The 57,671-nt window shown below is 63.1% G+C and carries 43 protein-coding genes and 2 pseudogenes (2 of these 45 cut by a window edge); 27 read left to right on the plus strand and 18 right to left on the minus strand.

Features of this window, described 5'->3' with window-relative positions; translation table 11 throughout:
• The 3 genes from HDE76_RS14655 to HDE76_RS14665 all read left to right on the plus strand — a co-directional run.
• Positions 1-694, plus strand: partial view of a carbohydrate ABC transporter permease gene (locus HDE76_RS14655; RefSeq protein ID WP_184508661.1) — the 3' portion only. 131 nt of this gene lie to the left of the window's left edge; only the last 694 of its 825 coding nucleotides appear in the window; the start codon falls outside the window, past its left edge; its stop codon occupies positions 692-694.
• A 33-nt stretch (positions 695-727) separates the two neighbouring features.
• The gene (gene ugpC / locus HDE76_RS14660; RefSeq protein ID WP_184508663.1) at positions 728-1,855 is read left to right on the plus strand and encodes a sn-glycerol-3-phosphate ABC transporter ATP-binding protein UgpC; all 1,128 of its coding nucleotides are present in this window, start codon (positions 728-730) and stop codon (positions 1,853-1,855) included.
• Between the two features lie 70 nt (positions 1,856-1,925).
• Entirely contained in the window at positions 1,926-3,395 is a 1,470-nt protein-coding gene (locus HDE76_RS14665; RefSeq protein ID WP_184508665.1) for a mannitol dehydrogenase family protein, read from the plus strand.
• 164 nt (positions 3,396-3,559) lie between these two features.
• Here HDE76_RS14665 and rsgA read toward each other — a convergent pair whose 3' ends face one another.
• Positions 3,560-4,615, minus strand: coding sequence for a ribosome small subunit-dependent GTPase A (gene rsgA / locus HDE76_RS14670; RefSeq protein ID WP_184508667.1), 1,056 nt, complete (start codon positions 4,613-4,615; stop codon positions 3,560-3,562).
• Between the two features lie 172 nt (positions 4,616-4,787).
• On the opposite strand from rsgA, the gene HDE76_RS14675 reads away from it, so the two are divergent.
• The 5 genes from HDE76_RS14675 (at position 4,788) to HDE76_RS14695 (ending at position 10,318) form a co-directional block, all read left to right on the plus strand.
• Positions 4,788-6,065, plus strand: coding sequence for an aminotransferase class I/II-fold pyridoxal phosphate-dependent enzyme (locus tag HDE76_RS14675; RefSeq protein WP_255481615.1), 1,278 nt, complete (start codon positions 4,788-4,790; stop codon positions 6,063-6,065).
• Between the two features lie 64 nt (positions 6,066-6,129).
• Positions 6,130-6,750 carry an SGNH/GDSL hydrolase family protein gene (locus tag HDE76_RS14680; RefSeq protein ID WP_184508959.1) on the plus strand — a complete coding sequence of 207 codons (621 nt, stop codon included), beginning with the start codon at positions 6,130-6,132 and terminating at the stop codon, positions 6,748-6,750.
• Positions 6,751-6,865: 115 nt separating this feature from the next.
• On the plus strand, positions 6,866-7,723 hold the full coding sequence (locus HDE76_RS14685) for a UDP-2,3-diacylglucosamine diphosphatase (RefSeq protein WP_179478025.1): 858 nt from the start codon (positions 6,866-6,868) through the stop codon (positions 7,721-7,723).
• A 108-nt stretch (positions 7,724-7,831) separates the two neighbouring features.
• Entirely contained in the window at positions 7,832-8,731 is a 900-nt protein-coding gene (gene grxD / locus HDE76_RS14690) for a Grx4 family monothiol glutaredoxin (protein WP_179478027.1), read from the plus strand.
• 18 nt (positions 8,732-8,749) lie between these two features.
• Complete coding sequence (locus HDE76_RS14695; protein WP_179478029.1) at positions 8,750-10,318, plus strand: tetratricopeptide repeat-containing sulfotransferase family protein; 1,569 nt, start codon at positions 8,750-8,752, stop codon at positions 10,316-10,318.
• Positions 10,319-10,460: 142 nt separating this feature from the next.
• Here HDE76_RS14695 and HDE76_RS14700 read toward each other — a convergent pair whose 3' ends face one another.
• On the minus strand, positions 10,461-13,871 hold the full coding sequence (locus HDE76_RS14700) for a TonB-dependent receptor (RefSeq protein ID WP_179478031.1): 3,411 nt from the start codon (positions 13,869-13,871) through the stop codon (positions 10,461-10,463).
• Positions 13,872-14,192: 321 nt separating this feature from the next.
• Positions 14,193-15,512, minus strand: coding sequence for an aspartyl/asparaginyl beta-hydroxylase domain-containing protein (locus HDE76_RS14705; protein WP_184508671.1), 1,320 nt, complete (start codon positions 15,510-15,512; stop codon positions 14,193-14,195).
• Positions 15,513-16,292: 780 nt separating this feature from the next.
• On the opposite strand from HDE76_RS14705, the gene HDE76_RS14710 reads away from it, so the two are divergent.
• Positions 16,293-17,873, plus strand: a complete 1,581-nt coding sequence (locus HDE76_RS14710; protein ID WP_184508961.1) for a tetratricopeptide repeat-containing sulfotransferase family protein — start codon at positions 16,293-16,295, stop codon at positions 17,871-17,873.
• Between the two features lie 31 nt (positions 17,874-17,904).
• Positions 17,905-19,449: a sulfotransferase gene (locus HDE76_RS14715; protein WP_343205723.1), complete on the plus strand. Its 1,545-nt coding sequence runs from the start codon at positions 17,905-17,907 to the stop codon at positions 19,447-19,449.
• A 29-nt stretch (positions 19,450-19,478) separates the two neighbouring features.
• On the opposite strand, the gene HDE76_RS14720 is transcribed toward HDE76_RS14715, so the two are convergent.
• Positions 19,479-21,311: a sulfotransferase gene (locus HDE76_RS14720; RefSeq protein ID WP_179478037.1), complete on the minus strand. Its 1,833-nt coding sequence runs from the start codon at positions 21,309-21,311 to the stop codon at positions 19,479-19,481.
• Between the two features lie 67 nt (positions 21,312-21,378).
• Positions 21,379-24,312, minus strand: a complete 2,934-nt coding sequence (locus HDE76_RS14725) for a TonB-dependent receptor (RefSeq protein WP_184508673.1) — start codon at positions 24,310-24,312, stop codon at positions 21,379-21,381.
• A gap of 605 nt (positions 24,313-24,917) precedes the next feature.
• On the opposite strand from HDE76_RS14725, the gene HDE76_RS14730 reads away from it, so the two are divergent.
• On the plus strand, positions 24,918-25,862 hold the full coding sequence (locus HDE76_RS14730; RefSeq protein WP_179478041.1) for a DegV family protein: 945 nt from the start codon (positions 24,918-24,920) through the stop codon (positions 25,860-25,862).
• A 30-nt stretch (positions 25,863-25,892) separates the two neighbouring features.
• Here HDE76_RS14730 and HDE76_RS14735 read toward each other — a convergent pair whose 3' ends face one another.
• Positions 25,893-26,675: an SDR family oxidoreductase gene (locus HDE76_RS14735; protein WP_179478043.1), complete on the minus strand. Its 783-nt coding sequence runs from the start codon at positions 26,673-26,675 to the stop codon at positions 25,893-25,895.
• A gap of 113 nt (positions 26,676-26,788) precedes the next feature.
• Here HDE76_RS14735 and HDE76_RS14740 point away from each other — a divergent pair, with 113 nt between their 5' ends.
• Entirely contained in the window at positions 26,789-26,992 is a 204-nt protein-coding gene (locus tag HDE76_RS14740) for a hypothetical protein (protein WP_184508675.1), read from the plus strand.
• Positions 26,993-27,032: 40 nt separating this feature from the next.
• Here HDE76_RS14740 and sppA read toward each other — a convergent pair whose 3' ends face one another.
• Both sppA and HDE76_RS14750 read right to left on the minus strand, forming a co-directional pair.
• On the minus strand, positions 27,033-28,913 hold the full coding sequence (sppA, locus tag HDE76_RS14745; protein ID WP_184508677.1) for a signal peptide peptidase SppA: 1,881 nt from the start codon (positions 28,911-28,913) through the stop codon (positions 27,033-27,035).
• A gap of 43 nt (positions 28,914-28,956) precedes the next feature.
• Positions 28,957-30,360, minus strand: a complete 1,404-nt coding sequence (locus HDE76_RS14750; RefSeq protein ID WP_184508680.1) for an MATE family efflux transporter — start codon at positions 30,358-30,360, stop codon at positions 28,957-28,959.
• 156 nt (positions 30,361-30,516) lie between these two features.
• Between HDE76_RS14750 and HDE76_RS14755 the strand changes: the two genes are divergently transcribed.
• Positions 30,517-31,731, plus strand: a complete 1,215-nt coding sequence (locus HDE76_RS14755) for a DUF3667 domain-containing protein (protein WP_184508682.1) — start codon at positions 30,517-30,519, stop codon at positions 31,729-31,731.
• Positions 31,732-32,165: 434 nt separating this feature from the next.
• Positions 32,166-34,340, plus strand: coding sequence for a primosomal protein N' (locus HDE76_RS14760; protein WP_184508684.1), 2,175 nt, complete (start codon positions 32,166-32,168; stop codon positions 34,338-34,340).
• 28 nt (positions 34,341-34,368) lie between these two features.
• On the opposite strand, the gene tatC is transcribed toward HDE76_RS14760, so the two are convergent.
• From tatC to HDE76_RS14780, 4 genes and pseudogenes are all read right to left on the minus strand, one after another.
• Positions 34,369-35,142, minus strand: a complete 774-nt coding sequence (gene tatC / locus HDE76_RS14765) for a twin-arginine translocase subunit TatC (protein ID WP_184508686.1) — start codon at positions 35,140-35,142, stop codon at positions 34,369-34,371.
• 334 nt (positions 35,143-35,476) lie between these two features.
• A pseudogene (gene tatB / locus HDE76_RS20805) lies at positions 35,477-35,698 on the minus strand (Sec-independent protein translocase protein TatB); the annotation flags it as partial.
• A gap of 40 nt (positions 35,699-35,738) precedes the next feature.
• Positions 35,739-36,005 (minus strand): twin-arginine translocase TatA/TatE family subunit, encoded by a 267-nt coding sequence (gene tatA / locus HDE76_RS14775; protein WP_179478059.1) that lies wholly within the window; start codon positions 36,003-36,005, stop codon positions 35,739-35,741.
• A gap of 63 nt (positions 36,006-36,068) precedes the next feature.
• On the minus strand, positions 36,069-36,758 hold the full coding sequence (locus tag HDE76_RS14780; protein ID WP_179478061.1) for a lipid-binding SYLF domain-containing protein: 690 nt from the start codon (positions 36,756-36,758) through the stop codon (positions 36,069-36,071).
• A 121-nt stretch (positions 36,759-36,879) separates the two neighbouring features.
• Here HDE76_RS14780 and hemH point away from each other — a divergent pair, with 121 nt between their 5' ends.
• From hemH to HDE76_RS14815, 7 genes are all read left to right on the plus strand, one after another.
• Positions 36,880-38,013, plus strand: a complete 1,134-nt coding sequence (hemH, locus tag HDE76_RS14785; RefSeq protein WP_184508690.1) for a ferrochelatase — start codon at positions 36,880-36,882, stop codon at positions 38,011-38,013.
• Complete coding sequence (locus HDE76_RS14790; protein WP_184508692.1) at positions 37,997-38,842, plus strand: alpha/beta hydrolase; 846 nt, start codon at positions 37,997-37,999, stop codon at positions 38,840-38,842. Before hemH ends, HDE76_RS14790 begins: the two co-directional genes overlap by 17 nt.
• A 112-nt stretch (positions 38,843-38,954) precedes the next feature.
• Positions 38,955-40,334, plus strand: coding sequence for a TCR/Tet family MFS transporter (locus HDE76_RS14795; RefSeq protein ID WP_184508694.1), 1,380 nt, complete (start codon positions 38,955-38,957; stop codon positions 40,332-40,334).
• Positions 40,331-40,837, plus strand: coding sequence for a DUF1993 domain-containing protein (locus tag HDE76_RS14800; RefSeq protein ID WP_184508696.1), 507 nt, complete (start codon positions 40,331-40,333; stop codon positions 40,835-40,837). The genes HDE76_RS14795 and HDE76_RS14800 overlap by 4 nt, the downstream gene beginning before the upstream one ends.
• Positions 40,838-40,989: 152 nt before the next feature.
• On the plus strand, positions 40,990-41,208 hold the full coding sequence (locus tag HDE76_RS14805) for a hypothetical protein (RefSeq protein WP_179478067.1): 219 nt from the start codon (positions 40,990-40,992) through the stop codon (positions 41,206-41,208).
• Positions 41,209-41,411: 203 nt separating this feature from the next.
• Positions 41,412-43,073: an NAD(P)/FAD-dependent oxidoreductase gene (locus HDE76_RS14810; protein ID WP_184508699.1), complete on the plus strand. Its 1,662-nt coding sequence runs from the start codon at positions 41,412-41,414 to the stop codon at positions 43,071-43,073.
• Between the two features lie 81 nt (positions 43,074-43,154).
• Positions 43,155-43,847 carry a DsbA family oxidoreductase gene (locus HDE76_RS14815; protein WP_343205718.1) on the plus strand — a complete coding sequence of 231 codons (693 nt, stop codon included), beginning with the start codon at positions 43,155-43,157 and terminating at the stop codon, positions 43,845-43,847.
• A gap of 35 nt (positions 43,848-43,882) precedes the next feature.
• Here HDE76_RS14815 and HDE76_RS14820 read toward each other — a convergent pair whose 3' ends face one another.
• Positions 43,883-46,828, minus strand: coding sequence for an EAL domain-containing protein (locus HDE76_RS14820; RefSeq protein WP_184508703.1), 2,946 nt, complete (start codon positions 46,826-46,828; stop codon positions 43,883-43,885).
• Positions 46,829-47,082: 254 nt separating this feature from the next.
• Between HDE76_RS14820 and dinG the strand changes: the two genes are divergently transcribed.
• The 5 genes and pseudogenes from dinG to HDE76_RS14845 all read left to right on the plus strand — a co-directional run bounded on the left by dinG (position 47,083) and on the right by HDE76_RS14845 (position 51,191).
• Entirely contained in the window at positions 47,083-49,188 is a 2,106-nt protein-coding gene (gene dinG, locus HDE76_RS14825; RefSeq protein ID WP_184508705.1) for an ATP-dependent DNA helicase DinG, read from the plus strand.
• Positions 49,185-49,763, plus strand: a complete 579-nt coding sequence (locus HDE76_RS14830; RefSeq protein ID WP_184508707.1) for a HutD family protein — start codon at positions 49,185-49,187, stop codon at positions 49,761-49,763. Before dinG ends, HDE76_RS14830 begins: the two co-directional genes overlap by 4 nt.
• Positions 49,764-49,889: 126 nt before the next feature.
• Positions 49,890-50,087, plus strand: coding sequence for a hypothetical protein (locus tag HDE76_RS14835; RefSeq protein ID WP_179478076.1), 198 nt, complete (start codon positions 49,890-49,892; stop codon positions 50,085-50,087).
• Between the two features lie 64 nt (positions 50,088-50,151).
• A pseudogene (locus tag HDE76_RS14840) lies at positions 50,152-50,749 on the plus strand (DUF938 domain-containing protein).
• A gap of 43 nt (positions 50,750-50,792) precedes the next feature.
• Positions 50,793-51,191 (plus strand): YchJ family metal-binding protein, encoded by a 399-nt coding sequence (locus tag HDE76_RS14845; RefSeq protein WP_184508709.1) that lies wholly within the window; start codon positions 50,793-50,795, stop codon positions 51,189-51,191.
• A gap of 14 nt (positions 51,192-51,205) precedes the next feature.
• Here the strand turns inward: HDE76_RS14845 and ligB are convergent, their stop codons facing one another.
• The 4 genes from ligB to HDE76_RS14865 all read right to left on the minus strand — a co-directional run bounded on the left by ligB (position 51,206) and on the right by HDE76_RS14865 (position 55,916).
• On the minus strand, positions 51,206-52,894 hold the full coding sequence (gene ligB, locus HDE76_RS14850; protein ID WP_184508712.1) for an NAD-dependent DNA ligase LigB: 1,689 nt from the start codon (positions 52,892-52,894) through the stop codon (positions 51,206-51,208).
• Between the two features lie 110 nt (positions 52,895-53,004).
• The gene (locus tag HDE76_RS14855) at positions 53,005-53,805 is read right to left on the minus strand and encodes an NRDE family protein (protein ID WP_184508714.1); all 801 of its coding nucleotides are present in this window, start codon (positions 53,803-53,805) and stop codon (positions 53,005-53,007) included.
• A 34-nt stretch (positions 53,806-53,839) separates the two neighbouring features.
• Complete coding sequence (locus HDE76_RS14860; RefSeq protein WP_184508716.1) at positions 53,840-55,078, minus strand: spore maturation protein; 1,239 nt, start codon at positions 55,076-55,078, stop codon at positions 53,840-53,842.
• A gap of 4 nt (positions 55,079-55,082) precedes the next feature.
• On the minus strand, positions 55,083-55,916 hold the full coding sequence (locus tag HDE76_RS14865; RefSeq protein ID WP_184508719.1) for a helix-turn-helix domain-containing protein: 834 nt from the start codon (positions 55,914-55,916) through the stop codon (positions 55,083-55,085).
• Between HDE76_RS14865 and HDE76_RS14870 the strand changes: the two genes are divergently transcribed.
• Positions 55,814-56,758 (plus strand): methyltransferase domain-containing protein, encoded by a 945-nt coding sequence (locus tag HDE76_RS14870; protein WP_221262431.1) that lies wholly within the window; start codon positions 55,814-55,816, stop codon positions 56,756-56,758. The genes HDE76_RS14865 and HDE76_RS14870 overlap by 103 nt on opposite strands.
• A gap of 21 nt (positions 56,759-56,779) precedes the next feature.
• Here HDE76_RS14870 and HDE76_RS14875 read toward each other — a convergent pair whose 3' ends face one another.
• Positions 56,780-57,671, minus strand: the 3' portion of a protein-coding gene (locus HDE76_RS14875) for a glutamate synthase subunit beta (RefSeq protein ID WP_184508723.1). The gene runs 548 nt beyond the window's last position; 892 of the gene's 1,440 nt are visible here — the last part of the coding sequence; its start codon lies off the right edge, out of view — the gene reads right to left on this strand; the stop codon is at positions 56,780-56,782.

Genomic DNA, 57,671 nt, shown 5'->3' on the forward strand with positions numbered 1-57,671 from the left:
CCCACATTTCCTGTTCGTGCCCACGCTGGACAGCTTCCGCGTGGCGCTGGAGCAGGGCAGCGGCTACCTGCATTACGCGCTCAACTCGGTCGTCTCGGCCGTGGTGTCCACCCTGGTCGGGCTGCTGCTGGCGATTCCGGCCGCGTACGCGATGGCGTTCTTCCCGACCAAGCGCACTGACTTCACCCTGGTCTGGATGGTCTCGACCAAGTTCATTCCGGCCGTGGGCGTGCTGATCCCGATTTACCTGGTCTACAAGCAGCTTGGCCTGCTGGATAACCTGGTCGGACTGACCCTGCTGTTCACCGCCATGAACATGCCGCTGCTGGTATGGATGGTCTATTCGTACTTCAAGGACATCCCCAAGGATCTAGTCGAAGCGGCGGACATCGACGGCGCCAGCACCCTGCAGACGATGCGCAAGGTGATCCTGCCGCTCGCCCTGCCCGGCATTGCCTCGGCCGGGCTGCTGGCGCTGATTCTGGCCTGGAACGAGTCGTTCTGGAGCCTGACCATGACCGATCACACCGCCGCGACGCTGGCCGTCTATATCGCCTCGTTCAAGAGCGCCGAAGGCCTGTTCTGGGCCAAGATGTCGGCCGCCTCGGTGCTCACCGTTGCGCCGATCATCGTGCTCGGCTGGTTTGCCCAGCGGCAGATGGTGCGCGGGCTCACCTTCGGCGCCGTGAAGTAGCGCGTCATCCCCATCTGCTGAAAAGGTTTATTCATGGCCATCGTTGAACTGAAGGACGTCGTCAAAAACTACGGAGGCAAGGGCAGCGATGCCGCCGACAACGCCGTGGACCGTTTCAACCTGACCACCAGGGACGGCGAGTTCATCGTGCTGGTGGGCCCGTCCGGCTGCGGCAAGACCACCACCATGCGCATGATCGCTGGCTTGGAGAACATCAGCGGCGGCACGATCAGCATCGATGGGCGCGACGTCAGCCAGGTGGCACCGAAGGATCGCGACATCGCGATGGTGTTCCAGAGCTACGCGCTGTATCCGCACATGAGCGTGTTCGAAAACATGGCGTTTGCCCTGCGCCTGAAAAAGCTGCCGGATGCGGAAATTACCGCGCGCGTGCAGGAGGCGGCCAAGGTACTCGACATTGCCCACCTGCTCGAGCGCAAGCCGCGTGCGCTGTCCGGCGGCCAGCGTCAGCGGGTAGCGCTTGGCCGCGCGATCGTGCGCCAGCCGCAGGTGTTCCTGATGGACGAGCCGCTGTCGAATCTGGACGCCAAGCTGCGTGTCGACATGCGCGCGGAAATCGTCAAGCTGCACCGCAAGCTGGCCGTCACCACGTTCTACGTCACGCACGACCAGGTCGAGGCGATGACCATGGGTCAGCGCATCGTGGTGATGCTCAACGGCAAGATCCAGCAGATCGATACGCCGCAGCGCCTGTACGAATGGCCGGCCAATATCTTCGTCGCCGGCTTCATCGGCACCCCGTCGATGAACTTTCTGCGCGGCAAGGTCGGCGCCGACAAGCGCAGCGTGGCGAACGAGCATTTCAACCTGACCCTGACCGGCGCGCGCGGCGACGCATTGGCGGCTCATGCGGGCACCGAGGCAGTGGTCGGCATCCGTCCCGAGCATCTGAGCTATCTGGCACCCAACGACCCGATCACGGAGAACGTGCTGTCCGGCGTCGTCGAAGTGGTCGAGCCGCTGGGCTCGGTCACCATGATCCAGGTCCAGGTTGGACCGTATCGCGTCACCGCACAGATCGAAAGCCATCTGACGGTCGCGATGGGCGAGCCGATCCGCCTGCGCTGCCAGACCGACAAGCTGCAGGTGTTCGATGCCACCAGCGAGCAGTCTCTGCTGCAGGCGCCCGCGGCCAGCTAACAGGCACCGCATCGGCTTCGTTGTGCGCCGTTGACCCGCGCCCCCTTTCTCGATCCAAGAAGATTTTTCCATGCACAAGCTAAATGCCAGCACGCTCCATCAGCTCGATACCGCCGTCGCGGTGCCCAACTACGATCGCAGCAAAGTCCGCGTCGGCATCGTGCACTTCGGCGTGGGCGGCTTTCATCGCGCGCACCAGGCCATGTATATCGACCGGCTGATGAACGACGGCAAGGCACTGGACTGGGGCATCTGCGGCGTCGGCGTGATGCCGGCGGATCAGCGCATGAAAACCGTGATGGACGCGCAGAACGGCCTTTACACGCTGGTCGTCAAACATCCGGACGGCCGCTACGAGCCGCGGGTCATCGGTTCCATCGTCGAGTACCTCTACGCGCCGGACGACGTCGAGACAGTGCTGGAAAAAATGGCCAGCCCCGAAGTGCGCATCGTGTCGCTGACCATCACCGAAGGTGGATACAACTTTCACCACGTCAGCGGCGAATTCAATTTTGATAACGCCGACGTCAAGCACGATCTCGCTGAGGGCGCCGCCCCGAAAACCAGCTTTGGCCTGGTGACGGAAGCGCTGGCACGGCGCAAGGCTCGCGGCATCACGCCATTCACCGTGATGTCGTGCGACAACATCCAGGGCAACGGCGATGTCGCCAAAGCGACCTTTACGGCCTACGCGCGCCGCAAGAACGCCGAACTGGGCGAGTGGATCGCCGAGCACGTGAAGTTTCCCAACTCGATGGTCGATCGCATCACGCCGGTGACCACCGATGCCGATCGCGACGAGGTGCGGCAGCGCTTCGGCATCGACGACGCGTGGCCGGTCGTCTGCGAGCCGTTTACCCAGTGGGTGCTGGAAGACCATTTCAACGAAGGTCGCCCGGCGTTCGAGGACGTCGGCGTACAGATCGTCGACGAGGTCATGCCGTATGAACTGATGAAGCTGCGGCTGCTCAACGCCAGCCATCAGGCGCTGACGTATTTCGGCTACCTCGCCGGCTACCGCTACGCGCACGACGTCTGCCAAGATCCGCTGTTCGTCGACTTCTTGCTCGGCTATATGGTCGAGGAAGGCTCGCCCACGCTCTCACCGCTGCCCGGCGTGGATCTCGATCTCTACCGCAAGACGCTGATCGAGCGCTTCGCCAACCCGCAGATCCGCGACACGCTGGCGCGCCTGTGTGCCGAAAGCTCGGACCGCATTCCCAAATGGCTGGTGCCGGTGATTCGTCACCAGCTGGCGCACAACGGCGAGATCAAGCGCAGCGCCGCCGTGGTCGCCAGCTGGGCGCGCTATGACGAAGGCATCGACGAGCAGGGCGAGCCGATCGAGATCGTCGACCGGCTGAAGGATCAGCTGCATGCGATCGCGCAGAACAATCGCCGCCATCCGCTGGCCTTTATCGAGAACCGCGAGCTGTTCGGCGACCTGGTGGAGCAGCCGCGCTTTGTCGCCGCCTATACCTGGGCGCTGGACTCGCTGCATCGGGTTGGGGCGCGAGCCACGCTGGAGGCGCTGCGTTAAGCAGGGGCGAGGGGCGAGCGTGAATAATTGCCGCTCTTTGGCAAGGTTTCCAAAGTTCCCACCGGGCGGGGTGAAACGAAATCCAAGTAAGAGGTTGCCGCAGAATGGGCTGAGTTCGGAAATGCTAAGACCCAGCCTTAAAGCCATCTAGACGGCTGAACGACTCAGTCCCGATCCCTCTGGCCACGATGCCCGTGCGGCCGCTCGATCGGACGGCCGCCGCGCTGGCGACGCAGCCTGGCCTCGAGCGTCGCCGCCTGCTCCTCGCGCTCGTCGTGCAGCTTGAGGTAGTTGCGCCAGCGTTCGGGCGTCAGCTCCCCAGTATCCAGTGCCACCTGAATCGCGCAGCCCGGTTCGCTGCCGTGACCGCAGTCGGCGAAGCGGCAGGCCTCGGCCAGCACTTCGATATCGGCGAACAGGTCGAGGTTTTCCTCGCCGGTAAGCTTCAGTTCGCGCATGCCGGGCGTGTCGATCAGGCAGCCGCCGCTGGGCAGCTGCAGCAGCGCGCGATGCGTGGTGGTGTGACGGCCGCGGCTGTCGTGCGTTCGCACTGCGGCGGTCGCCATGCGGTCGGCGCCGAGCAGGGTGTTGGTGAGCGTGGATTTGCCCGCGCCGGACGAGCCCACCAGCACCGCGCTGTCGCCCGGCTTCAGGTACTGCGCCAGCAGCGCTACGCTCGCCGGATCCTTGCTGTTGAGCGGATGGATCGGCGTGCTGTCCGGCAGGCGCGCGCGCAGGGCGTCGATCTGCTCCTGCGCGTCGTCGCGGGTATCGAGCTTGCTCAGCAGCACCACCGGCTGGGCCCCGGAATCCTCCGTCAGCGACAGATAGCGTTCGATACGCGCCGGATTGAAATCGCCGTCCAGTCCGGTGAGTACCATCACATAGTCAATGTTGGTCGCGATGATCTGCCGCTCGTAGCGCTCGCCCGCCGCCGCGCGCGACAGTACGGTACGTCGCGGCGACACGCTGACGATATGCGGCGGCGTGCCGTCGGCCACTTCGACGAAATCGCCCACGGCGGGCCGCTCGCCCGGATCGATGCCGCGCTTGAGAAAGCGGCCGTCGGGCTGGGCGCCGAACAGCGTTTCGCCGTCGTGCAGCTCGTAGCCGGCCCGATGCTGCGCGACCACGCGGGCCAGCCGCCGACCTTCGCCGGGCAGCGTGTCGCCACGCCAGCCTATGCGTCGCAGGCGTTCGATCGATTCGGCATCACTCATGGGGGAGATCTGGCTTCACGGGTGTCCTGATTATGCCCTGCCTTGCCATGGCCCGTCCGTGAACCGCGATTTGCCTCGGCTTCGCCAGAATCCAGCTCGCGCCCAACGGCGAGGCACTGCTAGCATCGCCGTTTCGGCCAAGGCGCCGGCAGTTGCGATGAAGGATGCGGCGTTGGCTTCGAAGACAGACGGCTCAATCACACCCGGCGCCATTGTGCCCAGTTCTCACCTGGCCGAGGTGCGTTACGAGATTCGCGGCGCACTGACGCGCCGCGCGCGCGACATGGAAGCGGCCGGCCAGGAAATCATCAAGCTCAATATCGGCAACCTCAGCCGCTACGGCTTCGAGACACCACCGAATCTGCGCGGGGCCATCGCCAGCCATCTGCATGAAAGCGAAGGCTACGGCCACGAGCAGGGCCTGGAGATGGCGCGCGACGCCATCGCCGCCCAGCAGCGCGCCCGTGGTGCACGCCACGTCGACCCGGAGCGCATCTTCATCGGCAACGGCGTCAGCGAGCTGATCGACATCAGCCTGCGCGCCCTGCTGCAGTCCGATGACGAAGTGCTGCTGCCAAGCCCGGACTATCCGCTGTGGAGCGCCGCGACAATCTTGAACGGCGGCCGGCCGCGCTATTACCGCTGCACCGCGGCCAACGGCCACCTGCCCGACCCCGACGAAGTCGAGGCGCTGATCACGCCGCGCACCCGTGCGCTGGTGTTGATCAACCCGAACAACCCGACGGGTGCGGTATACCCGCCCGCGCTGTTGGAGCGGCTGGTGGCTGTAGCCGCACGGCATCGCCTGCTGCTGCTGTGCGACGAGATCTACGACCAGATCCTTTACGACGATGCGGTGTTCCAGCCGCTGGCCGCCGTGTCCGCGGAGCTGCCGTGCATCAGCTTCGGTGGCCTGAGCAAGGTGCATCGCGCCTGCGGCTATCGGGTCGGCTGGATGAGCCTGTCGGGCGATCCGCGGCTTACATCGGCCTACCGCGACGCCCTGCAACTGCTCGCCGCGCTGCGCCTGTGCGCCAACGTCACCGCACAATGGGCGGTGATTCCGGCGCTGCAGGACGCGCCGACGATCGGAGGCCTGACCGCGCCCGGCGGTCGGCTGCACGATGCGCGCCAGGCCGTGATCGACGGCGTCGCTCGCAGCGATTATCTCGACATGGTGATACCCGGTGGCGCGCTGTATGCATTTCCGCACATTCGCGCCAGCCGCATCGCCAGCTTCGACGACAACGCTTTCGCCCTTCGCCTGCTGGAAGAGGAATCGGTGCTGGTGGTGCCCGGCTCCAGCTTCAACGTCGCGGCAAGTCGACACATCCGTCTGACCCTGTTGCCGCAACCTGCACAACTGCGCGAGGTGTTCGTGCGTATGGAGCGGGTACTGGCGCGCATGGCGGACAAGCTGCCATTGCGCCCGGTGGCGGCAGTCGCGTGAACCAGACTGCCGCCGGCACGCGCCAAGCCGGTCCAAACTACCGCTATCGATCCATCTCGCCATGATGCCTGTTGCCCCATCGCTTCATTATCTCGCGCTAGGTGACTCCTACACGATCGGCGAGTCGGTGCCGGCCGCCTATCGGTGGCCGGCGCAACTCGTCCAGCAGCTGCGCCGGCGCGGTATCGTCATTGACGACCCGCGCCTCGTAGCGGTCACCGGCTGGACCACCGATGAGCTCGCCACCGGCATGGATCAGGCGAGTCTCACCACCAGCTACGATCTGGTGACCTTGCTGATCGGCGTCAATGACGAGTATCGGGGACGCCCGGCGGGTGCCTACCGCCCCGCCTTTGCCGCACTGCTGCAGCGTGCCATCCAGTTGGCAGGGCATCGGCCATACCGCGTCGTGGTGGTATCGATTCCAGACTGGGGCACCACGCCGTTTGCGCAGAACGATAAGCGCGGCGTCAGACGCATCGCCGACGAGCTGGACGTCTATAACGCTATCGCACGCGACGAAACATCGCGCGCCGGCGCCCGTTGGGTCGACATCACCGTCATATCGCGCCAGCACGCCGATCTGGTCGCCGGCGACGGGCTCCATCCTTCCTCCGCCCAATACACGCTGTGGCTGCAGGCGATCCTGCCGGTGGTGGTCCAGGCTCTGCGCACCCGCGAGTAAGGTGCTGCCGTTTCGCGCCGGCGGCTTTCGCGCAACACCACTGCAACCATTTCGCCACGCCACGGTGACCTGAAGGCCCGACACTGAGCACCCGGTAACTACCGGAGTCCTCGTCATGGCGAACTTCATCTGCCGCAGCGCCTTCATCTCCGACGTGCACCTGGGCACGCCCGACTGCAAGGCGAGCTACCTGCTCGACTTTCTGCGCAAGCTGCGCTGCGAAAAGCTCTATCTGGTCGGCGACATCATCGACATGGAGGCGCTGACCCGCCGACACTGGTGGCATGCCGACCATACGGCGGTGCTGTCCGAAATCATGGCCATGGCCCGGCGCGGCGTCGACGTCACCTATATACCCGGCAACCACGACTGCCCGGTCCGTGGCATGGCGGGCCAAACCATCGGCGGTGTGAAGATTCGCCTCGATGCGATCCACGAGGGTGCGGACGGCCGCCGCTATCACGTCAGTCACGGCGACGAGTTCGATCCCGAGCAGGTCGGCCGCGGCTGGATGATGCATCTGGGCGAAGCGATGCATCGGTTCATCTGCTGGAGCAACCGTCGCCTGCACGGCATGCGGCGACGGCTGGAACTGCCCTACGTGCCGCTGTCGATCATCATCAAGTCGCACATCGGCAAGGCGCTGGCATATATCCGCGCCTACGAGGATCGCGTGGCCGTCGATGCCGCCGAGCGCGGCTTCGACGGCCATATCTGCGGCCACATCCACTACGGTCAGGTACGCGAGATCGGTGGTGTGCTCTATCTCAACGACGGCGACTGGGTCGAGCACTGCACTGCGCTGACCGAGGATCACACCGGTGCGATGGAGCTGATCCACTGGAGCGAACAGCCCACGGCGCTGGGCCGCGCCAGCCGGGAGCTGCTGATGCCCTCACCCACCGCTGCACTCGCGCTGGCCCCGCTGGCGGCACGCCGGCGCAGTCTGGAGCAGCTTCGGCCGGCGGCCTGAAACCAACCAGGCTGCCGCAGAAAGGCCGGCTTGACCCCGTCTTTTTGCTTGAACCTGCTGCGCAGCGGCGCCATGTGGGATCATTGACCTCTCTACCGGAGTCCTCCCATGTCCCTCGACAGCGCCACCCGCGAACGTATCGAAACCGTGCTCAAGGATCACCGCGTGGTGCTCTTCATGAAGGGCGACCGCCGTCAGCCGCAGTGCGGCTTTTCCGCCGCGGCCACCAACATGCTCAACGAGCTGCTGCCGGACTACCACACGATCAACGTGCTGGAAGACCCGGAAATCCGCGAGGGCATCAAGGCCTACGGCGAATGGCCGACCATTCCGCAGCTGTATGTCGAAGGCGAACTGATCGGCGGCGCCGACATCATCCGCCAGCTCTATACCAGCGGCGAGCTGCATGAGCTGTTCGGCGCGGCCAAGCCCGACCGCACGCCGCCGGAAATCACCATCACCGATGCCGCGGCCGAGGCGATCCGCCAGGGCACGGCCAATGCGCAGGGCGTAGCGCTGCATCTTGAAATCGGCCCCGACCACAGCGCCGGTTTCCAGCTCGCGCCGGCCGGCGAGCACGACATCGTGGCGCACAGCAACGGCCTCGAGGTGCATTTCGATCCCGCCAGCGCCCAACGCGCCAAAGGCATCGTGATCGACTGGGTGTCCACCGTGCAGGGCGAAGGCCTGAGCCTGAAATTTCCGGGCCCGCAGGAAATCAAATCGCTTACCGTGCAGGAGCTCAAGGCCCGACTGGCCGCTGGCGACGTCACCCTGATCGACGTGCGCCCTGCCCACAACCGCGCCGCCGTTCCGCCGTTGCCGCAGGCACGTGTGCTGGACGACGAAGGGTACGAGCGCCTCGCCGCCCTGCCCAAGGACACGGCGCTGGCCTTTATCTGCAACGTCGGCATCTCCAGCCAGAGCATGGCTGAACGATTCGCTGCGCACGGTTTCAGCAACGTATACAACGTGGCGGGCGGCATGGAGGCGTGGCATTCGGCCTGATCGGCCGATCCCAGCTGCATGTCCGCACATCCGACCTCCACTCATATCAGCCAGTGGATGGCGGAAGCCGGCCGGGCGCTTGGCCAGGGCAAGCTGGATGACGCCGAGCGCCTGCTGAAGCAGGCGCTGGCGGCCAATCCGGTGCTGGCCGACGCGCGCTATCTTTACGGGATTACCTGCCTGATGCGCGGCCAAGCCGTCGAAGCCGTCGACTGGCTGCGCAAGGCCGTCGAGCAACGGCCCGCCGATGCCAATATGCGGACCTATCTGGGCTGCGCCCTGCACGATGCCGGCGCGTTCGACGAAGCGCTGATCCACCTGCGCCGCGCATGCGAACTGGCGCCGCAACAGGCCAAGCTCCGCTACAACCTCGGCAAGGCGCTGAAGGAACGCGGCCAACTGAGCGATGCCGACGAAGCCTTTCGCCACACACTGACATTGGATCCCCAACACGTGCTGGCCCGCCTCGGCGTGGCGGACATCGCCACCATGCAGGGCGACATCCCGGGCGCCGTGGCCGAATACCGGCACGTGCTGCGCCAGCAACCCGGACGCGCCGAAGCGTGGCATGGGCTGGCCAATCTCAAGACCGAGCCGCTCGGGCCGGCCGATATCGGCCTGATCCAACAAGCACTGGGTCAACCCAACCTGCCGCCCGACACGAGGGTCATGCTCGGTTTCAGCCTGTTCCGCGCGCTGGAAGACCAGCACGATTATGCCGGCGCTTTCGACGCGCTGCGCCAGGCCAACGCCGAAAAGCGACGGCAGGTGCAGTGGGACGCCGCCGCCGAGCAGGCGCAGATCGACCGCATCATCGAAGCGTTCCAGGGACGGCTGCCCGCGCCGCCGGATGCCACGCTGGGCAAGGAAGTCATTTTCATCGCCAGCATGCCGCGCTCGGGTTCCACCCTGGTCGAACACATCCTCGCCACCCATCCCGAGGTCGAGGGCGCCAACGAAATTGCCGATCTGCCGCAGGTCATCGAGGACGAATCGCGCCGCCGCGGACAGCCGTTCCCGCAGTGGGTAACCGCCGCCACCGCCGACGATTGGCATCGACTGGGGCAGGATTACCTCACCCGCACCGCCCGCTGGCGCGAACGACGCCCGCGCTTCACCGACAAAAACGTCGTCAACTGGCCGCTGCTGGGCGCCGCACGCCTGATGCTGCCCGGCGCAAAAATCATTCAATGCCACCGCGATCCGGTGGAGACGTGCTTCTCCGGCTATCGCCAGCTGTTCCGCGACGGCCTGCACTACAGCTACAACCTCGAAGAAATGGCCGAGCATTACCACGACTACCAGCGCCTCAGCGCGTTCTGGCTCACGCGCCACCCGCAACACGTGCTGGATTTCCCCTACGAAATTCTGGTGCAGCAACCCGAACCCCAGATACGTCGCCTGCTCGCCTTTTGCGACCTGACCTTCGACGCCGCCTGCCTCACACCTCACCACACCAAACGCGAAGTGCTCAGTACCGCCAGCGCAGCGCAGGTGCGCGAACCGATCCGTGCGGATACGGCGCATAGCGCACCGTATTTGGAGTGGCTGCAGCCGTTGCGGCAGCGGCTGTCGAAACAGACATAGCGCATCGCACGACCCGGTTTTTCGCGATCATTGGCATCAACTCAATCACAAAAAAAGCCGCCGGCTACCCGGCGACTTTTTTGTTTTTTCGACTCTTTCCCATATGCCGCCGCGTACGACGGCGTGTGGTTGGACTATCGGTTTAGAAGTCGTACTTCGCGTTGAAGGTCACATAGCGAGGCGACTCCGTCGAGACCGGGGTATTGTAAGTTGGATTATATACAGTCACTCCCCGGTTATTACCCAACTCGGTATTAGCATAAGCAGAAGTGTACAGCGTCGCCTTTTGCTCGTTCAGCAAGTTGTGGACTTCTGCCTGCAAGGTGAGATGCTTGTTTGCCCAGTCCGGCGTGTACGTCAAGCTCAGATTGATCTGGTGGGTCCACGGCGTAAAGCCAGTGGCGCCCGCAGGAGAGGGTACACCACCATAGCCGATCGTCTGGCCTGGGTTGTCTGGATCAGGAACAGTCGAAATGCCGCTCGGCACACCACCGCAAAAGTGCTCATAAGCGCCACCGTACTGATCTCCATTAATCGTGTAGCCGTAACCGCTCAGACAGACCTTTGGCGCTCCCGACTGCACAATGACCGTGCCGCTGACCATCCACTCCGGCGTAATGGCATACGAGCCGAACGCCTTGAACGTGTGCTTGTGATCGTTGGCCAGAACACCATTGCTGTTTGCCTCGATGTCGGTGTAATCCCAGTTCGCCGTGGTGGTACCGGAAAAATGTTGACCCTGCGAGTTCGAGATTTGCCCCGTCGCGGTATCGGTCGGACCCTCGTCAGTACCGTACGACCGGGAGAACACGTAGTCGAGCTTGCCGAACCACTTGCCATCCCATGTGTGCTCCAGATACGTATCCAGGGCATAGTACTTTCGCGTCGGTTTTACGGGGTACGTCGGGAGGAAACCAGCCAGCACTCCCTGCCCGGTGTTCGGATTCCAGGTCACCACGCCCCCGGGTGCCCCTGCGCACGGGATGTAGTTGGTCTTGCCCGGATTAACCAGACCGGAAGCGCAGCCATACGGATCGTTGAGATCCGTGTCATCCACGAAGTTGCCTGTTTTCTGATAAGTGCCCTGCATGCCCAACACCAGACCGGTCTCGCCAAGCATCTTCTGGAAACCCAGCACGTATTCGTCCTGATACTCCGCCTTGAGATTGGTCGAGGCATAGTCCTTTGTATTGCCGGGGACACCGTTCTCACCATCGGACGAATAGAACCCGGGCTTCGTCACACCTGGCGCCAAGGCCACGGGGACGGGGGTTAGACCGGTCGGAACGCCATTCGCATCAATGCCCGTATAGGTATAGATCACATCGCCATAGATCGTGCCAAATGCCGGGTTACGGGTAGCCAGGCCTGCCGGCAACGCCAAGTAGTAACGTCCTGCATTGCCGAAAACCTTAAACGTGCTGTCGCCAAACACGTCCCAGCTCGCACCCAGGCGAGGCGCCCATTGCGGGCTCTCTTCGTTCACGTAGGCGACACCGCCGATACCGAGGTTTTTGAACTGATCATTGCGCACGCCAAGGTCAAGCAACAGGTTGGGGGTGACCTGCCAGCGGTCTTCAACATATTGCGCTTTCTGTCGCACGGCTAGACTTACGTCCGATCCGTAAAATTGCTCGTCGACGTAATTGCCGGAGCCGGGATTCCCGATATAGGGCACCGCGTTCGGGCCAGTGTTGTTCGGCGGAAAACCGTTGAAGTAGGTATAGCTACCGCCACCAAGGGTGGAGAAACCATCGTGGTCATCACGGTACTGAACATTGTCGATACCGAATTTGAGGTCGTGGTCGGATGTGATCTTCCAGTCAAGATCTACACGCAGATTAGCGGTCTTGGTTTTGTGATCCGGGTTCGGGAGTTGTTGATCGATGAGGTTAGGAACGGTAACGCCCGCAGGCACGGGGACCCCTGAAAAAGATACCGGCGCCACGCCCGCCTCACCCGCAAAGTTGGCGTAATACTGTCCCGTCATCACGCCGTACTGAGCCTCTAGCGTGAGGTTGTCGGTGATGTACGAGGTGTACTTGAGGATGCCTACCTTGAAGGTGTTCTTGGTCGTTATACCTGGGCCGTAAAGCGAGCCAACTTTCTGGTCCGTGTAGTCGTAGTTGTAGTAGTTGCTGCTGGTCTGATTCTGCTGGGTCTGGACGCCGGTGAACTCCAGCACGTTGCTATCGTTGATATTCCAGTCCAGCTTGCCGTAAAGCTTGGGCGATTTCACAGCTTGCGACTGATAAAAGCCTGCCGGCGTTGTCAGACCGTTGTTGAAGCCCGACGCGCCGGTCTGGATACCGCCTTGTGAGCTGTCATGTTGCCATTCGGCCGTAATGTAGAAAAATAGTTTGTCTTTGATCAGAGGGCCACTAAGGTAGGCGTCGTACACCGTCTCCCAGTTGTCGTTCTGCTTTCTTCCTACAGCAATCTGGCCATAGCCGGCAGGATAGTTTGTGGTGCCTTGGTTGGCCAAATAAGGGGTACCGGTATTGTCCACGGAACCGACCGGTGTATTTGGGTTGTTATAGTGAATATTGTCGAAGTTGCTTTGGGCAAACTCCGGCTGCCACGACACGTACACACCGGCATGAAAGTCGTTGCTACCCCGCTGGCCGATCTGGCTGATCACACCACCGGTCGAACGACCATATTCAGGACCATAACCGGAGGTGATGGTCTGCTGCTCGGCAATCGCGAAGTACGGCAGCGCCACGCCGCCCGCGCCACCAATCGGATCGGTGGTGTTGAAGCCGTTGAGGTAATAGGCATTTTCCACGACGCTGTTGCCGCCGATGGAGACCAGCGGCGTACCGGTCGGACCCGTACCGAGGCTGGAACCACCCATGTTCACACCCGGGGACAGTAGCGCAATGTCTTCTGCGGTGTGAGCCAGCGGCAGCGACTTCAGCTGCTCCGCAGTGATCACCTGGGTCTGTCGGGTGGAGGATACGTCGATCGGCGGCAGCTTGTTCGCAGACACCGTCACGGTCGAAAGATTCTGAGCATTAACGCTTCCGCCGCCGATCTCGGATGCGGCAAACGGCACTGCCGTGCCACCGGAGACGCTTACCTGCACATTGTCGTGCGCCGCCACAACCTTGCCGTTCTGCAGCAGCGAAACGGTGTATTTACCCACTGGCAACTGGTTGGCACCAAAGCGGCCGTCGCTGCCGACTGCCACTTCGCGCGTGAGGCCGGTCTGAGCGCTGACGACCCTGACTGTTTCACCAGCCGCCACCGGAGCCGTACCGAACACCGAACCCGTGGTGGCCTGCGCAAACACCTGCCCAGAAACACCAAATCCCACGGCAATAGCGACTGCCAATGCGGTACGACTCACCGTGACACGGTTACGTCGCGCGCCCTTCCCATCAGATGCGAGTGCAAGCTTTTTAGCATTCATCAAATAGATCCCCAGTAGCAAAAATTTCGACCCAAAAACAAATGAAGCCAATCCAATAGCGGGCATGTGGCTGTTATGCCAACGCCAAATCCAAAGCTTCAGTAATTTTAAAGAATCAAAGAGATAGGCGAAAAACACCCGCAACGGTCGCCTTACTTTCACACGCTTGTAGCAATCTGAACGCAACCCGACCATAGACTTTGGAATAACAAAAAGTCAACAGTTTTAATTCGTATTTAATTGCGTTTTTTAACTCGATTGTTCACAGGGCAATGAACAGATCCAAGCGGAAAGAATGAGTTAGAAAATCCCGAGGTGGAATATCCGCAATATATTTCGCATTAAAATTTTTTAATGGATACTGCAATTTATTGAATCTGATTATTTTCGGCTACGTTTGCCGTAAGATGCATAACAGTGTTATGTGGCAAAGCTCTTAAATGGCTTCTCGAACCAACCTCAGCCAGCCGCGGGTAGCTCGCTGGCACGATTAAAGTCTCCGATAGCGCCAACGAGGTCGGCTACGGCCTCGCGCTCGGCTTCGCTGAGATCCGGGTTCCAGCTATCGACGATCAGCACGACGCGCGTTTCCGAGCTTTTATTCCAGGCCTCGTGCTCAAACGTGTCATCAAACGTGACACAACGGCCCTCTTCCCACACGTGAGTCTCCCCGCCTACGCGAAGCGCGCAATCAGCCGGCACGATAAGCGGAAGATGCGTGACCAGCCTCGTGTTGGTTACACCACGGTGCGGCAGAATGTGGGTGCCCGGACTCAATACCGAAAACAGGGTTTCTGGCGAATGTTCGCGTACATATGCGAGAGGCAATGTATCAAGCAGACCGGCGGTACGCGGGCATTTCAAACAGTGCTCCTCAAAGCGTTCGCCATGGCGGTGGAAAAAATAAGCATCCCAGGCCGGGTCTTGGCTGTTTGAGGACCGGAGCAGTTCAGACGCGTCATGCGGGGAATCCGTTTGCAGAAACGACTCCAGATTGTGTGAATGCGACAACACGTTGAGAAGCTCTTCGCGAATGAAGGCAGCCCCGGCTTCTAGTGAGTCAATCCACGGAAATCGCTCGCGCGGGTAGTACGGCAGACTAGGTATGTCCGGAAAATACAAAAAAAGAGGCTTTTGCCGCGGATCAGGCCACTGCGGCTGCCGTTCGCCGAGATAGATCGATAGCGCGTGCTCCACCCTGCGCAGCGCTATTGCACCGTACTTGCCACGCAAGGGTTCCAGCAATTTATGAAACAGCTCACGCCGGCCCGCGTCTAGAGTGCGCATGGCAGCGACCACCGTCTTGCGGAGCGCCGGTGCCGTGCTTTCGTCACTGAGCCAGTAGCCTTTCGCCTGAGCCCTGTTTATGGCGCTGAAATACTGTGTCAGCGCACGCTGCTTTTGGCCATGGCGTTCCAAAACCACGCCCAGAAACAAGCGTCCAACGAAATCATTTTCGTCGGCCTCCAGGCAACGCCCCAACGCGGCGATCGCATCGGCAAGACGCCCTTCCACGGCATACGCCATGCCCAACTGATGCAGCGTCGCCGCATGGCCCGGCCGCACGTTTTCTGCGCGCTCGAACAGCTCAATGGCCGCGACACGTTCATTCCGCTCGAGATGACGGGCAGCAAGAAACCTCAATGCATCGACGTCATTCGGATCCTGCTCCAGGATGTTGCGAAAAGCGTGCTCGGCCAGACCCGGCTTGCCGGCACGCAGATATTCCAGCGCGCACGCGCGCAGCGCATCAGCCGAATGCTCAAATTCGATACCCATAACCAGCCGCCTGCTCGGAGTTCACCAGATTATAGGTCCAAGGAATAAAGCAAGACTTTCCGTCGGCCTTGAAGGGCATCGCGGTTTGTATGACAACCAGCGACGAAAGGGGAGTGTGGTCACGCGTATCACCTACAGCGGATCTCTGACGATGAGGCGCGGCTGGTGCGAAATGGCATTTTATGCGTCGCCAAGGATTAGCATCGGACAACTATTACGATTTGGCTGGTCCAGCTGCCGGTGCGCACGACGATTCAGCTACGCCTGCTGCCAGCGCAATTCATCTGCCGTTTTGAGAAAATCGCGTAAGAGACGATCGAAACGATGCCAGCACCGTACACCGTAACAGTGGTGCGGCAAGGCGACACGCCCCAAACGCCCGGCCACACCGTTTCTCCTCATTCCAAAATGGCGCATCGACGTTTAATCCAACGGCCAAAGGCAGGCGCGTTCATGTCGAGATCACGATAACTGGGAACAGGCGCCTGCACTCTGTGCAGCGCTGTACTCAAGTGAAAGTCGGCAATTCACGTGACTTGCATAACGTCGCACTATCGATATGCGAGAGCCAATCGGAAGGCGCTCTATCAACCGCTATTGTTCGGTATGGCGTCCCAACACCCTTGCGCGGGATACGGTGGCGTAGTGGATCCTATCGGCTGGGACAACGCTCGGCTTTTTGAGTACCATGACAGTTGCCTCGAATTCGATGCGGGCGGCTAGCACGCCGACAACATATTCGTCCCTACCTGTTTCGATCATATACCCGCAACCGTGCCCATGCTTGGCCAATTAGAAGGATTGAGTGCGGTGAATGCTGCCAGGCTAGGCAGTGCCAGCCAGGCGCTGGAGGCAGGTCGTCTCGATGAAGCCGCACAGTTGCTGCAGGCAGCGTATCGCGATACGCCGGAGCATCCGGAAATCTTGCGGCTGCAGTCCGGCCTGCTTAGCCAGCGCGGTCGTCACGCCGAAGCAGTTCAGCTCATGCGGCTGGCGTTGAGCCGCCGAGGCGAGGATCCGCTTTACTACAATACGTTGGGCACTGTGCTTGGTGCTGCCGGCGACTACGACGAAGCGATCCAGACATTCCGGCACAGCTGCTCTATGCAGCCACAATTTGCGTTGGCCTGGTACAACCTCGGCGTGATGCTGACCCGCGCTGTGCGCAATGATGAGGCGATGGTCGCTCTACGCGAGGCGTTGCGCTTAAAGCCCGACAGCACGGACGCATCCGCCCTGCTTGCAGATCTACTGCGTACACAGGGTCAGATCGTCGACGCAGAAAAGAGCTATCAGCAGCTGATTCTGGATCGGCCTTGGTCAGGCGTAGCTTGGTGGGGGCTGGCGGATCTTAAGCATCGGCGCTTCGACTCCAACGAAGTTGAAGCCATGCAAACTGCGCTTCAATGTCGCGAGGCGAGCGTAGATGATCGTATCGCCATCGGGCTGGCATTGGCCAAAGCTCTCGACGACACAGGACGATTTGAAGATTCGCTGCAGACGCTGCATCAGGCCCATGCGCTGGCATGGCAACGGCGTCCATGGAACGCAGCGGCAATGTCCGGTGCGTTGGCTCGTATCCGTCAGGCTTTTGCATTGGCGCCGACGCCCGCGGTAAGCGCGCTTGGCCGCGAGGTAATCTTTGTAGTCAGCCTGCCACGATCCGGCTCCACCCTGGTCGAACAGATTCTGGCCTCGCACTCCCAAGTGGAAGGCGCTGGTGAATTGCCGGATCTGCCCTTGGTCATCGCCGAAGAATCACGACGCCGCAATCAGCCTTTTCCGCACTGGGTTGCCACTACACAACCGGCGGACTGGGAACGGCTTGGCAGGCGCTACCTGGAGCGCACGGCGCACTGGCGACATATGCGACCCATCTTTATCGACAAACTGCCGAACAATTGGATGTATATCGACGCGATCCGCGCCATGCTTCCGGGCGCACGCGTGATCAGCTGCCGTCGCGATCCGCTCGAAACGTGCTTTTCGTGCTATCGCCAGTACATGCAAAACAGCGACTACGCCAACCGCTTTGAGGATCTGGCTGCATTTTGGGGCGACTATGACTTAAGCCTGCGCGAGGCTTTGGGTCGTTGGCCGACCGGTGTGCACGAACATGTATACGAGGATCTACTTGCCGAGCCAGAGCGCGTAGTGCGCGGCCTATTGGCTTTCTGTAGCCTCAGGTATGAGCCAGAGTGCCTTGCGTTTCACACCAGCACGCGCACGGTGCGCTCCCCCAGTGCCACACAAGTGCGCGAGCCGTTACGCCGGGATACGGCGCGATTGGAGCGCTACGGCGCAATGCTCGATCCATTGCGTGACGCTTTGGCGGCGATCTCCGGGCGTGAACACATTTGACTCTCGCAAGATTCGAGGCTAGATCGTGAACATGCGGTCGATCTCATGGCGCACGTCGCTACCGGGGCGGCCCCCAGCGGAATGGCTGGAGGCTGCGCAAAGTTTGACGCTAGGCGGTTACGGGCAGGAGGCGCTAGCCTTGCTTGAGGCGGGCCACGCCTCTTGCCCTTACGACAGTGGCTTATCGCTTGCCTTGGCCGGGTTTTATCTTGACCGGCAACGATACGTCGAGGCGGAGAGGCTGTTAAACGCGATTCGGAAGGAACATCCAAGCCATCTGGGAGCAGCATTCATGCTTGCGCGCGTGTTGAGGGCGCAAGGCCAGTTCAACCAAATGGCGCAACAGTTAGTTGCCGCCGTGTCTCAGCATAGCCTCGATGCCGAACTCGCTATCAAGACGATCGAAGCGCTCGACGATGCCGACCGCAAGATGGAGGCCTACACCTTATGTCAGCGTGCGTTGAACGCGGAGTGTGCTGATGACGCACGCTTGCATGCTTATGCCGGCATGCTGGCTCTCCAGTTGGGGCAGTTTGTACAGGCGCGCGCCCACTATGAAGCGGTGCTTGAACACGCTGGCGAGCCGAGGGCCTGGGAGTGGCATATCGCCGGAGGCTTGAGCCAGTCGCAGCGCTATGTGCAACCTGCTGACGTTGATCTGCAACGATTCCAGCAAGCGCTGCGTCGCAACGATATCAGTCCCACAGCGCGCATCGAACTGCTGTTTGCTTTGGGCAAGCTGCATGACGATCTCGGTGATGCGGCTGCGGCAGCCGAGGCGTGGCGCGAAGCCAACACGCTAGCTCATGCGCATTCACGCTGGTCGCGAAAAAACTGGCGACGTATGATCGACGCGCGCATTCGTGCGGCACCTATGACGCAGCGTCCGCGGGAATCTCGCGGCTGGGCACCGCTATTCGTCGTTGGCGTCCCGCGTTCCGGCACCACCCTACTAGCGCAGCGACTGACTTCTTTATCGGACATCGTGCAGCGTGGCGAATTGCGTTGGCTGCCTGAACTGGCCGCGCAGCTGCCCGACGTAGCGCAGGTGGCGTTGCTGGCAGAGCAATATGAGCTGCAACTGCGTCAGGATGACCGTCATGCGCGTTGGTTCATCGACAAACAACCACTCAACCTACTCCATATCGATCTCATTCTGGCCCTGTGGCCAGACGCAAAAATTGTCTGTTGCGTGCGCAATACGAGGGATAACGCACTATCGATTTGGACGCAGCGCTTTGGTGATCCCGCACACGACTATGCCTACAATTTCAATGATATCGCTGCCGTCATCCAAGGCTGTCATCGGCTGACGAGACATTGGCTGGCGCGCTATCCCGCATCCGTTCGGCTGGTTTCTTACGAGACCATGGTCGCGGCACCAGATGCCGAAATCGCGTCGCTCGGAAAATGGCTGAACGCAGACTCGAAGGTCGAATCAGAGACGAGGACGTCGCCTGGGATGATCAGCACCGCCAGCTTGTGGCAGGCACGTCAGCCGATCTATCAAACTTCTGTGGGCCGCTGGCGCACGTATGAGAAGTTTTTTCCTGAGCTTCTCCGCTTCGATTCCTGAACCCGCTTTTCTGGCACCTCACAAGCCGTCTAGAAATTCGACTCGACTGGATAGCTCCAGTACTCCAGCATCGGCTGAAGAATCGGTAGAACCGGCCTGAATACCTCGCGGTAGCGCGTCCAACGTTCAATCGCCTTCCGGTTGATTGGCTCGATGACCTGAGAATAGCTCGGGGTGCCGATGTAACTCTTACTGCGAGCGTGCTTGTCGAATTGCATCAGCGGTGCGCAGTCGTCAAGATCCAGAAAATTCGCGATGCGTTCGGCCTGGCCGGCAAAGTCACCAACCAGATCCTCGTAGCGCGACACCAGTACATCGGGTTTGAACACTTGTACATCGGCACACCACTGCTGCATCGTATCCACATAGGCTTGCGCCAGCCGCTCTAGCGATCCGCACGCCGTCGCCAGAACGTGGGAGCGGAAATGCTGCATGTAGCAACTCAGGATCACGTCGCACGGATGACGTACCGCCAGAATGATCTTGGCGGCCGGAAACAATCGGTGAATCATTGGTAGCCATTGCATGTTCAGCGGATTCTTGTCCACCAGACGTGCGGCCGAATTTCGCTCGATCCGTTCGCCAACCATGGTGTGATAGCGTTTGCGCAATTCATCGCAATCGTATTGACACAACAAGCTGAGGTCTTTCGGAACGCGAGCGTCGTGATTGCGCAAAATGTTGATCAGGCGGTTGAAGAACGGATTCTCGTCCATCGACTGCAGCCCCGGGTGAGCGTCCAGCATCTGCTCCAGCAGGGTAGTCCCAGACCTCGGGAAACCAACCACGAAGATCGGGGAATCGAGCATGTCCGGCGCCATCAGCACCGGCCAACGTCGATATTGTTCGGCACTTATCCGAGGCGCTTCCGACGGCAACGCCGCAACACCTGGAGCGAAATGTTCCGGCGCGTCGATGCGTAACAATCTATCGGAAATATCGTGGGCCTTCTGCAAAGCCTGCAGGGCTGCTGCAACATCACCACGTTTGTCGTGAACAGCGGCCAATTGGAAATAATGCTCGGCATCATCATCATCTTGCGCGCCGGCGCCCAAGAGGAGACGGAGCGCACGTTCCGGCTGTTTACGACGCAGAGCCAGGCTCGCCAGAAGGTGCTCGACCTCGTTTTTTTGGGAACGCGAATTTCCGGCTGAATCGATAATTTGCTGCGCGAGCGTCTCGGAATCGTCGAGCCGATTTTGCCGCTCGTAGATAGTGGCCAGCAGGAGTTTCGCTTCGAAATGGTCAGGCTGATGAATCAGAAGATCTTCAAGCAGCCACGCCGCACCCACCGTTTCGTTGCGCAGACTTAGCGTTCGGGCCAGCTCAAGCTGCAGGCTGTCGTCCCCCAGAGGCAACCATGCGCGCCAATGCCTGAGTAGCTCGGCAGCGCTCTCAAAATCCTGGCACAAGCAACATGCCTTGGCCGCATGCACGCGTACCGTAATCGCATCCTTATTCAACAAATGAGCGGCAAGCAGCATTTCGCGGGCAGCCGAATATTCGCGGCAGTCGAACAGCAACATTCCGTACTGGTCACGAATGGTGAGGTTTGATGAATCCAAGTCAAGCGCACGCCCGTAGGCAGCCTTCGCGCCGTCGAGATCCTGCGCACCGTTCAGTGCAACGGCGTAGTTACCCCAGTGCAAAGCGCTGTGAGGATATATGCGGGTCAGCTCGGCGTAGACGGAAACGGCCTCTTGCTGCCGTTGCTGATACTGAAGGCTCAACGCCAGCAACACGAGCAGGCTCTCGTTATGTGGATGAGACGGCAGCATAGCGCGCGCCAGCCCTTCTGCGCGGTGCGGCTGGCCGCTCTGGATGGCCGCAACTATTTCGGTAAGAGTATTTTCAAGATTCATGGCATAAAAAAGGCCGCGTGAAAAAAGTCACGCGGCCTATAAGGTTAAGTTTTACACGAACGATTTTTTAGAATTTGACGGTGAAGCGAGCCCAGTAATAGCGCCCGATCAGGTCAAAGTCGCTCGGATCGGTATTGGCGTTCAGCGTATTGTTGGCGTACAAGATCGGCGGCTGCTTATCGAACGCGTTGTTGACGCCAAAATCGATGCGGCTATTGATGACCTCGAGATTATAACCGAACGAGAAGTCATGATAGAGCGTAGATCCTTCGTGGAACAGCGGTCCCTGCACGCCGCCGTAGCTGTCCTGCAGCGAATAGGTGCCGATGTAACGTGGGCGCCACTCGGCTTCCCAGTTGCCCAGCTGCCACTGGACGAAGCCCGAAGCGCGCCAGCGGGGAAACAGGCAGATGCCGGCATTTGTCGGGCAGGCGGCCTGCGCACTCGAACCGTAGGCAAGCAGCTGGCCGGCATCCTTATAAGTGGTGCCGCCGGCCTGCTGGTTGAAGTAATTCAGGTACGTAGCATCCACACCGACGGTGAACTTGCCGAAGGAATACTGCGGCAACTTGTAACGAGCCGACCAATCTATGCCACCAGTGGCCAGACTACCCAGATTGCCCGTCGGTTCAATAAAGCCCAAGCCGATCTGACCCGCGTTCGGGCCCGAGGCAATACGCTTGATGTACTGGCAATACACCGTCTGACCACCGGCGCAAAGATTCAGGACAGCCTGCGCACCGATCGACGAAATGGTGTTGTCCAGGTAGATATGCCAGAAGTCGACCGTTGTGGACAGTCCTTCCGCCCAGGAAGGGCTGTACACCAGGCCCAGATCGAACGATTTACCCGTTTCCGGCTTGATCGGGAAACCGGCAACCGCGGCACCCTCGGTAATCGTGCTGATCTGCGTGGCCGACGTAACCGACTTGTTCACGAACGTGCCATTCGTCGGCACATACTGGCATGCCGCTGCCAAGTTAGCTTGGCCGGTGTAGCCGTTACACGGGTCACTGGTCAGATAGGGCGCATCCGAACCGGAAGAGTAAAGCTCTCCAATCGTTGGCGCACGGAACACGTCGGCCATCGTGCCGCGCAGCAGCAGGTCGTCGAACGGCTTCCACTCGACCTGGAACTTGAAGTTGTTGGTGCTACCAAACGAGCTGAAGCGCGAATAACGGTCACCGATATCCACATTCAACGACTTGACGAAGGGCAAATCAGCCAGCACCGGGATAAAGGCTTCCGAATAGACTTCCTTCACGTTGTAGCCACCCGACAGACCCGCCACGCACTGGCTGCCCAAGGCGCAGGTGCCGGTGTTCGGGTTGAGCAGCAACTCGGTATCCGGATTAACCGTTTCATGATCGGTACGGTACTGAGCGCCAACGGCCAGCTGCACGGCGCCCGCAGGCAGGCTGAACAATTCGCCGTTCACATCGGCGTGCCAGACCTTTTCCTGACTGTAAGCGTTGCTGGTGGCCACCGCCGAAGCGGCTTTCTCGGCGGCGAGGCTGCCAGGAGAATTGATGGCAAAGGGGTTGAACTGGCAAGCCACGGCGCTGATGCCGGTCGGGCAAGTCGCAGTGCCATCGGCATTCAGCACCGAGGGCCCCGTGTACAGGTCGTTCGCGTTGATCAGACCTTCGGTGGTGGTGGTGACGCTCTCATGGCCGTAGTTCACGCCCACGTTCCACTGCCAGTTATTGTCGGCAATGTTGAAGTCGCCCTTCAGGCCTGTGTTGATCTGAGCGTCTTCGCGACCGGAGAACGCGTAGCGATTGCCGAGGCCAGTGGTACGCGTGCGGAAGCCATAGCCGGTGCTCGCATTGTATGCCGTACCTGGAGCAAACACATTGAAGGCGTTGTGCGCGTCAAGCGTTGCGCCCGACGTGTCCGTGCCGTACACCCCCGGAGCCAGCTGGAAATTGGACGAGGTCTTCTGGTAGGTCGCGTCCATGTAGGCCGATACGTGATCGGTAAGATTGTAATCCCCGTTCAGGAATGCGCCCGTGCGCTCCTGGGGGGTTTCAATCAGGTTGACCGTGGCGTAGTTGTATTTGTCGGCGTTGCCATAGCAGTGATAGTTGGCCGCGGTCGGCACGGTCGCGTTGCCACCCGAATTGAGCGAGATGGTGCCGCATCCAAACTGTGCCGCCAGACTTCCGGGAGCAAAAGTGCCATCGCCGTTGTCGCCGGGAATCTGGATATGGCCGACCGGCGTGGACGACGAGCCGCCCACGATGACGTGGCCCGTGGAAATCAGGCTCAACGCATTCTTCGAGAAGTTGCGTGCGCCTGCTTCGATGCCGTCGGTCTTCTGGTAGTTGACGCCGGCCATGATGCTGCCTTTGTCACCCGACTGGCCGAAGGTGAACGTGTAGCCGGACGTGTCGCCATCGTCGTGGTCCGACTCGCCCACATTGGTTGTGAAGGTGGCTCCCTGGTAATCCTTGCGCAGGATGAAGTTGACCGCACCGCCAATGGCATCGGAGCCGTAAACCGACGATGCGCCAACGGTAAGCACGTCGATGCGCTCGATCGCGTCGGCGGGGATCGCGTTCGGATCGCCGCTCAGCAGACGCTGGCCGTTGACCAGGATCAGCGTGCGCTGCGAACCGAGGCCGCGGAGGTTGATCGAAGAGGCGCCCGTACCGCCACCATTATTGGTCTGCGGATTCACGTTGCCGCCCGTCATCGTCGGCAGCTGTTGGATCAAGTCACCCAAGGTGGCCTTGCCTGTTGCCTGGATTTGCGCGCGATCGATTGTTACGACGGGGCTGGCCGTTTCCAGATCGACGCGGCGGATCAGCGAACCGGTAACGACAACGGTTTGCAGGTCGGACGTTTTTTTGTCGCTCGGCGACTGTGTCGTCGAGGCGGGCTGGCTACCCGTGTCCTGGGCAAATACAGCGTTGCTGGTGGCGCCTACGGCAAGCACGGCACCCAGCGAGAGCGCCAGGCGAACTGACGAAGAAAGTTTTGTGACCCCAAGTTTCATTACGACACCCTCCGATTAATTATCACCATGGGTCAGAAATGGTCTGCCCAAAAAATGCCAGCCGGCCTAAAGTTCCCCTAAGCCAATGCTTCCAAACCCACTAAACCCTAATTTCGTCCCGATACTAACAGGGAAGTAACGTTTCGTGAACACTTTGCACATGCTAGAGACTCACAAACTCAGGCGTAGCCGCAAAATCAAAATTTTGACGCCGTGTAACCGCGGTTAACGAGACTTCACCCCAGATCCTATTTATCACGCGTATTTTACGCGTTGTCAACAAATTTTGTACATGAACAGCCTTGTTAAACAGTCTCTTATGGTCTCTTTCTGCAGTACCGCGCTGGTGACGTGGCCCATCACGCAACGATGAAAACTAAGGCTGATTTGATCCTTCACAGGTAGTCATTAGCTTGGGCTGATTCGCCGACATAGCTCAATCCCGGACTTTATTTTCAGAAGCAACGTACCCGTGCACCGCGGCTAGCCCTCCCTTAAGGCCGCAATTCCAGCTAGTTGAGACTTGGCAGCGCCCCCCCTCCTAGTCTGCGCCATTGATTACATTGCATGCTATGTTTCGCCTGCCTTTCATGAGGGGACGCGAGATGCGGATGGGTCTGGCTATCGACGCAGGTTGCGATCTGTCGCAGGCGTTTTTGCAGCGGCACAAGATCGTCGTGATGCCGATTACAGTGCGGGTGGACGGTGACGTTTTCATGGACGACCGCGAGCCGGCTGAGATGCAGCGCTTTATCGACCGCCGCCTGGGCAGCCGCAGCCACTCGGCGGAAACCGAGCCCTGCTCAGTCGAAGAGGTGGAGAGCCTGTTCCTGGAAAAGCTCGTGCTCGATCACGACTGCATGTTCTGCCTCACCATCATGGCCACGCGCAGCGCGATCAACGAACGCGTGAACCGGGCGAGCTTCGCCGTCCTCAAGAACTATCGCAAAGTACGCGAAGCCGCCGGGGTACCGGGACCTTTCATGATGCGGGTAGTGGACACGCGGAATATTTTTGCGGGATCGGCGCCTGCGGCCTACGAAGCAGCGCGCATGATCGAGGCCCACGAGACGCCTGCGGCGATTCGCGAGCGTCTTACGTACATCGCCAATAACAGCTATGGCTACATGCTGCCGCGAGATCTCTATTACCTCCGCGCGCGGGCCAAGAAAAAGAACGATCGCAGCGTCAGCCTTTTCAGCGCGGTGCTGGGTTCGGCATTGGACATCAAGCCGTTATTACGCGGCTATCGCGGTGAAACCGGGCCGGTGGGCAAGGTACGCGGCTTCGAACACGGCGCCGAGGCGCTGTTCGGTTATGCCGCGCAGCGCGTGCGGAACGGCCTGCTGGTTCCTTTTGTATGCGTGAGCTACGGCGGCGATCTCGGGGTGCTGGCTACGCTGCCGGGCTATGCAGGTTTGCAGGCGGCCTGCCAGGAATCCGGCGTGGAGCTGATGGAGGCGCCGATGGGCATCACCGGTATGGTCAATGTTGGCGAAGGTGCGGTCACTCTGGGTTTCGCTGCGGAAGAACACGAAGCGGATTTTTAGAAAGGGCACTCAAAGCGCCGCCAGAAGCTCTCAGAACCCGTAGTTCAAGAAACCACCATCGACCGCCAGCACCTGCCCCGTGATGTAACTGGCCGCGGGCAGGCACAGAAAAGCGATCGCCGCGGCAACCTCCTCCGGCTCGCCGATCCGGTTCAGCGGCGTGCGTTCCAACACCTCGTCCAGATAATCTGCGTCGGCCAGCGCCGGCTCCGAGCGCTGGGTGCGGATATACCAGGGCGCGACCGCATTGACGCGGATGCCGTCCACCGCCCACTCGGCGGCAAGGTTGCGGGTGAGCTGGTGCAGCGCGGCTTTGCTCATCCCGTAGGCCGAGCCAGTGCGCACATGCGTGACGCCGGACACCGAGCCGACATTGACGATCGCCGCGTTCGGATGCTGCACGAGCTGCGGGTGCGCCAGACGGCACATCTCGAACGCGGCGAACACGTTCTGCTCGAAAATCTGACGGTATTCGTCGCTGCGATAGTCCAGCGTGGCCAGCGGCTGATTGCCGCCGGCGTTGTTGACCAGCAGCGACAGCGGCGCGCCAAGGTCGGCAATCCAGTCGAACACGGCCAGGCGCTCTTCGGCCTGGGTCAGGTCAGCGCCGAAAGCCAACACCTCGACCTCGGGGAAATCGTCGGTCAGCTCGACCATCACCTGTTCGAGATAATTCGGATCGCGCGCCACCAGCAGCAGGTTGGCACCCAACCCAGCCAACTCGCGCGCGGCAGCGTAACCAATGCCCTTGCTGGCACCGGTGATCAAAGCGGTATGGCCCTGCAGTTGCCAAGCGTCGATGCGGCTGTTCATGCGCTCAGCTTAAAGCCTATGCCGCTCGCGCGCATCGTCGTCGGCAAGACAAACCTTGCCGAGGCAAGTCCATGGCAGGACACTGGATCCATCGAACCCGCCAGAGAAACCTCATGAAGCCGCTACCGATTCTGCTCGGCGCGCTTGCCCTGGCCGCCTGCTCCAGCAAACCGCCCGAGCCGGTGGCAAAAGCACCGCCGATAGCGACGCCCTTCGATGCGATGCGCGCCGAAGAGCAACGGGCGAAGGACGTGCAGAAAATCGTCGACAGGCAGGCCGAGGAACAGCGCAAGCAGATCGAGGCGCAGCAGCAGTAGCCGTAAGCGCGTCTATAGAACGCGCGGCGGACACACCTTCTTAGTGCGGGCTGCAGAGGCAGTCCACATAGATATTGGGTGTACCCGCCTTGGCCGTGCGCAGCAGCTGCAGCTCCGGTGCCAGTGCCGGCATCTGGGCTACCCAGTTCGGCAACCGCAACCCCCACGACTGCAGGATACGGACGCTGGCGCTCTGATTGAGACCGAGCAGAAAACGCTGGAACCCGCCCGCGGGCGGCTCGACGTAGCGCACCGGATAGTCGCTGCCCAGCTTCGCCAGGCTTGCGGCATCGGCCACCGCGTTGCCCAGGCCACCGAGCTGATCGACCAGACCGCGATCGAGCGCCTGCTGCCCGGTCCATACGCGGCCTTGCGCAATCGCGTTGATCGCGTCATAGCTCTTGCCGCGTGCCGTCGCCACGTTACCGACAAAGTCGTGATAGCCCTTGTTGATGATCGCCTGGATCACCGCACCGACTTTCGGGTCCAACGCCCGGGTGATGTCGAACGCTCCGGCCATCGGTCCGGTCGCCACGCCGTCGCTCTGCACACCGAACTTGGCCAGTGTGTTGGGAATGGAGTAGTACAGACCGAAGATGCCGATCGAGCCGGTAATCGTGTTCGGCTCGGCGAAAATCTTGTTGGCGTTCATCGAAATCCAGTAGCCGCCGCTGGCCGCCACGTCGCCCATGGATACCACCACCGGAATGCCGGCCTCGCGCGTCAGCTGCACCTCGCGGCGGATCTGCTCGGCCGCGAACACTTCGCCGCCGGGCGAGTTGACCCGCAGCACCAGCGCCTTGGTTTTGCGATCCTCACGCGCCTGCCGGATCAGCGCCGCGGTGGATTCCCCACCGATCGAACCCGGCGACTGCTTGCCGCCGGCGATCTCGCCTTCAGCCACGACGATCGCCACACCCGGTTCGAACCCGCCGTGCGAAGACGTCTGACTGGCCAGATAACGGGTTTGATCCACCTGGCGGAAGCTGTGCCCCTTGTCGTCGGCCGGCACGCCTTCCTTGCGCAGGATCGCGATAAGGTCGGCGCGCGTGGCCAGGCCATCGACCAGATGTTCGTTCAAGGCCAGCTGGGCCAGATCGCCCTGCGTGCTGGCGATGGTTTGCGGCAGGTTGTCGATGTCGTTGCGCAACGTCGCCGGATCAATCTTGCGCAGGGTGGCGACTTCGGCAAGATACTGATCCCACAGGCCGCCCAGCCAGTAACTGTCGGCCTGCTTCGCTTCCGGCGATGCCTGCTCGAGGATGTACGGCTCGGCCGCACTCTTGAACTGGCCTACGCGGAACAGGTGTACGTCGACGCCGAGCTTGTCCAGCAGATTCTTGTAGAAAAGACGGTAGTCGGCCAGGCCGGTGAGCATGACGCCACCCTGGGGGTCGATCAGCACGCGGTCGGCATGCGCGGCCAGGTAATACTGGCCCTGATCCAGATTCACCGCCCAGACGATCACCGGCTTGCCGGTGGCGCGAAACCGGTCCAGCGCGGCACCGACCTCGCGCAGCGCGGCAAAACCGCCGCCCTGCAAATCATCCGGCAGCAGCACGATGCGGGTGATGCGCTTGTCCTTGGCCGCGGCGTCGATCGCGCCGACGATATCGCGCAGTTGCACCTGCTTCGGTTCGTTGCCCGACAGGCCGTCGAGGGTGCGCTGCAACGGGTCGATGCTGTACTGCTCGACCAGTTGGCCTTGCGGTTTGAGCACCAGCACACTGTCGTTCTGCAGCGTGCGCGCCATGCGTCCGCCGGCTAGGCCGCCGACGATCGCCAGAAACACGACGAACAGCAGCGTGAAAAACAGCAGGTTGATGATCACCAGCCGCACGACGTTGATGCCCCGCCCCAGCGAGCGGATGAAAGCCCAGAAGCCGCGCGGGCGGCGTGGCGGCGGCAGTGGTGGCGTCATGCGTGCGGCTCGTGTGAGGTAACAGAGTGAATGAAGCGCGACATCAAAGCTCAAGCGTAACGGGTAAGACCGGCTCGGTCACTGCGGCACGCTGCCAGCGCTCGCGCCAGGCGCTGCGCCAGAATCGCACAAACAACAACACCGCGGCGACCGACAGCCCGGCGATCAGACCCATCCACATGCCACGCGCACCCATGCCCTGATTGAACGTCAGCCACCAGCCCAGCGGCATGCCGATCATCCAGTAGGCGAACAAGGTAATCGCCATCGGCACGCGGGTGTCCTTCAGCCCGCGCAGCGCGCCGTTCGACGCGACCTGGATGCCGTCGGAAAACTGGAACAGCCCGGCCAGCACGATCAGCTGCATCGCCAGCGCGATCACTTTGGGATCGTGCGTATATAAAGAGGCGATGAAGTGCGGCAGGCCCAGCATCAGCGCCGCCGAGACCAGCTGCGTGCCCAGGGTCAAACCGATGCCGCAAAAGCCCGCGTAGCGCACGCCGCGCGCGTCGCCCCGTCCCACCGCGTTACCGACCCGCACCGTGATCGCCATCGCCAGCCCCAGCGGGATCATGAAAAACAGCGAGGCGATATTGATCGCCACCTGATGGCTGGCGATCACGTCCTCGCCCAGCGAGCTGATGATCAGCGCCGTGGCGACGAACAATCCCGCTTCGGCCAGCAAGGTCACGGCCATCGGCAGACCGACATGTGCCAGCGCCGCAATGCGGCGTAGATGCGGCCATTCGAAATGATCGAGTAGACCCAGGCCGCGGTAGTTGGGATGCTTCAGCACGTAAAGGCCCAGTCCCATCATCTCGATCCACAGCACGGCTGCCGTGGCCATGCCGCAACCGTGCGCGCCCTGCGGCGGCAAACCGAACTTGCCGAACATCAGCGCATAGCCCAGCGGCACCAGCAGCGCCAGACCGCCGAGGCTGAAATACATCGACGGCCGAGTCAATGACAAGCCTTCGGACAAACCGCGCAGGGCGAAATAACAGGTCAGCGCCGGTGCACCCCAACTGATCGCCAGCAGAAACGCCTGCACGTCGTGGCGCAGGCTCGGCGTGACACCCATCAGCTCGATCAACGGCATGGCGTGACGTACCGCAAACCACAGCAGCACGCCCATGCCGAGCGCCAGCCACAGCGCCTGACGGAACACCGCACCGACTTCGAGCCGCCGACCGGCGCCGTCGAGCTGGGCCACCCACGGCGGCACCGCCATCATCATGCCGATGCCGCTGACGATGGCCAGCGACCAGATGCTTGCGCCGACCGCCACCGCGCCGAGCACGTGCGCGCTGAAATGTCCGGCCAACAGCGCGTCGATGACGTTGCTGCCGATCGCCGCCAGCTGGGCGAATACCAGCGGCAGCGCAAGACGCACCGTGGCGCGCAGCTCGTGCATCAGACGCACGCGTTCGGGGCGAAAAGCTTTCATCGACGTGGCGTATTCATGAGCGGCGCATTCTAACCGAGCAGCCCGACCGAGCGGCGCGACCCCTCTTTGCATCGCTGCTGAGCCAAGCTTGCTGCCACACGGCGCAGCCTGTGCAAAGATCGGTGGTTGAGCCGGAGACGACCGGACGGGGATTTCATGAACAAGCTCACCAGCTATGAAGGGCAGCATTGCGCCAATTGCGGCGCGGCCATGCACGGCGAGTTCTGCCACGAATGTGGTCAGTCGATCCACAGCGTGCTCAAGCCGATCCACGGCATGCTCGAAGACACGATGGACATCGTGTTTCACGTCGATGGCCGCGCGGTGCACACCATACCGCCGCTGCTGCTGAAACCCGGCTTTCTCACCCTGGAATATTTCAGTGGCCGTCGCGTGCGCTACATCGCGCCGTTCCGCCTGATGTTCGTCCTCAGCCTGCTGGCGTTTTTCATGATCCACCTGCAGCTCGATTCACTGAGCAAAAAAATGATTCGCGGGAACCTTCCGGTGGTGACCAACGGCAACGCGTTTGAAGATGCTCACACGCAAGCCGAAGTACGCGACCAGCTGAAGCAGCAACTGGCCGAACTGGATCGTGCGCGCGCCTCGCTGCCAAACGTAGCCAAGCCGGATATGGACATGGCTGCGCAGAAAATGCGCGACGCGGCGAATCAACGATTGCTCGCCCTGGGGGCAGCGCCCGCGCCAGCCGCCTCGCAGGCGTCGCCCCCGACATCGACGTCATCCACCGCGAGCGATACCGATACGACGGTCGGCAAGCGCGCCCATGGGCGCGGCAAAGATGACGATGAGGGCATGACCCGCATGGCGACCATGCACATCGACTGGCTGCCCGATGCGGCCAACGCGCGCCTCAACCTGCTTGGCCAGCACATGCAAGCGAATTTGCACAACTTCAGGCATGGCGACGCGGCCGCGCGCGAGGAATCCGTCCAGCGCATGATCACCGGCTTCTTCGGCGTTCTTCCGCCGACCATGTTTGTGCTGATGCCCGTCTTCGCGCTGCTGCTGAAGCTGGTCTACCTGTTCAAGCGCCGCCTTTACATCGAGCACCTGATCGTGGCGCTGCACAGCCATGCCTTTCTTTTTCTCAGCCTGATGCTGGGCGCCCTGGTCGGCATGCTCGCCGCCTGGGTCAAACCGGCCGCTCCGTGGTTGGCCACGCCGCTTGGCTGGATCAATCTGGCGTTGTGGATTTGGGCGCCGATCTATCTGCTGATCATGCAGAAGCGTGTTTATCGGCAAGGCTGGCCGATGACGATCCTCAAATACCTGTTTATCGGCTGGTGCTATTGCGTGCTGCTGACGTTCGCACTCGCGATTGCCGGCGTGCTCAGCGTTGCATACTGACGCCGCCTGCGGTGGGTATGGACGATCTAGGAATGCGCTCTCAAGAAGCCCTTCTTCGTCGGTTTTGCACAGCGTCATCTGCCTGTCAAGCGGTGTGAATGGCTTGGGTCAATTGTGTGAATGCCAGGTGACGCAAAATTTCAAATTATTGATTTCAAAGATTTATTTTTCGTGATGAAAACTTGGTCAAGCCGTCCCGAAGGGCGTCACGGCGGGCCTTGAGGCCTCCGCTCCCCTTTACATCCACAGACTTATCCACAGGTCTTGTGGATAAGCGCAAAACCTTACCAGGGTGAGTCACTTAGCCTTCGTTTCTCGATATTTAAGGAGCTAGTGCGCGCAAGCTCCACTCGCCGCTTTTTACCCGCGGGCGCAAGGCTCGGCGGATGGTCAGCGGCACATCCCCGGCTACACTGCCCGATCACGAGGAAAGCATGCCTGCCGTTCTACGCGTTGCCCTGCCGGTGCCCCTGCCGACCCTGTTCGACTACTTGCCGCCTGCGGAAGGGTCAGCGCAGGCGGGTAGCCGCGTGTGGGTGCCGTTCGGTCGAGGCAAGCTGGTTGGCGTGGTGGTGGAGATCGATGCGCAGGCCGCAGTCGGCAGCAGCCGACTGAAGCCGGCCATCCGGTTGCTGGACGACGCGCCGCTGCTCGATGCCGAACTGATGCAGACCCTGGCATGGGCCGCCGACTACTGGTTGGGCGCTCCGGGTGAGGCGTATGCCAACGCGCTGCCGCTCGCCCTGCGCGAACCGCGGCCGCGGCCGGCCATCGGCGATGAATACTGGTCGCTCAGCGCCGCCGGTCAGAGCGCGCACGATGCCGGCAGCCGGCGCGGCGGCAGCAAGCAGCTGCTGGCCTTGCTGGCCGAACGCGCCCTCAGCGCGCAGGAACTGACCGAGCGCCTGCCAGGCTGGCGCGACGCCAGCCGGCGGCTGGCTGCTGCAGGCCTGATCGAGCGCAGCGAACGGCCGCCGCTGAATCACGCCCTGCCCGCTTCGCTGCCGCCGCAGTTGAACGACGAGCAACAGCAGGCGGTTGCCGCCGTCAGCGCACATCTGGGCGAATATCAGCCGTTCCTGCTCGATGGCGTCACCGGCAGCGGCAAAACCGAGGTCTATCTGGCCTTGATCGAACAGGTGCTGGCGCAGGGCAAGCAGGCGCTGCTGCTGGTACCGGAAATCGGCCTGGCACCGCAGACCGTGCGTCGCCTGCGCGAGCGGCTGGGCGTCATCGTGGAAGTGCTGCACTCGAACCTGTCCGAAGGCGATCGCGCACGCGCCTGGCTGCGCGCACGCGCCGGCAGCGCGCGGGTGATTCTGGGCACGCGCTCGGCGATGTTCACGCCGCTGCCGGAGGCCGGCATCATCATCGTCGACGAGGAGCACGACAGCGCCTACAAGCAGCAGGAAGGCTTCCGCTACCACGCGCGCGATCTGGCCGTGGTGCGCGCACGCGCGCTGAACGTGCCGGTGCTGCTGGGCTCGGGTACGCCGTCACTGGAGTCACTGGCAAATGCGGAAGCGGGCCGCTACCGGACGCTTCATCTGCGCGCGCGGCCCGGTGCGATCCGCCCGCCGCAGGTGCAAATTATCGACATGCGCGCACAGCGGCTGGAGCACGGCATGTCGCCGGCCCTACTGGCGGCGGTAGCGGAAACCGTGGCGCGTGGCGAGCAGGCGCTGGTGTTTCGCAACCGCCGCGGCTACGCCCCCGTGCTGCTGTGCCGCAGCTGTGGCTGGCACCCCGACTGCCCACGCTGCGACCGGCCGCTGACCCTGCACGCCGGCCGCCGTCAGCTGCTCTGCCATCACTGCGATTTTCGCCAGCGCGTGCCTGTCGCCTGCCCCGTCTGCGCATCGGCCGACCTGAAGCCGCAGGGACAGGGCACCGAGCGCCTCGAAGAGGCGCTGATCGCACACTTTCCGCAGGTGCCGGTGCTGCGCGTCGATCGCGAAACCACGCGCCGGCGCGACGCGTTCGAGCAGCTGCTGGCCACGCTGCAGAACGATCAGCCGGCGATCCTGGTCGGCACGCAGATGCTGGCCAAGGGGCACGACCTGCCCAACCTCACCATGGTGGCGATCGTCGGCGTGGACGAGGGTTTGCACAGCGTCGATTTCCGCGCCGGCGAACGCATGGCGCAGCTGGTGGTGCAGGTGGCCGGGCGTGCCGGGCGCGCGCGCAAACCCGGCCGCGTACTGCTGCAAACCCATCAGCCCGAGCATCCGCTGCTGCGCGGGCTGCTCGCTCACGGGTACGCCGCGGCAGCGCGCGAACTGCTGGCCGAACGCCGGCAAATTCAGCTGCCACCGTACAGCCATCAGGTGCTGCTGCGCGCCGATGCGCCCACGCGCGAGCCGGTCGATGCGTTTCTTGCCGCCGCGCATGCGGCGCTGCCGGAAAGTGCCGAACTGCAGATCGCCGGGCCGATGCCCGCGCCGATGCCGCTGCGCGCCGGCCGTCATCGCGGCCAGCTGCTGCTCGAGGCGGCCAGCCGAAGCGTGCTGCATGGCCTGCTGCGGCCGTGGCGGCTGGCACTTACCGCGATGCCGCAGGCGCGGCACGTGCGCTGGTCGCTGGACGTCGATCCGATCGATCTTTACTGATCGGTCGAACGATCAGACACAACGACGGCTATTCCGACAGGTCGCGCCGCAGCGATCCGGGCTTGACCAACCAGCGCACCGCCAGAATCCCCAGCTCGTAAAGCAGGCACATCGGAATGCCGAGCATCAGCATCGAAGTGATGTCCGGGGGCGTGATCAGCGCAGCGATCGCGAACGCGCCGCAGATCGCATAGCGCCGCGCGCTGCGCAGCTTTTCCAAATCGACCAGGCCGATCGCGGCGATGATCACCACCGCCACCGGCACCTCGAAACACAGGCCGAAGGCGAAGAACATCAGCATCACGAAATCGAGGTAGTGGGTGATGTCGGTCATCATCTCCACGCCCTGCGGCGTCACCGCCGTAAGGAAACGAAACGCCGCCGGCAGCACCAGAAAATACGCGAACGCGCCGCCCATGTAGAACAATACCAGCGCTGCCGCAAGCAGCGGCCGCGCCAGCCGCTTTTCGTGCTTGTACAAGCCGGGACTGACAAACGCCCACAACTGATAAAGCACCATCGGCATGCTGATGAAAAGAGCCGTATAGAAGGCCAATTTCAGCGGCGTGATGAACGGGCTGGTGACTTCGGTCGCAATCAAATGCGCACCCTGCGGCAGCCGCGCCACCAGCGGCTTGGCCAGCTCGGCATAGAGTCGGTTGGCAAACGGCACCAGCGCAATAAGTACGACCAGCACCGTGCCCACCGCCCACATCAGGCGAAGTCGCAGCTCCAGCAAGTGCGAAAAAAGCCCCTGCAGGCCTTCCTCCGCATCGGGGGCATCGGATTCAGGCGTGGCCATGCGGCGTATCCCTGTCATGTGTGGGATCGCGCTCCGGCCTGGTGAGCGGCGCGTCCAGCGGCAGCTCGGCCTGCACACCCTCCGGTGCCTGACTGCTATCGCTAACATGCTCGCCTGACGTTTCAGCGGCGCGCGCTGCGCTTGCGGGGGACGGGCTCGCGGACGTGGCGCCGGCCGGCTGCGAAGCTACCGGATGCCCGCCGGCGACCGGCTCCTGTAGTGCTGCGTCTTGCGATGGCAGCGCAGCATCCGGTGCCGGCGGCTGCAGCTTCACCATGGCAGCCGCTTCGGCAAACGGGTCGTGGGTTTCTTTCAAGGTGTTCTTAACGTGCTGCTGTGCGGCCTCAGCACTGGCCACGGCTTCACGCGCGCTGCGCTTGATCTCCTCGATCTCCAGCTCGCGCTCGACTTCGGCTTTGACGTTGTCCCAGCCGCTGCGAACGCGGCGCAGCAGCGCGCCCGCGGTACGGGCCGCGCCGGGCAGTTTTTCCGGGCCCAGCACGATCAAGGCGATCAGTGCGAGCAGCACCATTTTGCCGAGACTAAGCTCGATCATCGACGCTCTCGATCATGGCCCCGCTCCGCCCGCCGCGCGCTTACTTGGTTTCGCTGGAGTCGCGCTGACCCTGCGTGGTGCCGGTGCGAGTGCTGTCCACCGGCGGGTCGGCGCGCAAGTGCTCCGCGTCCTGACGCTTGGCCTCGGCCTCCTTCTGCTTGGCTTCGTCATCGCCGCTGACGCTTTTCTTGAAATCGCGGATGGCGGCGCCGAGGTCTGGGCCAAGGTTGCGAATCTTCTTGGTACCGAATACCAGCAGCACCACGACCAGCAAGATGATCCAGTGCCACATACTGTCAAAACCCATGATGACCTCTGAACCGATTCCGAATGAACCCATGGAGCTCAGGCTGCAACCCGAGCCCGACAACTAGCGTGAAGTGTACTCCTCAAGACGGTCCCGAAAATCCACGACCGGCCCGGGCACGTTGCTGACGCCGCCTTCGAAGATGCGACGCGGCGTGATGCCTGCGCCGTATACCGCCTCGTTGGCGTCGTAATCGATGCGCAGTGCCGCGCCATCGATCGCTACGCCGGCGAACAGGCCGCGCGAACGCGAGTAGGAGTAGATCTCCGCCTTCATCTGCGCGTCGGTGGAAGCTGTCGCCGTGCGGCCAACCGGGCCGGCGGCAGCCGAGGCGTCGGCGCCGACGGTAAACTTGCCGTTGACGATGGAATCCACGCCGCGTTGCGTGCGGAACACCAGCACCAGGTCGGTGGACGACACGCCGGCCTGGAAACCGATGCTGCCGCCGGTGACAGTGACAAAGCTGGGATTGGACCAGGTACCGTCCGGCGACTTCACCGAAATAAGACCCTCGCCGCGGCGGCCGCCGAACACGAAGCCGACCTTCAGCACGTCGGGGATCACCGCGATCGCCTTGGCGTCGCGCAGCAGATCCTGCGGAATCGACTTGTCCGGCGCTTCCATGATTTCGCTCAGCACGCGCACGGCATTCTTGGCGCGCACCAGCGGCGGATCCTCGGCATGCACGGCCATGGCAGGCAGCAACAGGGCCGCGCCGATCAGCAGCAGGCGATGCAGTGGTGTCTTGAACATGGATGGCTCCGCGTGAGGGTGGAAGAGTTGAGGCTGGAGATGAATAAGCTAATGACGCCGCGCACCGCAGCGCGCGAGGCTTGTGGCAGACTCATGCGCCTGCTTCAAGCGCGACGCCACCATGCCCTACAACAACTATACCGGCGTTGCCGGTCATTCCAACGGGCAGCCCCTGCCGCCCGTTCAGGCTGGCGTGCTGCTGGTCAATCTGGGAACACCGGCCGCGCCCACGGCCAAAGCCGTGCGGCCGTATCTGGCCGAATTTCTCAGCGACCCGCGCGTGATCGAAGTGCGCCGCTGGCTGTGGTGGCTGATCCTGCACGGTGTGATTCTTCGGCTGCGGCCCTCGCGCTCGGCGCACGCCTACGCCAAGGTCTGGACCGAACAGGGCTCGCCGCTTCGGGTCGGCAGCGAGGCGCTGGCCGCCGGTTTGCAGGCCGAGCTGGGCCGCCAGCGCCCGAATGGCCCGATTCGCGTCGCCCTTGCCATGCGTTATGGCGAACCTTCGGTCGCCCACACTATCGAACGACTGCAGCGCGAAGGCGTACGCAAGCTGCTGGTGCTGCCGATGTATCCACAGTATTCGGCGACGTCGTCCGGCTCGGTGATCGACGCGGTGATGGATACCTACAAAACGCTGCGCTGGCCACCCGAGCTGCGCATCGTCAACGACTATCACAACGATCCAGCGCATATCGATGCGCTGGCGACCAGCATCGAGCGCTGGTGGCGGGTCAATGGCCGTGGCGACAAGCTGCTGCTGTCCTTCCACGGCATCCCCGAGCGTTACCTGCATGCCGGCGACCCGTATTTCTGCCAGTGTCATGCGACGGCGCGCCTGCTGCGCGAACGCCTGCGCTTGACCGAAGAGCAGCTGGCGATCAGCTTTCAATCGCGCGTCGGCCGCGAGCGCTGGCTGCATCCGTATACCGACCAGATCGTGCGCAAGCTCGCCGCCGAGGGCGTGAAACGTCTCGACGTCGCCTGCCCCGGGTTTTCGGTCGACTGTCTGGAAACGCTGGAAGAAATCGCCATGCAGAACCGGGATTTTTTTATCGAAGCCGGCGGCAGCACGCTGCGCTACATCCCCGCATTGAATGACAGCGCCGAGCAGGTCAGCAGTCTCGCGGCGCTGATCCTACGCCACGGCCAGGGCTGGGACGAGTTTGCCACCGACTACGATCCCGCCGCCGCGAAACAGCGCGTCGTCGATGCCGACCGCCGCGCCAAGGCCTTGCGTGATCGCGCCGACTGAACGCCGCATCGCCCTGCCGCATCTCGCGCTGGCGGTGCAGGTCTGGGGCGACGATAGCGCGCCGCCGCTACTGGCCCTGCACGGCTGGCTGGACAACGCCGGCAGCTATGCGCTGCTCGCGCCGCGGCTGACCGAGCGATATAAGGTAATCGCGCTGGATCTGCCCGGTCACGGCCATTCCGATCACCTGGCGAGCGGCGCCAGCTACTACTACCTCGACTACGTACGCGCCGTGCTCGACGCGGCGGACGCGTTGCAGCTCGATCGCTACGCCTTGCTCGGCCACTCGATGGGTGCCGGCATCGCCGCCCTGGTTGCCGCCGCGACGCCGCAGCGCATTGAACGCCTGTGCCTGATCGAGGGCCTCGGTCCGCTCGGCGACGACGGCACACAGACGTTGAAGCGCTTTCGTGAGGCACTGACGCCACATGTCGGCAACCGCAAACCGCTGCGCGTGTTTCGCGATGTCGAACAAGCGGTGAGCGCCCGGGTGATGGCCAGCGGACTGGCGGCAGAGCTGGCGCGACCGATCGTCACGCGCGGCCTGATCGAAACCGAGGGCGGCTGGCGCTGGCGCAGCGATCCGCGGCTGATGCAGACCAGCGCCGTACGCCAGGCCGAGTCGCAAATCCACGCCATCCTGCGCGGTATCGAAGCGCCCAGCGCGCTGCTGCTCGCCGAGCCCGCGACGCCCTACCTGCCCAGCGCCCCGATGCAGGCGCGCGCCGATTGCGTGCCGAACATCGTCGTCAGCCATCTGGCCGGCGGCCATCATCTGCATCTGGAACAGCCGGCCGCCGTCGCGGACTGGATAGGCGCGCCGGCCTAGCGCCGGCCTAGCGCCGGCCGTTGCCCGAACCTCAGGCCCAAATGCCTTTCAGCCGCAGGATTGTGCGGCGGCGTTCGGTTATCGTGCACGTCTCATTGCCCAGCCCTGACCCATGAGCCCGCTGCCGACCTCTGAATCTACCCACCGTCGCGCCGCGCTGACTTTCATCTTTGTCACGGTGATGGTCGACATGCTGGCGTTCGGCATCATCATTCCGGTGCTGCCGCATCTGATCGTGGATCTGATCGGCGGCAGCATCGCGAAGGCCGCGGTGTGGTCGGGTGCGTTCGGCGCGCTGTTCATGCTGATGCAGTTCGTGTTTTCGCCGGTGCAGGGTGCGCTGTCCGATCGCTACGGGCGGCGCACGGTGATCCTGATTTCCAGCTTCGGCCTTGGTGTCGATTTTGTGGTGATGGCCATTGCACCGTCGCTGTGGCTGCTGTTTGTCGGACGCGCGATTTCCGGCGTATGCGCGGCCAGCTTTTCGACCGCCAACGCTTACATAGCCGACATCACGCCGAAGGAGAAGCGCGCCGCCGCGTTCGGCACGCTGGGTGCGGCTTTCGGTGTCGGTTTCATCATCGGCCCGGCACTGGGCGGCTTTCTCGGTCATCTGTCGATCCGCCTGCCGTTCTGGATGGCCGGCGTGCTGTCGCTGATCAACTTTGCCTACGGCCTGTTCGTGCTGCCCGAATCGCTGCCGAAGGAAAAACGCACGGTACGATTCGCCTGGCGCGACGCCAACCCGCTGGGCGCGCTGATCCTGCTGCGCCGCTATCCGCAGGTGTTCGGCCTGGCCGCGGTGTTTTTTCTGATCAACCTGGCGCAGTTCTCGCTCAACTCGACCTACGTGCTCTACACCGACTACCGCTACGGCTGGGGGCCGCAGGCGGTGGGTTACACGCTGGCCCTGGTAGGCCTGTGCAGCGGGCTGGTGCAGGCGGTGCTGGTGCGGCGGCTGATGCCGACGTTCGGCGAGCGCCGGCTGATTATCGGCGGGCTGCTGCTATGCGTGATCGGCTACTTCTTCTTAGGGCTAGCGCCGGTCGCCTGGGTTTTTCTGGCCGGCATTCCGTTTCTCTGCCTGGGCGGACTGGCCGGTCCGCCGGCGCAGGCGATGATGACCCAGCAGGTCGATCCGCACGAACAGGGCCGGCTGCAGGGCGCGTTGACCAGTCTGGCCAGCCTTGCAGGCATCTTTGGCCCGGCGCTGTTCGCCAATATCTTCGCGCTGTTCATCAGCGACCATGCGCCGGTTCACTTGCCGGGCGCGGCGTTCATTCTCAGCGCGGCGCTGCTGCTGGTCTCCGCGCTGATCGCCTTCAGCATGACGCGCGCCAACAAGGTCGTCGCGCCCGCGGCCAGCGACGATCTTGCGCCGGCAATGCCGTTCAAACACTTCGCACCCGAACCGCCATGTGACGAGTCGCTGACTGACAACGACCGTCCCCTCCCCTCTTTTCAGCACGACTCAAAGGAAACACCACCGTGACTATTTCGATGTATCAGACCGCCGTACCCGTCACCGTTCGCGCGCTCGAAAACCTTGCCCATGTCCTTAAGAAGGGTGCCGAGCACGCCGCGGTGAAGAGCGTCACCGACCAGACGCTGCTGCAGACGCGGCTGATTCCCGACATGCTGCCGCTGGTCAAGCAGGTACAGATCGCCACCGACATGGCCAAGAACGGCGTGGCTCGCCTGGCGGGCGTGGAGCCGCTGAAGTTCGACGACACCGAAACCACGCTGGACGAGCTGCAGGCACGCATCGCCCGCGCGGTCGAGTACATCCAGACCTTTACCCCCGAGCAGATCGACGGCAGCGAAACGCGCGCGATCACCATGAAGACCCGCAATGGCGAGCTGAACTTCGAAGGCCAGAGCTACCTGCTCGATTTCGTTTTCCCGAACGTGTTTTTCCACTGCACCACCGCCTACAACATCCTGCGCGAGTCCGGCGCGGAACTGGGCAAGCAGGACTTTATCGGCAAGGCCTGAGAGCCTGTTCAAAGTGTCGGCATGACGGCGGCTCGCCGCCTTCATGCACCTTGCCGAACTGTGATGCGTACCTCGATTTGCCCTCGCCTGCTGGCGCGCCCCCTGCATCACCTGAGGCGTACCACGAAAACCCATTCGGCGAGGGAGCTCTCATGGAACATATCGAATACATCATCGTTGGTGGACCGCAGCACGGTTCGATCAGCCGCGGTCCACGCCAAGCTGATTCGCCCATGCTGCCGGCGGAAGCGGCTTGCGATGGCCTGATCTGCAGGGCGGCTGCACGCCGCCACGGCAGTCAGGGCACGCGCTATCTGCTGCTCCACCCGCAGGCAACCGGCGAGCAATTTCTGACCATGCTGGCCGCGTGAGGTGACGCGGCGGGGCACCTGTTCGCAGCGTGGCCGCTCAATTTTCCCAGCGCGACCGATTTCCAAGCGCCACGGCATATCCATCCCGGTTTGCCATGTAAGACCGAAGTTACAGCGCGCCTTGTCGCCTCACGCGATCGCATCGACAATAGCCGACCGAGCCGCTGCGCTCAGCCGCGCCGATCGACTGCCTCCCACCCCTCATGCTGCGAATCACCGACCTCAAGCTGCCGCTGGACCATCCCGACGAGGCATTGCCCAAGGCGATCCGTGCGCGGCTCAAACTGGATGCGAAAGAGCCGCTAAGCTTCACAGTGGCCAAGCGCAGCTACGACGCGCGCAAGCGCGGCGCGATATTGCTGATCTACGCGCTAGATGTCGATACGCCGCGCGAAGCCGAACTGCTGCAGCGGTTTGCCGGCGATAAGAATATCGGGCCGACGCCGGACACGAGCTACCGCTTCGTCACGCAGGCGCCGACGCAGCTGCCGCGGCGGCCCGTTGTCATCGGCACCGGGCCGTGCGGGCTGTTTGCCGGACTGATCCTGGCGCAGATGGGCTTTCGCCCAATCATCCTGGACCGCGGCAAGGCCGTGCGCGAACGCACCAAGGACACCTGGGACCTTTGGCGCAAGCGCAATCTGCATCCCGAGTCCAACGTGCAGTTCGGTGAGGGCGGTGCCGGCACGTTTTCCGATGGCAAGCTGTGGAGCCAGATCCGCGATCCGATGCACCACGGCCGAAAGGTGCTCACCGAGTTCGTCAAGGCCGGCGCGCCCGAAGAAATTCTTTACGTCAGCAAGCCGCATATCGGCACCTTTCGGCTGGTGACGATGGTGGAAAACATGCGCGCCACGATCGAGGCGCTCGGCGGCGAGATCCGCTTCGGCAGCCGCGTCGACGATCTGCTGATCGACATCAGTGCCGATGGCACGCGCCAGCTGCGCGGCGTGAGCCTGGAAGGCGGCGAAGAAATCCTCGCCTATCACGTGGTGCTGGCGATCGGCCACAGCGCGCGTGACACCTTCGAGATGCTGCACAAACGCAACGTCTACCTGGAAGCCAAACCGTTCTCGATCGGCTTTCGGGTCGAGCATCCGCAATCGATCATCGACCGCGCGCGCTTCGGTGCGCAGGCCGGCCATCCGCTGCTCGGCGCCGCCGATTACAAGCTGGTACATCACGTCACCGGCGATCACGCCGGCAGGGGGCGCTCGGTCTACAGCTTCTGCATGTGCCCAGGCGGCACCGTGGTAGCCGCGATGTCGGAGCCCGGCCGCGTGGTCACCAACGGCATGAGCCAGTACTCGCGCAACGAACGCAACGCCAACGCCGCGATCGTGGTGGGCATCGAGCCGGCTGACTTCGTACCATTCGATCCGACATCCACCGACGGGCAGATCCACCCGCTCGCCGGCATCGCGCTGCAGCGGGCGCTGGAAAGTCGCGCGTATGCGCTGGGCGGCGAAAACTACAACGCGCCCGGCCAGCTGGTCGGCGATTTCATTGCCGCGCAGCCGTCGCGCGAGTTAGGCGATGTCGAACCCTCGTTCAAGCCGGGCGTTACGCTGGGCAGCCTCGACAGCGCGCTGCCGGCCTATGCGATCGAAGCGATTCGCGAAGCGCTGCCCGCGTTCGACCGTCAGATCAGAGGCTTCGCCCTGCACGACGCGGTACTCACCGGCGTGGAAACGCGCACCTCGTCACCGGTGCGCATCAAGCGCGACGACAGTTTTCAAAGCCTCAATACGCGCGGCCTCTATCCCGCCGGCGAAGGCGCGGGCTACGCCGGCGGCATTCTTTCCGCCGCCGTCGACGGCATCAAGGTCGCCGAAGCGGTGGCGCTCAGTATCGTGGCGCACTGATCGGTTAATCGTTCTCGCGGAATTGATTGCTGCGTCAAGCGTCTCTATATGTGGGTTTCAAGCACGCACCGAGGTATCTCCGTGACCGATCCAGCCAAAACCGCCGCTGCCAAGCCGGCGCCCGTCAAACCCGTTCCGATCAAGATCGATTTCGTCTCCGACGTATCGTGTCCGTGGTGCGCGATCGGACTGGCCTCGCTGCGCCAGGCGCTGGCAAGTCTCGGCGACGAGGTGGCTGCCGACATTCATTTCCAGCCATTCGAGCTGAATCCGAACATGCCGCGCGAAGGCGAGAATTCCACCGAACATCTGATGCGCAAGTACAGCAGCACGGCCGAACAGATCGACGTCAATCGCGAAAACATCCGCGCTCGCGGCGCTTCGCTGGGGGTGACGTTCCGCATGGATCGCCACACCCGCGTCTACAACACCTTCGACGCGCACCGGCTGCTGCACTGGGCCGAGCTGGAGCGCAGGCACGTGCCGCTGAAGCAGGTGCTGCTGCGCGCCTATTTCACCGATGGCGACGATGTCAGTGACCATGCGGTGCTGCAGCGACTGGCCGAGGAAGTCGGCCTGGATGCGGCCGAGGCGAAGCGCATTCTCGCCAGCAATGTGTATGCCGATGAAGTGCGCGCGCAGGAGCAGTTCTACTTGCAGCACGGCATCCAGTCGGTGCCGGCCACGATCATCAACGATCGTCATCTGATTTCCGGCGGGCAGCCGCCGGAGGCGTTCGAACAGGCGCTGCGGCAGATCATTCAGCCGGCCTGATTCTGCCTGGGTCCGATGCCTGCCGAGCGAGCAACCTATGCGGTCGGCTTGTGCGGCTCCAGCCACTGCCGGATCGGCGCGGGGCGACCGAGCAGATAGCCCTGGCCCATCTCGCAGCCCATCGCCAGCAGGGCATCGCGCTGTGCCTGCGTCTCGATGCCTTCGGCAATCACTTGGATGTTGAGTGCACGCGCCAGCGCGAGAATGGCAGCCACCACGGTGGTGCTGTTGGTATTGCCTTCCTTGTCCAGCTCCAGCACGAAGGCGCGATCGATCTTCAGCATGCGCAGCGGCAGCGAGTGCAGATAACTCAGCGACGAATAGCCGGTGCCGAAATCGTCCAGCGCCGCGCCGACACCGATGCTGCGCAGCCGGTCGAGCGTGCCGCGCACGCGTTCGGGATTGTCCAGCAGCGCACCCTCGGTCACCTCGGCCACCAGTCGTGGCGGCGGCAGCCCGGTTTTTTGCAGGAGCTGGATCAGCCGCGTGTCGAAATCGGCGTGACGCAGATGCAGTGCCGACACGTTGAACGTCATGAAGATCTCATCCGAGCCGTGGCCAGCTAGCAGGCCGCAGCTGAGTTCGAACATGCGCCAGTCGATCTCCTCGATCAACCCACTGTCCTCGGCGATCTTGAGAAAATCCGCCGGCCGCAGCAGTCCGCGCTGCGGATGGTTCCAGCGGATCAGCGCCTCGTATCCCACGACCTGACCGCCGTCGAGTCGGCAGATCGGCTGGAAGTAAGGCTCGAACTGCTGTTGCTGCAGCGCCCGACGCAAGTCGACCTCCATCGCCAGCACGTCGACCACGTTTTTCGCCAGCGTCTCGTCGAACAGCTCGTAACGCTTACGGCCCAATTCCTTCGCGCGGTATAGCGCGATGTCCGCGTCGCGCAGCACTTCGTCGGCGTCGTGGTAGTGGCTGTCGCCAATGGCGATACCGACGCTGGCGGTAGGCTGCAATTCCTTGCCGGCCACCGGCATCGGCGCGCTCAGCGCATCGAGCACGCGCTGCGCCACCGCGGTGGCGATCGAGGCATCTTCGACGTTTTCCAGCAGAATGGCGAACTCGTCGCCGGCCAGTCGCGCCACCAGATCGGGATGACGCACGCAGCTGGCCAATCGAGCCGCCACCTCTTTCAACACGTCATCGCCAGCTAGATGACCCAGGCTGTCGTTGATGATCTTGAACCGATCGATATCCAGATACAGCAGCGCACAGCGGTGCAGCGGTTCGTGCTTGAGCAGGTTGAGCACGCGATTGATGCGGTCACGCAGATAACTGCGGTTGGGCAGCCCAGTGAGCGAGTCGTGCATGACCTGGTGCTTGAGCTGATCCTGGATCCGCTCGCGTTCGATAATTTCCTTGCGCAGCGCCTGCGTGCGCTCTTCCACGCGATGCTCAAGCTGCTCGTAGGCCCGACGCAGCGACTCGGCCGCGCGCCTCCGCGTCAGGCTGTTGGCGATCTGCGTGGCGACGAAGGTGAGCAGCTCCTCGTCGGCGGCATCGTACGCATTTTCCTCGGTGTAACTCTGCACCGTGACCAGACCGATCACCTCGTCGCCGACGATGAGCGGCACGCCGAGCCAGCAGCGCGCGGGCGAACCGGTGCGCCCGGAAGCGATCTGACCGAGCGTCTCCATTCGCCCGATGTCGGTATTGTCGGCGCGCAGCGCGACGCCACTATGCAGCACGAACTCGCTGAGCCCGCGCCCGAGCCGGCGGCTCGGCGGCGGCTCATCCACCGCATCGACCGCATAGGGAAACATCAGCTGCTGACGATCATCGGAAAGCAGGCCGATAAAAAAGTTTTCCGCATTCAGCAGCTCGCCCACCACCGAGTGCACGCGGCGATAGAACTCCTGCTGATCGATGTCGGCCGTCGCCAGCTGCGCGATACGAAACAGCGCCGTCTGCAGATATTCGGCGCGCTGGCGCTCCAGGACCTCCTGCTGCAACCCACGATTGGCCTCGGCCAGCTGCAGCGTGCGCAGCTGCACGCGGCGCTCCAAATCCTCCTTGGTCTGCTTACGCTCCAACGCGGTGAGGATATGGCTGCCGACGAACTCCAGCAGGTTCAGATCGTCCTGCGTGAAACCGATGCCGGACTGATAGCTCTGCACCACCAGCGCGCCGCCGGGCTGGCCGTCGCGCAGCATCGGCACGCCGAGCCATTCGTGGCTGTCCGAACCGATCTGAATCACCGGGCCGGCGACCTGGGCCAACAGCTGCTCGGCCGTACCCATGCGGGCCTTACCATCCTTGATGACGTACCAGGTCAGCGAGTGCTCAATGTCCTGCAGCGGCATGTCCTGAAAGTCGCCCGGCGGAGTCGAATCCTCTGTATCGACGAAATACAGGAAGCGAATCGTGTCGCGCTCGCGATTGAGCTGCACGATAAAAAAATTTTCCGCATACATCAGCGTGCTGACGATAGCGTGGATGCCGCGCAGCATGTCGGGCATATCGCGATCGGAGCCGGCCATGTCGGAGATGGCGAACAGCGCGCGCTGCAGCGTTTCAGAACGCTCCAACTGCAGGTGCGAGTACTGCAGTTCGGACCACTCCAGCGCGCGACGCAGGTACTGGCCGGCCAATACGATCGGCGCCTTCAGCTCGTCGGGAACGTCGGACCACTCGTAGCCCGGATGCAATGCCACCACTATCAGCGCCGACTCGGGCATTTCGCACAGGCGCAGGGCCATGCGATCGCCCTGCGCGCTCCACTGCGGCTTGCCGGAGCTGGCCGCCGCGTAGAGCCAAGTCCAGTCTTCATCAGCAAAACGAGTCGGCGGCACGCAGCGATGCTTGCCCGGTTGATCCAGCGCCCACACCACCGAGGCGGCCGCGCAATGAGGGTGCTCAAGCAAGGCGCCAGCGATCACCGTGGCAACTTCTTCGGGCGTATTGGCCGCGATCAGCCGCGTCAGCCATAGCAGATGCGTGGAGCTGTGGGCCGACTTCACGTCCACGTCATTCATCGATGGACTCCCCCAAGCCCGTGCTTACCAACGCTCACCATTTGACTAGCATACCCCTTCGGGCAAACCAACAAAGCCGCCCGACGACAATGGCGATAAACTAACGAATGGTTTCCGCAGCGGATTTTCTTGCGCCGTCCGCGCGCCCATGCACGCAACGATGGCGATGCACGACTCGTCGATGCCGCTAAATGATTCACTCGCTCCCCGACCATTACGCACCTCACTCGCGCCACAGGCTGAACCACTCATCCATGCTCGCTGACAGCACGAAAGATGCCATCCGCGCTTCCTATGCACGCATCAAGGACGGTTTGCCGGGTTTCCGCCCGCGCGCGTCGCAGGGCAAGATGATTGCCGAGGTAGCCAAGGCACTGGGCCAGACCGGCGGCGTGGCGGTGATCGAGGCGCCGACCGGCACCGGCAAATCGATGGCGTACCTGATCGCCGGCCTGGAAGTGGCGCGCTTCCAGAAAAAGCGGCTGCTGATTGCCACGGCCACCGTGGCCCTGCAGGAGCAGCTGGTGCAGCGGGATATCCCGCAGTATCTGCGGCTTAACGGCATCGAGGCCAAGGTAGCGCTGGCCAAGGGCCGCGGCCGCTACCTGTGTCCGCGCAATCTGGCCATGGCCACCGCCAGCCTCGACGATTCCGGCCAGATGGGCCTGGCCGGCATGGACGCCGACCTGGCAATCTGGAGCAAACCGCCGGCAGCGCGCGACAAGCAGACGCTGGTCAAGCTCAGCGCCGCCTTCGATCGCCGCGAGTGGGACGGCGACATGGACACCGCGCCGGAACCGGTGAGCGACCTGGTTCGGCCCATGATCACCACCAGCGCCGGCGGCTGCACCAGCCGCAAGTGCGCACACTTTATGGTCTGCCCGTTTTTCGCCGCGCGCCGCGCGGTGGACGATGCCGAGATCATCGTCGCCAATCAGGATCTAGTGCTGGCCGACCTCACCATGCCAGGCGAGGACGAAGGCTGGGGCGGCATCATCCTGCCGCGGCCGGACGAAACGCTCTATATCTTCGACGAAGGCCATCATGTGGCGGCCAAGGCGATCGATCGCGGCACCGCCGAGGTCTACATGACCCTCAGCGCCCGCCAGCTGGGCCGGCTCGGCCGGCAGGTGCATGCGGCCTACTCGCTGACGGACAAGGAGTCGATCGGCAAGCTCAGCCTCGACAAGGGCGACGAGAAATTGCAGGAGCTCAGCAATGCGCTGGAGGAACTCGAACGCGAGATTCGCCTCGGCTGGCTCCCCGATCCGGCCGAGGCCGAGCCGATGTACCGCGGCTCGCTCGGCCAACTGCCCGAACCGTGGGTGGAGCACGCGCGGGTATTGAGCGTCTACACCGATGAAATCCAGCGCTGGTTGAATGCAGTGCGCCGTGCGGTGGTCGAAATGACCGACGGCGGCCCGACCCAGGAAGCGTTGTCGCGCGAACTCGGTATCGCGCTGGAACGCCTGGAAAAGCAGGCGCGCTGCTGGCGATCCTGGGCTGCCAGCGACGTGGACAACGCGCCGCCACTGGCGCGCTGGGTCACCCTCACTGCCGACCAGCAGCTGGTCTGTCATGCCTCGGCCGTATCTGCTGGCGGCATGCTCGGCGCCGTGCTGTGGGGCAATGCCAGCGGCGTGGTGATGACCTCGGCCACGCTGAGCGCGGGCGGCAACTTCCGTGGCTTCGCCGACTCGGTCGGCCTGCCCGATGACGCGGTGTGCGTGAGCCTGCCTTCGCCGTTCGATCTGGCCAGCCAGGCCAGACTGGAAATTCCGGCCATGCGCACCCTGCCTGAAGCGCGCGAAGCGCATGCCGAGGAAATCAGCGAGTGGCTCGCCGACAACCTCGACTGGGACGCCGGCAACCTGGTGCTGTTCACCTCGCGCGCCAAGCTCGATCGCGTGCTGCAGAAGCTGCCAATCGCGAACGTGCGCAAAGTGCGAGCGCAGGGCTCACTGGGCAAATCGCAGCTGGTCGCCGAGCACTGCGCCGATATCGAGGCCGGTAAGGGCAGCACGCTTTTTGGCCTCGCCTCGTTCGGCGAAGGCCTCGATCTGCCAGGCAAGCTGTGCGAGACGGTGGTGATTACCCAGCTGCCGTTCGCCGTGCCGACCGACCCTGTCGGCGCCACGTATGCGGAGTGGCTGGAATCACGCGGCCGCAATCCGTTTCTTGAGGTGAGCGTGCCCGAGGCGACACGGCTGCTGACGCAGTACTGCGGCCGCCTGATCCGCAACGAAACCGATCAGGGCCGCATCGTGCTGCTGGATCGCCGCGTGATACTGAAGCGCTACGGCGCCGGCATGCTGCGCGCCCTGCCGCCGTTTCAACGCGTGATCGAGCGCACCACATGAGCAAACCCTCCGACGATTCATCGATCATTCGCCGCAGCGATTGTCTTTCCGTGCCGTGGAAAAACGGCATGGGCACGACGCAGGAAATAGCCGTCCAGCCGTCCGGATCACATACCGACCACTTTCTGTGGCGAGTCAGCGTCGCCGAAGTAAGCAGCGCCGCACCATTCTCATCCTTCCCGGGTATCGACCGCCATATCGTGCTGCTCGAAGGGGCCGGTTTCATCATGACGCTGGACGACGATCGCAAGCACGCACTGGATACGCCGTTCGTACCGTTCGCGTTTGCCGGCGAATCCGCCGTAGCCGTGACGCTGGTCGATGGCGCGACCCGTGATTTCAATCTGATGGTGCGCCGGGCAGAAGCCTGGGGCGACGTCGTCGTCATGGCAGAACCCGGCACTTACCGACTAGAGCCCGATGTGGTTCTTGTCTACGCGGCACGCGCTGAGATCGATACGGCCGTCGGCGTATTGCACGCCGGGGATACCTGGCGAAACGGTTCCGGGCGAAGCCAGGTAACGCTTCGCGACGGCGCCGTTGCGCTCGCGATCCGCATTCGTCCAAAGGCTTGAAGCTCTGACATCAGCCCTGGCGGCGCAGCCGATATCGAACGTCTCCGACCGGGGTGTCGAGAGTCATCTACGCAGCGCCAGCCGTCTGCGCTAGAGTTGTCGCACTACCTACGCGGAGGGCGTGACATGGTCGGGTTCGTGCTCTGGCTGTTGCTGCTGGTTTTCTGCTGGCCGCTGGCGCTGCTGGCGCTGGTGCTCTATCCCATCGTCTGGCTGATCGCCCTGCCGTTCCGGCTGGTCGGCATCACCGTCGGCGCCGTGTTTGCGCTGCTCACTGCCATTCTGTTTCTGCCGGCACGCGTGCTGCGCGGTCATCCGGCCTGAGTAGCTCGCGCGCTTCCGGCGGCCGCGCCTGGCTTGGCCGTCCCACTCCGGTTGCACTGACGGTATGAACAAGCCGCATTCGCCTGCGTGCGAACGCAATCGCGATCCGATCCTCGCCGTGTTGCGCGAACATTTTGCCGGTGCCCGACGGGTGCTGGAAATCGGCAGCGGTACCGGCCAGCACGCGGCATATTTCGCCGCCCATCTGCCGCAGCTGATCTGGCAGGCCTCGGACCGTGAAGAAAATCTTCCCGGCATTCGCGCGTGGCTGGACGAGGCCGCCTTGTCGAATACCCCGCCGCCGCTGATGCTGGACGTGAGCAGCCCTTGGCCTGACGATCGCTTCGACGCCGTATTCAGCGCCAACACGCTGCACATCATGGCGTGGTCCGAGGTCGAGCAGCTTTTCGCCCGGTTGCCGCACGTGACCGACATCGGCGCCACGCTGATCATCTACGGCCCGTTCTAATGATGCCGGACGCTATAGCAGCGAGAGCAACGCAGCCTTCGATCGATCGCTGCAGTCACGCGGCTCGCACATGGGCATACGCGACGCCGAAGCCGTGGATGCGCTGGCGACACGCGCCGGCTTCACCCTGATCGACGACATCGCCATGCCGGCCAATAACCGCTGCCGGGTCTGGCGCAGGCAAGGCACTTGAAACGCCGCTAGGGAAAACCGGGCGATTCGCGTAAAAAGACGCCATGACATCGACCGACACCACGCCCTGCCCCTGCGGCAACCCGGCCGGATACCAAGGCTGCTGCGGCCGCCTACACGACGGCCAGCTCGCGATCACCGCCGATCAATTGATGCGCGCCCGCTACAGCGCTTACGTGCTGAAACGCGAGGATTTTCTTCTGGCCAGCTGGCACGCCTCCTCTCGGCCCGTGTCACTGGGCCTCGATGCACAGCAGCCCCTACCCACCTGGCTGGGACTGGACATTCGCCAGCATCACGACGTGGATGAAAACCACGCCAGCGTGGAGTTCGTCGCGCGCTATCGCCTCGGTGGCGGGCGGGCGCAGCGCCAGCACGAGACCAGTCGCTTCGTGCGGGAGGACGGTCAGTGGTATTACCTCGACGGCCAGATGAAAAGCTGACTCGGTAGACGCGTTCAAAAACCCTGCACCCCGATCGCGTGCAGCTTTATGGCATGCGCACGAACCTGAGGATGCGCAAAGAACGCCGCCAGGCGTTCCGATTTCGCGCGACCGGCGCCTGCCGCTTGCCAGTCTTCCGCGCTGCGAGGGCTAAGCGTCGCCCAGTCGGGCAGCGCCATATCCGCGGTCGGCGGCATGCCCATCGCACGAAGCCAGTCGGCGAAAGGCCGCTTGCGCGCATCGGCAAAGGTCTGTGCCAGGGACGCCGCGCGCGCCTGCCCCAGACCCGGCACCTTGACCAGCTGCGCAGGCGTGAGGCTCAGCCAGTCCAGCAGATCATGGATAAGCCCCGCGTCGATCAAGGCCTGCCAGGTATCCGTACCGATGCCATCCAGATGCAGGCCGCGTTTGCCGCCGAGCCAGACCAGCCGAGCGCGGAACTGCGCTTCGCAGCCAGGCGCCATCTGCCAGCAGCTCAACGGATCGTGCGTCTGCGGATCGGGCACGGTCACCGGCGCGCGCACCTGCGTGCGCCAGACTACCGACTGCAGGCGCGGAATGGTCAAGCCCGCGAGGGCAATCTCGACCTGATCGCCCGGGCGGATATCGAGCTCCTTCCAGCGCGCCACCGAACCGATGCTGACGCGTTGCACGCGATGATCGTCCAGCTGCACCGGTTCCAGTTCCAGCACGGGTGTGATGCGACCGCTGCGACCGACGGTGAAGTTTACCGCGCGCACTTCGGCCAGCGCCTGCGCGGCCGGATATTTCCACGCCACGGCCCACGCCGGTGGCGTGGCCGGCCACGTCGATGCGGCCGGTCGGCGGCCCTGACGCACCACGGTGCCATCGGCGGCGAACGGCATGCCCTGGCGATACCACTGCGCGCGCCAGTGCTGCACGTCGTCGATGGAACCCACCGCGCGGGTATAGCTCACGCTATCGATCAAGCCCATGGCCTGCATGCCTGCCAGTCGTGATGGCATATCGGCGGGACCGCTCGGCCAGTCCCAGACAAACAGGCCGATGCGTGCGGCGGTGGCGGCATCGAGCGTGTCGCGCGCCATCGCACCGGCAACGGCCGAGCGTGCGTTGATGCCGCCATCCTTGGCCTGCACATGATTAGGAATGCGCCAGTAGATTTCACCCTGCAGCACCACGCGCGCCGGCGCATGCGGCAGGCGCTTGGGAATCGCCTCGATAACTTGTGCTTTAGCTGTCCAATCCGAGCCGTGCAGTCCGTCGCCGCGACTAATGGCTTCGCTCAATTGGCCGTCTATATACAAAAGCGTCACGGCCACACCGTCGGCCTTGGGCTGTACCCAGAGATCCGTGTTTCCACGTGCCTGCATCCATGCACCGACTGCCGCCGCATCGGGCAGCTTGGCCAGGCCGGTCTGCGCGACCGGCGCACGTACATTGCCGGTGGCGTCGGCGAGATGCGCAGGAATTGCCGGTGCCTGCGCGGGGAAGCAGCGTCGCCAGCGCAGAAATCGTTCCAAGGCCCGATCGTAAACCGCATCGTCGACCGGCGACCGATCGCCCGCCCGGTACGCACGATTCCAGCTATCCAACCGATCGTGCAGCGCAAGCATCTCCGCACGCGCCTGCGTGGGCGGCCAGGCGGGGCAGTCCTGGGCGCGCGCGCCAGTGATGCACCATGCGGCGAGAAACATCATCGGCAGCAGCCATGTCTTGCGCATCGATATCATCCATCCATGGTGGATACCGAAGCCTAGGCCGCAGGCTATGCGACACCAAGGCGAACGCACCGACAACTTGCGTAGGCTGGCGACGCGACGATCGGTGCGTGCTAGCTCAACACGGCGTCGTGATGGCGGCGCCCTTCGATGGGCAGCCGCGTTTCACCATCGAAGCGCCCGTTCGGGCCGAAGCGGCGTTCGACGATCGCGCCACGGCCATCGTGGCCGATCGCCACGATCGTGCTGGCGCGCGTGCCGTACGACTCGCCGCGGATAAACGCCGACGACAGCCATCGCTCCCGTTCGAGGCCGATACCGGTGTCCGGCAAGTCGGCATCTGCGGCGATTTCCTCATCGGCAAGCGCCGTAAACAGCGCCGTGACATCTCCGGCATCGGTCATACCACGATCCGCGTCGATCCACTCCCGCATGCGCACGCACAGCCGGCGTGTTTTCGGCCATGGCGTATCCAGCTCGGCGTTGGACAGGCCATGTATGCCATCGCTCAACGCATGCAGGGCTGGCCGCGGACGGTTGCCGATATGAAACGCCCGATCCGCGTCGAAGATCAGCAGATTGAACGGGCGGTAGTCCGCCGCCACGGACTGCAATCGCGCCGCGTGCATGGCGGCGTCATCGGAGTGGGTAAGGTAATCCGTCACCAACAGACCGCGCGATAAACCCGTTTGCGCATCGCGGGGATTGCGCACGTTGGTGACCACGCTGCAGCGGCCCTGGGCCGTTACCCCGAGCCAGCTGCCGCCCGCTTCCAGGTCGCGGCCGGCGATGATATTGGTGTCGGCCCAGCGCGCCAGCGCCGCGCTGGGCCGCGCATGAAATTCATCGCGATTGCCGGCCAGCACGAGTCGCCAGCGTGGATGCGCGTTCCAGGCCAGCGCAATTACGCACACGGACGTGGCGCTCCAGCAGACTCACGCACCCGCATTATTTGATCGCTCCAAAAAACCAGTAACACACGCCGATCGACGCCAGCACGCCGGCCAGATCGGCCAGCAGCGCACAGCCGATGGTGTGCCGCACGCGCTTGATGCCGACCGCGCCGAAGTACACGGCGACCACGTAGAACGTCGTCTCCGTGCTGCCCTGGATCACCGCCGCGAGCAGCGCCTGAAAGCTATCCACGCCGGAGTGATGAATCGTCTCGATCAGCATCGCGCGCGCCGCGCTGCCGGAAAACGGCTTGACCAGGGCAGTCGGCAGCGCATCGACGAAACGGTCATCCAAGCCCGCATGCAGCACCAGCCAGCGAATGCCGTTCAGCACGAAGTCCAGCGCACCCGACGCGCGCAGCACGCCGACGGCGGACAGCATCGCGATCATGTACGGCAAGATGTCCTTCGCCACGTCGAAGCCCTGCTTTGCGCCGGTGATGAAGCTTTCGAACAGCGGCACACGTCGCCACGCACCGGCGCACAGAAACACGAGGATTACGCCGAACAGCATCAGGTTGCCCAACAGCGACGAGAACGATGCCAGGGCCATGGCGGTGAGCGAGGTCAGCAGCGCGATAAAACCACCGAGCAACAAGGCGCCCCCGCCCAGCCACGCGATCACCACCGGGTCCCACAGCTTCAGGCGCTGCATGTAGGCGACCGACAACAGTCCGGTGAGGTTGGCCGCAAAGTGCGCCAGCAGGATCGGCAGAAACACCAGGGTCGGGTCGTGCGCGCCGGCCTGCGCGCGATAGACGAATACGGTGACCGGCAGCAGTGTCAGCGACGAGGCATTCAGCACGAGAAAGAGAATCTGCGCGTTGCTGGCCGTATCCGCCGACGGGTTGATCGTCTGCAGTTCGCGCATCGCGCGCAGGCCGATCGGCGTGGCCGCGTTGTCCAGACCCAGCGCGTTCGCGGCGAAGTTCATCGTGATCAGTCCGATCGCCGGATGGCCACGCGGCACGCCCGGCATCAGGCGCGAAAACAGCGGACCCAGCATGCGTGCCGTGCGTTCGACCAGCCCGGCATCCTCGGCGATATTGAGAAAGCCCAGCCACAGCGCCAGCGTGCCGAACAGCAGCAGCATCACCTTCACCGACAGATCGGCCATGTCGAACAGCGAGCCGACCACCGCGGCGAACACGGTCTCGTCGCCACCGATCAGCCAGCGCGACAGCGCCGCCACTGCGGCGACCAGGAAAAAACCGAACCAGAGTCTGTTGAGCATGCGGTCAGGGCCGCCGACGTTCGTTGCCGGAAACATCGCCGACCGCCATCAAAAGCACGAGCTTGTGATCGGGGCTGCACGACGGCACCAACGTGATCTGCTCGTACGAGACAAGCCCGCGCTGCGGATGGTCGAACGTGCGTAGTCCGCCCTCGCGGGCCAGCACGCCGTGTCGGCTCCAGAAATCGGCGAAGGCGGCGCTGTCCCGCTGCAGCGCTGCAATCAGCCCGGCCAGCGCCGCATCGTCGGGATACAGCGCGCTTTCGGCGCGCAATTCGGCCACCAGGCGACCCGCGCGCTCGTCCCAGTCGCGAATGAAATTCCGCGCCGAGTGATCGAGAAACACGTAGCGCAGCAGACAATGCTCGCCACTGGCCAGCCATGGCGCGAACAGCTCCGCCGCCGCGGGATTGCAGGCGCAGCGGCGCCAGGTTCGATCCAGGAGATAGGCCGGCATGCGCATCGCATGGACGGCGGCGCACAAGGCCTGCGCTGCCGCCGTGTCGTCGGCAATGGACGGCGGTGCCGGATCGCGGCGGCGCGCCAGCTCGAACAGATAGGCACGCTCAGCCCTGGAAAGCCGCAATACATCGGCCAGACGCGCCAGCGCGGATGCCGACAGCGACATCTCGCGTCCCTGTTCGAGCCAGGTGTACCAGGTGGTGCTGATGGCGGCGCGCTCGGCGACTTCCTCGCGGCGCCAACCCGGCGTGCGGCGCCGCGCGGACACGGCCGATGCGCCAGCTGCGCTCCATGGCATCGCCTCTCGGCGCGCGCGCAGAAAACGGCCCAGCAGGTGGCGCGCGTCGTCAGCCGTGTCGAGAGGGGAAGTTTTCATACCGGGATAATGACGCAACTTACACCAGCGGCGCGCCGGATGCAGAATCCTGGAACCACCCGATGGAGGTCTTCATAGTGAGCACATCCCAACCTTCTTTTGCCGCCGAACAATACAGCGCGCGCGCGAACGATTACCTGACCAGCGAAGTCCACCGCCGGGGCGCCGATCTGGACCAGATCGAAAGCCTGCTGAGAGACCATCGACCCGCGCGCCTGCTCGACCTGGGCTGCGGCGGCGGGCACGTCAGCTACCGCGCCGCACCGCTGGTCGATCAGGTCATGGCTTGCGACGTTACGGCTAGCATGCTTGCTACCGTGCAGGCCGCCGCGATCGAGCAGGGCCTGACTAATATCACGGTGCAACAGGCACCGGCGGAGCGACTGCCGTTCGACGACGACAGCTTCGATATCGTGGTTGCGCGTTTCACCACGCACCACTGGCAACAGCGGGATAACGGACTGCGGGAGGCAAGGCGGGTGCTGAAGCCCGGTGGGCGCGCGGTATTCATCGACGTCATCGCGCCGGAGGACCCCCTGCTCGATACCTACCTGCAGGCGATCGAGGTGTTGCGGGATATTTCTCACGTGCGCAACTACCGCTTGACCGAATGGATCGCCGCACTGGCGCAGGCCGGCTTTGCCATCGAAAGCCTCACGCCCCGCCGGCTGCCGCTGCGCTTCGACGACTGGGTCGCCCGCACGAAGACTGCCGCGGAACACGTTGCCGCCATCCACAGCCTGCAGCGCCATGCGCCACCCGAAGTGCGCGAGCATTTCGCCGTGGCCGCGGACGGAAGTTTCACGCTCGACACGATCACCTTAACCGCCAGCACCGCCTGAGCAGGCACGTTCCACATCCGGTCAGACGGCGTATTCGACTTCCGCCAGCTCCAGCTCACTGAACATCTGCGCGATCGAACCGGCTGCTTCGCGCCCGTCGTAGACCGCACGCACGACCAGGTCGGCGCCACGCATGTTGTCGCCGCCGGCAAAGACCTTCGGATGGCTGGTCTGGAACGGCAGCCGGCCCTCGTGGCCGGCTAGGATACGGCCACTGCGATCGCGCTCGATGCCGTAAGCGTCGCACCACACCGGCGGGCTGGCGCGAAAACCGAACGCCTGGATCACCACGTCGGCAGGCAGCTCCTTCTCGCTGCCTTCCACATTGCGCAGCTGCACGCCGCCCTTGCCGTCGTCGACGAGTTCGGTGGTGACGACCTGCACCGCACACACCTTGTTGCCTTCACCGATCAATGCGGTCGGTTGGCGATTGAACAGAAACTGCACGCCCTCGTCGCGGCTGGAGCCGACTTCGCGGCGCGAACCGGGCATGCTCATTTCGTCGCGGCGGTAGACACAGGTCACCGAGGCCGCGCCGAGACGAATCGCGGTGCGGTTGCAGTCCATGCCGGTATCGCCGCCGCCCAGCACCACGACATGCTTGCCGTTGAGGTCGAGGGCGGCCGGCACCGGCTGCTCGTCGATCAGGCGATCGACGTTGGCGATCAGGAACGGCAGCGCGTAATGCACGCCGTCGAGCTCGGCGCCGGGCAGCTGGCCATCGACGAAGGTATAGGCGCCGGTGCCGATGAATACGGCGTCGTAGTCGGCGAGCAGTTGCTCGAACGCGATATCGCGACCGATCTCCACACCGAGATGAAACTGCACGCCCATGCCTTCGAGCACGTCGCGACGCGTGCGCACCACGCTCTTGTCGAGCTTGAACGGCGGAATGCCGAACGTCAGCAGGCCG

The organism is Rhodanobacter sp. ANJX3 (assembly GCF_014200755.1).
In the GTDB taxonomy this organism is placed as follows: domain Bacteria; phylum Pseudomonadota; class Gammaproteobacteria; order Xanthomonadales; family Rhodanobacteraceae; genus Rhodanobacter.

Coding starts and splice junctions, on each gene's coding strand:
- ugpC (WP_184508663.1), top strand. CDS start 728: ATGGCCATCGTTGAACTGAAGGACGTCGTCAAAAACTACGGAGGCAAG.
- HDE76_RS14665 (WP_184508665.1), top strand. CDS start 1,926: ATGCACAAGCTAAATGCCAGCACGCTCCATCAGCTCGATACCGCCGTC.
- rsgA (WP_184508667.1), bottom strand. CDS start 4,615: ATGAGTGATGCCGAATCGATCGAACGCCTGCGACGCATAGGCTGGCGT.
- HDE76_RS14680 (WP_184508959.1), top strand. CDS start 6,130: ATGCCTGTTGCCCCATCGCTTCATTATCTCGCGCTAGGTGACTCCTAC.
- HDE76_RS14685 (WP_179478025.1), top strand. CDS start 6,866: ATGGCGAACTTCATCTGCCGCAGCGCCTTCATCTCCGACGTGCACCTG.
- grxD (WP_179478027.1), top strand. CDS start 7,832: ATGTCCCTCGACAGCGCCACCCGCGAACGTATCGAAACCGTGCTCAAG.
- HDE76_RS14695 (WP_179478029.1), top strand. CDS start 8,750: ATGTCCGCACATCCGACCTCCACTCATATCAGCCAGTGGATGGCGGAA.
- HDE76_RS14705 (WP_184508671.1), bottom strand. CDS start 15,512: ATGGGTATCGAATTTGAGCATTCGGCTGATGCGCTGCGCGCGTGCGCG.
- HDE76_RS14710 (WP_184508961.1), top strand. CDS start 16,293: ATGCTTGGCCAATTAGAAGGATTGAGTGCGGTGAATGCTGCCAGGCTA.
- HDE76_RS14715 (WP_343205723.1), top strand. CDS start 17,905: ATGCGGTCGATCTCATGGCGCACGTCGCTACCGGGGCGGCCCCCAGCG.
- HDE76_RS14720 (WP_179478037.1), bottom strand. CDS start 21,311: ATGAATCTTGAAAATACTCTTACCGAAATAGTTGCGGCCATCCAGAGC.
- HDE76_RS14725 (WP_184508673.1), bottom strand. CDS start 24,312: ATGAAACTTGGGGTCACAAAACTTTCTTCGTCAGTTCGCCTGGCGCTC.
- HDE76_RS14730 (WP_179478041.1), top strand. CDS start 24,918: ATGCGGATGGGTCTGGCTATCGACGCAGGTTGCGATCTGTCGCAGGCG.
- HDE76_RS14735 (WP_179478043.1), bottom strand. CDS start 26,675: ATGAACAGCCGCATCGACGCTTGGCAACTGCAGGGCCATACCGCTTTG.
- HDE76_RS14740 (WP_184508675.1), top strand. CDS start 26,789: ATGAAGCCGCTACCGATTCTGCTCGGCGCGCTTGCCCTGGCCGCCTGC.
- sppA (WP_184508677.1), bottom strand. CDS start 28,913: ATGACGCCACCACTGCCGCCGCCACGCCGCCCGCGCGGCTTCTGGGCT.
- HDE76_RS14750 (WP_184508680.1), bottom strand. CDS start 30,360: ATGAAAGCTTTTCGCCCCGAACGCGTGCGTCTGATGCACGAGCTGCGC.
- HDE76_RS14755 (WP_184508682.1), top strand. CDS start 30,517: ATGAACAAGCTCACCAGCTATGAAGGGCAGCATTGCGCCAATTGCGGC.
- HDE76_RS14760 (WP_184508684.1), top strand. CDS start 32,166: ATGCCTGCCGTTCTACGCGTTGCCCTGCCGGTGCCCCTGCCGACCCTG.
- tatC (WP_184508686.1), bottom strand. CDS start 35,142: ATGGCCACGCCTGAATCCGATGCCCCCGATGCGGAGGAAGGCCTGCAG.
- tatA (WP_179478059.1), bottom strand. CDS start 36,005: ATGGGTTTTGACAGTATGTGGCACTGGATCATCTTGCTGGTCGTGGTG.
- HDE76_RS14780 (WP_179478061.1), bottom strand. CDS start 36,758: ATGTTCAAGACACCACTGCATCGCCTGCTGCTGATCGGCGCGGCCCTG.
- hemH (WP_184508690.1), top strand. CDS start 36,880: ATGCCCTACAACAACTATACCGGCGTTGCCGGTCATTCCAACGGGCAG.
- HDE76_RS14795 (WP_184508694.1), top strand. CDS start 38,955: ATGAGCCCGCTGCCGACCTCTGAATCTACCCACCGTCGCGCCGCGCTG.
- HDE76_RS14805 (WP_179478067.1), top strand. CDS start 40,990: ATGGAACATATCGAATACATCATCGTTGGTGGACCGCAGCACGGTTCG.
- HDE76_RS14810 (WP_184508699.1), top strand. CDS start 41,412: ATGCTGCGAATCACCGACCTCAAGCTGCCGCTGGACCATCCCGACGAG.
- HDE76_RS14820 (WP_184508703.1), bottom strand. CDS start 46,828: ATGAATGACGTGGACGTGAAGTCGGCCCACAGCTCCACGCATCTGCTA.
- dinG (WP_184508705.1), top strand. CDS start 47,083: ATGCTCGCTGACAGCACGAAAGATGCCATCCGCGCTTCCTATGCACGC.
- HDE76_RS14830 (WP_184508707.1), top strand. CDS start 49,185: ATGAGCAAACCCTCCGACGATTCATCGATCATTCGCCGCAGCGATTGT.
- HDE76_RS14835 (WP_179478076.1), top strand. CDS start 49,890: ATGGTCGGGTTCGTGCTCTGGCTGTTGCTGCTGGTTTTCTGCTGGCCG.
- HDE76_RS14845 (WP_184508709.1), top strand. CDS start 50,793: ATGACATCGACCGACACCACGCCCTGCCCCTGCGGCAACCCGGCCGGA.
- ligB (WP_184508712.1), bottom strand. CDS start 52,894: ATGCGCAAGACATGGCTGCTGCCGATGATGTTTCTCGCCGCATGGTGC.
- HDE76_RS14860 (WP_184508716.1), bottom strand. CDS start 55,078: ATGCTCAACAGACTCTGGTTCGGTTTTTTCCTGGTCGCCGCAGTGGCG.
- HDE76_RS14870 (WP_221262431.1), top strand. CDS start 55,814: ATGCGCCAGCTGCGCTCCATGGCATCGCCTCTCGGCGCGCGCGCAGAA.
- HDE76_RS14865 (WP_184508719.1), bottom strand. CDS start 55,916: ATGAAAACTTCCCCTCTCGACACGGCTGACGACGCGCGCCACCTGCTG.